The 57,671-nt window shown below is 70.9% G+C and carries 39 protein-coding genes (1 of these 39 running past the window's edge); 20 read left to right on the top strand and 19 right to left on the bottom strand.

What is annotated here, in order from left to right; all coding sequences use genetic code 11:
* The 3 genes from WMF39_RS25285 to WMF39_RS25275 all read right to left on the bottom strand — a co-directional run.
* Positions 1-46, bottom strand: partial view of a kelch repeat-containing protein gene (locus WMF39_RS25285; RefSeq protein ID WP_437739042.1) — the start only. 3,392 nt of this gene lie to the left of the window's left edge; 46 of the gene's 3,438 nt are visible here — the first part of the coding sequence; it begins with the start codon at positions 44-46; its stop codon lies off the left edge, out of view.
* Between the two features lie 242 nt (positions 47-288).
* Positions 289-2,298, bottom strand: coding sequence for a DUF4139 domain-containing protein (locus WMF39_RS25280; RefSeq protein WP_437739041.1), 2,010 nt, complete (start codon positions 2,296-2,298; stop codon positions 289-291).
* 115 nt (positions 2,299-2,413) lie between these two features.
* Positions 2,414-2,896, bottom strand: a complete 483-nt coding sequence (locus WMF39_RS25275) for a peroxiredoxin (RefSeq protein WP_012237250.1) — start codon at positions 2,894-2,896, stop codon at positions 2,414-2,416.
* 204 nt (positions 2,897-3,100) lie between these two features.
* On the opposite strand from WMF39_RS25275, the gene WMF39_RS25270 reads away from it, so the two are divergent.
* Positions 3,101-4,258, top strand: coding sequence for a hypothetical protein (locus WMF39_RS25270; protein WP_437739040.1), 1,158 nt, complete (start codon positions 3,101-3,103; stop codon positions 4,256-4,258).
* A 69-nt stretch (positions 4,259-4,327) separates the two neighbouring features.
* On the opposite strand, the gene WMF39_RS25265 is transcribed toward WMF39_RS25270, so the two are convergent.
* Together WMF39_RS25265 and WMF39_RS25260 are read right to left on the bottom strand one after the other, a co-directional pair.
* Positions 4,328-4,813 (bottom strand): hypothetical protein, encoded by a 486-nt coding sequence (locus WMF39_RS25265; protein ID WP_437739039.1) that lies wholly within the window; start codon positions 4,811-4,813, stop codon positions 4,328-4,330.
* 334 nt (positions 4,814-5,147) lie between these two features.
* Complete coding sequence (locus WMF39_RS25260; protein ID WP_437739038.1) at positions 5,148-6,647, bottom strand: serine/threonine-protein kinase; 1,500 nt, start codon at positions 6,645-6,647, stop codon at positions 5,148-5,150.
* A gap of 179 nt (positions 6,648-6,826) precedes the next feature.
* Here WMF39_RS25260 and WMF39_RS25255 point away from each other — a divergent pair, with 179 nt between their 5' ends.
* The 5 genes from WMF39_RS25255 (at position 6,827) to WMF39_RS25235 (ending at position 14,723) form a co-directional block, all read left to right on the top strand.
* Positions 6,827-9,562: a protein kinase domain-containing protein gene (locus WMF39_RS25255; RefSeq protein WP_437739037.1), complete on the top strand. Its 2,736-nt coding sequence runs from the start codon at positions 6,827-6,829 to the stop codon at positions 9,560-9,562.
* A 44-nt stretch (positions 9,563-9,606) separates the two neighbouring features.
* Positions 9,607-10,722: a serine/threonine-protein kinase gene (locus tag WMF39_RS25250; RefSeq protein ID WP_437739036.1), complete on the top strand. Its 1,116-nt coding sequence runs from the start codon at positions 9,607-9,609 to the stop codon at positions 10,720-10,722.
* Positions 10,723-11,333: 611 nt separating this feature from the next.
* Positions 11,334-11,495 carry a hypothetical protein gene (locus tag WMF39_RS25245; protein WP_437739035.1) on the top strand — a complete coding sequence of 54 codons (162 nt, stop codon included), beginning with the start codon at positions 11,334-11,336 and terminating at the stop codon, positions 11,493-11,495.
* Between the two features lie 319 nt (positions 11,496-11,814).
* Complete coding sequence (locus tag WMF39_RS25240) at positions 11,815-13,344, top strand: DUF1592 domain-containing protein (RefSeq protein WP_437739034.1); 1,530 nt, start codon at positions 11,815-11,817, stop codon at positions 13,342-13,344.
* Positions 13,344-14,723 carry a DUF1552 domain-containing protein gene (locus tag WMF39_RS25235; protein WP_437739033.1) on the top strand — a complete coding sequence of 460 codons (1,380 nt, stop codon included), beginning with the start codon at positions 13,344-13,346 and terminating at the stop codon, positions 14,721-14,723. The genes WMF39_RS25240 and WMF39_RS25235 overlap by 1 nt, the downstream gene beginning before the upstream one ends.
* A 264-nt stretch (positions 14,724-14,987) precedes the next feature.
* Here the strand turns inward: WMF39_RS25235 and WMF39_RS25230 are convergent, their stop codons facing one another.
* From WMF39_RS25230 to WMF39_RS25200, 7 genes are all read right to left on the bottom strand, one after another.
* The gene (locus tag WMF39_RS25230; protein ID WP_437739032.1) at positions 14,988-16,064 is read right to left on the bottom strand and encodes an SGNH/GDSL hydrolase family protein; all 1,077 of its coding nucleotides are present in this window, start codon (positions 16,062-16,064) and stop codon (positions 14,988-14,990) included.
* Positions 16,065-16,487: 423 nt separating this feature from the next.
* On the bottom strand, positions 16,488-17,957 hold the full coding sequence (locus tag WMF39_RS25225) for a PAS domain-containing protein (protein WP_437739031.1): 1,470 nt from the start codon (positions 17,955-17,957) through the stop codon (positions 16,488-16,490).
* Between the two features lie 313 nt (positions 17,958-18,270).
* A complete protein-coding gene (locus tag WMF39_RS25220) occupies positions 18,271-18,750 on the bottom strand; it encodes a dienelactone hydrolase family protein (protein WP_437748028.1) in 480 nt (159 codons plus the stop codon).
* 76 nt (positions 18,751-18,826) lie between these two features.
* Positions 18,827-20,245, bottom strand: a complete 1,419-nt coding sequence (locus tag WMF39_RS25215) for a DUF1552 domain-containing protein (RefSeq protein WP_437739030.1) — start codon at positions 20,243-20,245, stop codon at positions 18,827-18,829.
* A gap of 14 nt (positions 20,246-20,259) precedes the next feature.
* Entirely contained in the window at positions 20,260-21,918 is a 1,659-nt protein-coding gene (locus WMF39_RS25210) for a DUF1592 domain-containing protein (protein WP_437739029.1), read from the bottom strand.
* A 192-nt stretch (positions 21,919-22,110) separates the two neighbouring features.
* Entirely contained in the window at positions 22,111-23,307 is a 1,197-nt protein-coding gene (locus tag WMF39_RS25205) for an alpha/beta hydrolase family esterase (RefSeq protein WP_437739028.1), read from the bottom strand.
* A gap of 125 nt (positions 23,308-23,432) precedes the next feature.
* Entirely contained in the window at positions 23,433-24,218 is a 786-nt protein-coding gene (locus WMF39_RS25200) for an alpha/beta hydrolase family esterase (RefSeq protein WP_437739027.1), read from the bottom strand.
* Here WMF39_RS25200 and WMF39_RS25195 point away from each other — a divergent pair.
* From WMF39_RS25195 to WMF39_RS25160, 8 genes are all read left to right on the top strand, one after another.
* Positions 24,208-24,402 (top strand): hypothetical protein, encoded by a 195-nt coding sequence (locus WMF39_RS25195; RefSeq protein ID WP_437739026.1) that lies wholly within the window; start codon positions 24,208-24,210, stop codon positions 24,400-24,402. The genes WMF39_RS25200 and WMF39_RS25195 overlap by 11 nt on opposite strands.
* A 1,058-nt stretch (positions 24,403-25,460) precedes the next feature.
* Complete coding sequence (locus tag WMF39_RS25190) at positions 25,461-26,600, top strand: hypothetical protein (protein ID WP_437739025.1); 1,140 nt, start codon at positions 25,461-25,463, stop codon at positions 26,598-26,600.
* Positions 26,601-27,169: 569 nt separating this feature from the next.
* Positions 27,170-28,864 (top strand): DUF1592 domain-containing protein, encoded by a 1,695-nt coding sequence (locus WMF39_RS25185; protein ID WP_437739024.1) that lies wholly within the window; start codon positions 27,170-27,172, stop codon positions 28,862-28,864.
* Complete coding sequence (locus WMF39_RS25180; RefSeq protein ID WP_437739023.1) at positions 28,861-30,237, top strand: DUF1552 domain-containing protein; 1,377 nt, start codon at positions 28,861-28,863, stop codon at positions 30,235-30,237. The genes WMF39_RS25185 and WMF39_RS25180 overlap by 4 nt, the downstream gene beginning before the upstream one ends.
* Positions 30,238-30,338: 101 nt before the next feature.
* Complete coding sequence (locus WMF39_RS25175; protein ID WP_437739022.1) at positions 30,339-31,547, top strand: endo-1,4-beta-xylanase; 1,209 nt, start codon at positions 30,339-30,341, stop codon at positions 31,545-31,547.
* A complete protein-coding gene (locus WMF39_RS25170) occupies positions 31,544-31,768 on the top strand; it encodes a hypothetical protein (protein ID WP_437739021.1) in 225 nt (74 codons plus the stop codon). Before WMF39_RS25175 ends, WMF39_RS25170 begins: the two co-directional genes overlap by 4 nt.
* A gap of 237 nt (positions 31,769-32,005) precedes the next feature.
* The gene (locus tag WMF39_RS25165; protein WP_437739020.1) at positions 32,006-33,751 is read left to right on the top strand and encodes a glycoside hydrolase family 43 protein; all 1,746 of its coding nucleotides are present in this window, start codon (positions 32,006-32,008) and stop codon (positions 33,749-33,751) included.
* Positions 33,752-33,780: 29 nt separating this feature from the next.
* Positions 33,781-34,959 carry a family 16 glycosylhydrolase gene (locus tag WMF39_RS25160; RefSeq protein WP_437739019.1) on the top strand — a complete coding sequence of 393 codons (1,179 nt, stop codon included), beginning with the start codon at positions 33,781-33,783 and terminating at the stop codon, positions 34,957-34,959.
* 86 nt (positions 34,960-35,045) lie between these two features.
* Here the strand turns inward: WMF39_RS25160 and WMF39_RS25155 are convergent, their stop codons facing one another.
* A complete protein-coding gene (locus WMF39_RS25155) occupies positions 35,046-36,086 on the bottom strand; it encodes a Gfo/Idh/MocA family protein (RefSeq protein ID WP_437739018.1) in 1,041 nt (346 codons plus the stop codon).
* A 160-nt stretch (positions 36,087-36,246) separates the two neighbouring features.
* The gene (locus WMF39_RS25150; RefSeq protein WP_437739017.1) at positions 36,247-36,483 is read right to left on the bottom strand and encodes a hypothetical protein; all 237 of its coding nucleotides are present in this window, start codon (positions 36,481-36,483) and stop codon (positions 36,247-36,249) included.
* A gap of 1,112 nt (positions 36,484-37,595) precedes the next feature.
* On the opposite strand from WMF39_RS25150, the gene WMF39_RS25145 reads away from it, so the two are divergent.
* Positions 37,596-39,086: a DUF1592 domain-containing protein gene (locus tag WMF39_RS25145; protein ID WP_437739016.1), complete on the top strand. Its 1,491-nt coding sequence runs from the start codon at positions 37,596-37,598 to the stop codon at positions 39,084-39,086.
* Positions 39,087-39,100: 14 nt separating this feature from the next.
* A complete protein-coding gene (locus tag WMF39_RS25140) occupies positions 39,101-40,477 on the top strand; it encodes a DUF1552 domain-containing protein (protein ID WP_437739015.1) in 1,377 nt (458 codons plus the stop codon).
* A 297-nt stretch (positions 40,478-40,774) separates the two neighbouring features.
* On the opposite strand, the gene WMF39_RS25135 is transcribed toward WMF39_RS25140, so the two are convergent.
* The 3 genes from WMF39_RS25135 to WMF39_RS25125 form a co-directional block, all read right to left on the bottom strand.
* Positions 40,775-41,467 (bottom strand): hypothetical protein, encoded by a 693-nt coding sequence (locus WMF39_RS25135; protein ID WP_437739014.1) that lies wholly within the window; start codon positions 41,465-41,467, stop codon positions 40,775-40,777.
* Positions 41,468-41,761: 294 nt separating this feature from the next.
* Entirely contained in the window at positions 41,762-43,354 is a 1,593-nt protein-coding gene (locus WMF39_RS25130) for a non-reducing end alpha-L-arabinofuranosidase family hydrolase (RefSeq protein WP_437739013.1), read from the bottom strand.
* A gap of 185 nt (positions 43,355-43,539) precedes the next feature.
* Positions 43,540-45,054: an endo-1,4-beta-xylanase gene (locus WMF39_RS25125; RefSeq protein WP_437739012.1), complete on the bottom strand. Its 1,515-nt coding sequence runs from the start codon at positions 45,052-45,054 to the stop codon at positions 43,540-43,542.
* A 1,258-nt stretch (positions 45,055-46,312) separates the two neighbouring features.
* On the opposite strand from WMF39_RS25125, the gene WMF39_RS25120 reads away from it, so the two are divergent.
* From WMF39_RS25120 to WMF39_RS25110, 3 genes are all read left to right on the top strand, one after another.
* Positions 46,313-47,113 (top strand): hypothetical protein, encoded by an 801-nt coding sequence (locus WMF39_RS25120; RefSeq protein ID WP_437739011.1) that lies wholly within the window; start codon positions 46,313-46,315, stop codon positions 47,111-47,113.
* Between the two features lie 110 nt (positions 47,114-47,223).
* Entirely contained in the window at positions 47,224-48,345 is a 1,122-nt protein-coding gene (locus WMF39_RS25115) for a hypothetical protein (protein ID WP_437739010.1), read from the top strand.
* A 188-nt stretch (positions 48,346-48,533) separates the two neighbouring features.
* Positions 48,534-49,967 carry a sigma 54-interacting transcriptional regulator gene (locus tag WMF39_RS25110; protein ID WP_437739009.1) on the top strand — a complete coding sequence of 478 codons (1,434 nt, stop codon included), beginning with the start codon at positions 48,534-48,536 and terminating at the stop codon, positions 49,965-49,967.
* A gap of 50 nt (positions 49,968-50,017) precedes the next feature.
* Here WMF39_RS25110 and WMF39_RS25105 read toward each other — a convergent pair whose 3' ends face one another.
* Positions 50,018-51,745, bottom strand: a complete 1,728-nt coding sequence (locus tag WMF39_RS25105) for a hypothetical protein (protein WP_437739008.1) — start codon at positions 51,743-51,745, stop codon at positions 50,018-50,020.
* 61 nt (positions 51,746-51,806) lie between these two features.
* Positions 51,807-55,799, bottom strand: a complete 3,993-nt coding sequence (locus WMF39_RS25100) for a protein kinase domain-containing protein (RefSeq protein WP_437739007.1) — start codon at positions 55,797-55,799, stop codon at positions 51,807-51,809.
* A 28-nt stretch (positions 55,800-55,827) separates the two neighbouring features.
* On the opposite strand from WMF39_RS25100, the gene WMF39_RS25095 reads away from it, so the two are divergent.
* Positions 55,828-57,333 (top strand): serine/threonine-protein kinase, encoded by a 1,506-nt coding sequence (locus WMF39_RS25095; protein ID WP_437739006.1) that lies wholly within the window; start codon positions 55,828-55,830, stop codon positions 57,331-57,333.
* Positions 57,334-57,671 lie beyond the last annotated feature (338 nt).

The raw sequence follows: 57,671 nt of genomic DNA, 5'->3' as shown, positions 1-57,671 counted from the left end.
ATCGCGCGAAGCGCCACCCGGCCCAGGGAACCGTGCTTGAGCCCATACCCTCCTCGATTCTCGCGAGCGAGCCTCCGGCGAACACATCGGCCTGTCGCGCAGCGCGCCCGGCCCTCCGTGGGGTGCAGCTCGCATCGCAAAAATTCAGAGGTTCGCGACGGAATGCTGCCGCGTTCGCCGGAACGCTCGTCTTGCCGCGCTTGCTCGAGGTGGGTGGCATTCAACCGCGCAGGAGGGCGGCGGAGGCCGCGCAGGAGAGCGCCGGGCGCGCGCGGCCTCCGCTTTTCGCTACGTCGTGAGCGACAGGCCGCGCACGTACTCGGCGAGCGCCCGCTCCGCGCTGGCCACGGCCTCCCGCGCGCCCGGGAGCTTCGCCGACACCGCCGCGATCCGGTCTTCCTGCTCGCCCAGCGTCTTGAGGTAGCGCTCGTGGAGCCCGCTCCCCGGCGGCACGACCTTGAGGTTGTCGCGCACGCGCGCCTGCTCGGCGCGCAGCGCCTCGATCTCGGACTTGAGGGCCGAGAGCGCGCGCTGCCTCTCGGCGACCGCGGCCTTGAGCTCCGCGAGCCGCGCGAGCGCCGCGCGCAGCGCCTCGGGGATCTCGCGCGACGACAGGACCACCCCGATCTGCTCGCCGGAGAGGCCCGTGAGCGCCACCGTGTGGGAGATGGGCTGCTCCAGCGCCACGGTCACGCGCGCCGTCTCCCCCGCAGCGACCTCGCGCCGGACGCGGTAGCGGTCGCGCGTCGCCTCGACGCCTTCCCTGGGCTCGGCGAGATCCCAGCCGGCGATGCGCGGGTGCTCGATGAGCAGGACGCGCGGCTCGCGCGCCGCGCCCACGATCGTGTAGACCGTCACCTTGCGGGCGGTCCTGACGATCTCGAGCATGCCGCCCTGGATCTTGGCGCGCGAGAACACCTCCTCGCCCCGCTCCTCGCGGTCGATTCGCACCTTCCGGTCCACGGCGAAGCTCACGATCCGCGATTCGCCCGGCGGCAGCGGCGAGAGGCGCGCGTCGCCGACGTAGGTGACGACCCCCCGGCTCGAGCGCTCGTAGACCGTGATCGCGCCGGCCGGGAGCGTCGTGTCGCCGTCGTTCCTCAGGCGGACCGAGGCGAGCGGGCTGCGCGCGCTCGCCTCCGGCTGATAGAGCCACAGCCGCTCTGCCGGGATCTCGCGCTGGACGATCGGGAGGAGCGCCGTCTGCCCGCTCGCGATCGTGAGCGGCGCCGGGAAGTGGAACACGACCTGCGTCGCCGCCTCCGCGGGCTCCGGCTCGACCTTCTCGGAGGGCACGGTGACCGCCGCGGCGGGCGCGCGGGCCTCGTCGGCGCCCCCGCCGGCGCGGTAGCCCATGCGCCGCGCCGCCCTGGCCGCGAGCCCCGCGGCGCCCTCGTCGAGCCGCGGCAGCACGCGCTCGGCGACGTCGACGGGCACCTCCGGCCGGGCCACGTAATAGATCTCGTAGAGCGCCTGGCGGAACGTCACCGGGTCCCCCGACACCAGGGTGAAATCCACGTTCTGCCAGTCGCTGCCGCTCTGGTTCTCGACGACGGCCCACCCGGCGAGCGCCCCGGTCTTCGCCTGCGCGTCCTCCGGCACCGTGAGCCGATACGTCGTCTTCCAGAGCGGCACCTCGATGACGTAGGCCACGCGGACCACCCGCTCGCCCTCGCCGGCCGTGCGCACGACGAGCTCGCGGCGGTTGCGCTCCCGCCGGCTGGAGAGCCCGACCAGCGCCGCGCCGACCTGCTGCCGCAGCCGCTCCTCGACGAGCTCCACGCTCTCGAGCTCCTCCAGGACGACCTGCTTCAGCGCGCCCTCCGACATCAGCGAGAGCCGGTGCCGGTCCTCCGAGCCGCCGTGCGGCAGCGCCGCCTGCGCCGTGGTCACCGCGACGATCCGCCCGGCGATGGCCCCTTGCACCCCTCGCGTCCGCACCTCGGCGCCGCGGAGCGCGTTCAGCAGGGCGGCCTCGGACTCGAGCGCGCCCTCGTCGAACGGGAGCTCGCGGAACAGATCGCGCAGCGGCTCCCTCCCGGGAAGCGTGATATTCCCCGTCACGCCGCGATCGTCATAGACCACGATGCTCTTCAATACATCGTCGACCTGATCGAGCCGCACCTCGAGCCGGAGCTCGGCGTCGCCGCGCACGCGCGCCTCGTGCTCGAAATATCCGACTCCTCCCGTCGATAGCACCACCCGCCTTAGCAGCAGCGTGTCCGACGCGGCCCCCGATCGGGCAGGATCCATCGCGGCGGCCCGCAGCGTCGCTGTGGTCCTCAATCCATGGTTCATCGTCGCCTCCCCCGGCGGAGGCGTGCGATGGCCCCGCCCTGGGGGTGTCCATAACGCCCCTCCGGGGGGCGTCAACGACGGTGGCTGGCCGGGAGATCGGGCGCGGCGCCGCGCGTCAGCCGCGCCGCGAGGCCTCGAGCTGCTTCACGACCGCGAGCGCCTCGTCGACGTGGCGGGTCGCGCGGAGCTGGGAGGAGAAGGCATGTCGAACGATGCCGTCGCGATCGATGACGAACGTCACGCGCCCCGGGAGGAGGCCAAAGAGCGACTTGACGCCGTAGCGCGCGGCGGTCTCCCCGCCAGGGTCGCTGAGCAGCGTCATGGGCAGGCGGTATTTGTCGGCGAATTGCTGGTGAGACCCCGCCGAGTCGGCGCTCACGCCGAGGACCTCGGCGCCCGCCTCCGCGAACGCATCGTAATGGTCGCGGAACGCGCACGACTCCGCCGTGCATCCAGGGGTGTCGTCCTTGGGATAGAAGAACAGGACAACGGTCTTCTTGCCCCGGAAGTCGGAGAGCTTGACCGTCTCCCGCTTCTGCGATTGCAGGCTGAAATCAGGGGCTGTCTCACCGACGGACAGGGTGGATTTTCCGAGCATGGCGTCTCCTCTACCCGATGCGCCGCGCCGCGTCCAAGGCCCCAGCGGAGCGCGGCGGCTCGCCGCTCGAGTAAAACGCGGCCGCCTGCCGTGGCGGCCGCCTGCGCCCCCGGATAAGGAAGAACTTGAGGAAGCGGTCATGAAGGCGCGCTGGGCGCGACGGACGCCAGCGCGGGCCGGAGATCGGGTTACCCTGAGCGCCCCATGGCCACCACGTTCGCTGCGTTGATCTTTCGACCCGCCGACATCCCGGACCGCGCGCTGTCCCAGGGCTTTGCCGTGGCGCTCGGTGGCTGGGACGTCGCCTCGCCGCGCCTGTTCATCGCGCCGCTCCCCGGCCTGCCCGGGCACGCCGCCGCGTTCTACTCGAGCGGCGATCCCGCCGGCGGCGGGGACGACGAGCTCGACCACCTCGCCGAGCTCTTCGAGGACGAGCTCTCTCCGCCCGTCGCCGTGCTCGACGCGGCCGCCGAGCTCGGCCACCCCGGCGCGACGGTCTTCGCGCTCGTGTTCTCGGAGGACGTCCTCCACGACGACGGCTGGCGCTTCGAGGCGAGCGGGTTCGTCCGCCATTTCGTGAGGGAAGGGGACGAGGGCGTCGAGGCCGGCGTGGAGGCGCCCGACCGGAGCGACATCGTCGAGGTCGACGTCGACCTGCCGGAGGGCGCGACCGCGGCGGAGGAGCGCGAGGCCATGGACCGGGCGATCCGGCCGCACCGCGGCTCGACGTTCCTCGCGGCCGAGCTGGGCGCCCCGGTGCTGGGCGCGCTCATGGGCGGCCTCTTCGCGCCCGAGCGCCGCGTCCAGGTGCACCTCGTCGCGCCGGGGCCGGGGTCGATCGCCGACGAGGTCGCGCGGCTCAACCGGGTGCTCCGCCGCGAAGACGGCCGCGGCGCGCCCGCGTCCCCGCCGCCCGTCCGCGGCGTCGCCCCGCCGGCGACGTATGCGGCGTTCGTGCGCGCGTACGACTGGGCCGATCCAGCGGATCCGGAGGACCTCTACCGCGAGCTCGCGATCGGCGCCGTCGAGGGCACGCTGCGCTTCCTCCGCGAGGGCGAGCTCCTCGCCCACGACCGCGAGCCGGGCTGGGAGGCGGCGGCGGCGCGACAGCTCTACCCGATCGCGCGGCTCTCGGGCTCGGCGCTCGGCGGCGGCGCGGCCCAGCGGTCGGTCGTCGCGCTCGGGGCCGACGGCGAGCAGCTCTGGGTCGTCCGCGGCGGCACGAGCGCGGCGCTGGCCGGACCGACGTTCGGCGAGCTGCTGCGCTATCTCTCGCTGGGCTGGTCGCGCCGGAGCGACGCGGAGGAAGACCTCATCGGGGCGCTGATGCTGCGCGCGCGGCTCAGGTCGCTCGGGGGTTGAGCCCGCGCCCCGGCGTGGGATCCGCCTGCGGGGGTGAGGCGCTTTGCCTCGCGACGCGCGCGCCTCGGCTCAAAACGACGTGTCGTACGCGTGGTGCCGGTGGGCTTCCGTGTGGAAGGACGTCATGTGCGGGTCGTCCAGGACCAGGTGGAGCAGGCCGACGTCTCGCTCGCTGCGGGCGAATACGCTCACGAGGATCCCGCCCTGCCGGACGCCGGCCTGGTAGCGTTCCGCCCAGTGCCTCGGGACGCCCGCGGTGATGAGGATCTCGCGCAGGCCGCCCGTGATCCCGGCGCCGACCGCGCTGGCCACGGCCGCGGCCAGCGGCCCGGCGACCACGAACCCGAGGTCGGGGACCACGACGCTCATCGAGACCGCGGCGCCGAACGTGCTCGACGGCGGCGCTATGTCCGGGCTCGGAAAGCACCTGTCGCGTGTCGCCTCGGTCATCAGCAGGCTGACCTCCTGTCGTGTGTAGCCGCAGTCGATGATCCGCTCCGCCGCGGCTTCCGCCTCGTCGTGCGTCTGCACCAGGCCAATTACGAGCTTCTCCATGGAAGAGACCTCCTTCGCGTTGAGCGCGTCCTCGCTCTGGGCCCCGGCGACGGATACCGCACGCTCTGTGCCAATCTGAAATTCTCACGCCTCGGTGCGTTCGCGCCGATTTCTGTGCCCCTTCCGCTGGAGGAGCGAGGCGGGATGTCGCAGTGCGCCCCGTGGGCCTCACCTTCCGATGTCGACATCGCCCGTGCCAGCGCGGTTGATTCCATATTTTGCCGTCGAGCGGCGCGAGCGCCCCAGTTCAACGGGCTCCGTCTGACCAGGTCGTCCGAAGGCCGCGTACATGGGCGCCCGGGGCGGCCGGCGCGCGACGAGGCCGGAGGCCGCGTCAGAAGCCGATCGTGTCCTCGATCGGCGCGGGCGGCTTCCTCCCCGTCGGGCGGCCCGTCGACGCCTCCCGCGGCGTGGCGCGGCCGCGCCCCTCCGAGGTGCCGCGCGGCGCCGCCGTCGGACCCGGCCTCCCTGCCGCGCCGGTGCGGACAGCGCCCGCCGGCTGCGCGGTCGCCGCCGTGGCCGCTGGCTGCGCGGTCTCGGCCGCGGGCGTCGCGCTCGCCGGCTCTGCCGGCACCGGCGCGGCGGCGCTCGCTGGCGCCGGCACCACCGGCGGCGCCGGGACGGACGCGGCCTGCCGGGCCGGCGCCTCCGACGAGGGGGTCACCTCGGCCGTGGGCGAATGCTTCGTTGCCAGGAAGACGACCGCCGCCACCAGCGCTCCGAACGCGAGCGCGGCCGCCAGGATGGCCGGCGCCCACCTCCGGGCCCCGTCCGTGCCCGAGGTCGCCATGCCGGCGAGCGTCCGCCCCGGCGCGCCGGTCGTCGAGAGCCGCGCGCCCGGCGCCGACGACGGCGGCGTGCCGGTCGTCGAGAGCCGCGCGCCCGGCGCCGGCGGCAGCGGCGTCGGCTCCCCGAACAGCACGGGCTGCGACGCGCTCCCGTGGAGGGCTCGCTCCCCCGCGGACGAGGGCTCGGTCGTGAACGCCGTGCGCGCGATCCCGAGGACCGCGCGCTCCAGCGCCTCCGCCATCTGCCGCGCCGACGAGAAGCGCGCCGCCGGATCGTGCGCCAGCGCCTTCTTCATCCAGGCGTCGATCGCCGGAGAGAGCTCCGGCCTCACCTCGCTCGGCGGCGTGAAGATCCCGGTGTGCAGCACCACCGACAGCGCGCCCAGCGTCTCGCCCCGGAACGGGACCTGCTCGGTGAGCGCGTGGTAGGCGACCACCGCGAGCCCCCAGAGATCCGCGCGGAAGTCGACGTGCTTCGCGCTGAGCAGCTGCTCGGGGCTCATGTAGAGCGGCGTGCCCAGCACGCTCCCGGTCGACGTCATGCCGAGCTCGCCCTGGACCCGCTTGGCCACCCCGAAATCGAGCACCTTCACGAACAGCTCGCCCTCGACGTCGAGCAGGAAGATGTTGTCCGGCTTGATGTCGCGGTGGACGATCCCGACCTGGTGCGCCCGGCCGAGCGCCTTGGCGGTCTGCGACACGATCGCCGTGACCTCGACGGGCGGCAGCGCGCCCAGCCGCTGCATGCGGCTCTTGAGGTCCTCGCCCTCGAGCAGCTCCATCACGATGAACGGCACCCCGTCCGGCGTGACGCCGTGGTCGAAGACCTGCGCGACGTGCGGGCTCTTGATCTGCGCGGCCGCCATCGCCTCCCGCCGGAAGCGCTCCACGAAGCCGGTCTGGTCCGCGTAGGCCGGCGCCATGAACTTCACCGCCACCTGCGTCCCGAGCGCGAGGTGGTCGGCCACCCACACGCTCCCCATCGCCCCCTTCCCGAGCTCGCGCGCCAGCCTGAGCGTGCTCGTCACCTGCTGTCCGGGGTTCATCGGGGGTCCCTCTTCGATCGCCCGAGCCGATGGTCCAGAGGGGGCGTCCTGTGCGGGCGACGCGGCCCTCTGGGTGTCGGCGCGTGTCGGCGCGCACAGCGTACAACAAACACCCTGGACCGTCACCACCGAGCGCTCGCGCCGCGCACCTGACGGGAGCTCTCGGATAAGCTGGCACCATGCGCGAGGGCACGCTGGTCGCAGGCCGGTTCGAGGTGCACCGCCTTGCCGGCGCCGGCGGGATGGGCACGGTCTACCGGGCGATCGATCAGCTGACCGGGAGCCCCGTCGCGCTCAAGGTCGCGCCCCCGGAGCTCGCCGCCCGCTTCCGGCGCGAGGCGCGCATGCTCGAGGCCGTGCAGCACCCGCTCATCGTGCACCACATCGCGCACGGCACGGGCGACGACGGCGCCCTGTGGCTCGCGATGGAGTGGCTCGAGGGCGTCACGCTCGACGCGCGCCTCCAGGAGGGGGCGCTCCCCGTGGCCGACGCGCTGCTCGTCGCGCACCAGATCGCGGAGGCGCTCGCCGCCATCCACGCGATCGGGATCACGCACCGCGATCTCAAGCCGAGCAACGTGCTCCTGCGCGACGGCAGGGTCGACGGCGTGGTCCTGCTCGACTTCGGCGTCGCCCGGACGGCGGCGTCGACCTCGCTCGTCACGGAGGCCAGCTCGCTGGTCGGCTCGCTCGGCTACGTCGCGCCCGAGCAGGCGCGCGGCGACGTCGAGGTCGACGCGCGCGCGGACGTCTTCGGGCTCGGCGTCCTGCTCTTCGAGTGCCTCGCCGGGCAGCGCCCCTTCGCGGCCGACGACCCGCTCGCCGAGGTGTGCCGCATCCTCCTCGAGGAGGCGCCGCGCCTCGTCGAGCGGCGCCCGGACGTGCCGCCCTTCCTCGACGAGCTCGCCGCGCGCCTCCTGGCGAAGGACCCGGCGGCGCGCCCCGCGGACGGCCGCGCGGCGGCGGCCGCGCTCGCGGACGCGCGCGCCCTGCTCGCGCGTGCGTCCAGCGCGGGCGCGGACGGCGCGCCAGCGTCGGTCACGGACGACGAGCGGCGGCTCGTCAGCGTCGTCCTCGTCGATCTGGGCGCCGCCGACCCGGAGCCGGCGAGCGATCGCGGCGTCGAGCGGATCGTCGCGGACCTCGCCGAGGCGTTCGGCGGCGAGCGCGTGCGGCTCCCGGGCGGCACGCGCATGGTGCTCCTGTCCTCGCAGACCGACGAGGTGTTCTCCGGCCGCGGCGGCGCCGGCACGATGGCCGTCTTCGACCTCGCGGCGCGCGCCGCGCAGTGCGCGCTCGCGCTGAAGGCGCGCCTGCCCGGGCGCCCGGTCGCGCTCGCCACGGGCCGCGCGCAGGTGGGCGAGCGCCTGCCCGCGGGCGACGTGATCGACCGCGCGGTCGCCCGCCTCCGCGAGGCCGAGGGCGACGTGCGCATCGACGAGGTCACCGCGGGCCTCGCGGCACCGCGCTTCGAGGTGATCGGCGACGGCCCCTCGTTCCTGCTGAAGGGCGAGCGCGACGGCACCGAGCCCGAGCGCACGCTCTTCGGCCGCGTCACCTCGTTCGTCGGGCGCGACCGCGAGCTCGCGACGCTGCGCGGCCTCTTCGAGCAGAGCGCCGACGAGCCCGTCGCGCGCGCCGCGCTCGTCCTCGGCGAGGCCGGCATCGGCAAGACGCGCCTTCGCTGCGAGCTCATCCGCGCCGTGCGCGAGCGCGACGCGCGCGCGTCGGTCTACGTGGCGCGGGGCGATCCCCTCGGCGCGGGCGCGCCGTTCGGCATGCTGGGCGAGATCGTCCTCGCGGCCGCCGGCTGCCTGCCCGGCGAGGCGCTCGAGGCGCGCCGCGCCAAGATCCGCGAGCACGTCGCGCGGGCCCTGCCCGCGCCGGTCGACGACGCCCCGCGCGTCGCCTGGTACCTCGGCGAGATCGCGGGCACGCCGTTCGACGACCCCGACGCCGAGCTGCGCGCCGCCCGCGGGGACGCGGTCGCCATGGGCGATCAGGCCCGCCGCGCCGTGCTCGAGTGGCTCGCCGCGCGGTGCGGCGAGGGGCCTGTCGTCGTGGTGCTCGAGGACATGCACTGGAGCGATCACGCCTCGGTCTCGGTGCTGGACGAGGCGCTCCAGGCGCTCTCGGATCGCCCGCTCCTCGTGCTCGGCTTCGCGCGCCACAGCGTGATGGAGACGTTCCCCGGCCTCTGGGGCTCGCGCGGCGTGCAGCACATCAAGCTCGGCGCGCTCAGCCAGCGCGCGGCCGAGCGGCTCGTCCGCAGCGTGTTCGGCGAGGAGCTCGCGCTGCCCGAGGTGGCGCGGCTCGTCGAGCACGCCGACGGCCACCCCTTCTTCCTCGAGGAGCTCATGCGCGCGCGCGCGGAGGGCCGGAGCGACATGCCGCCCACGGTCGTGGCGCTGATGCACGCGCGCATCGAGGCGCTGCCCGCCGAGGCGCGGCGCACGCTGCGGGCGGCGAGCCTGTTCGGCGGCAGCTTCTGGCCGGACGGCGTGCGGCAGCTGCTCGGCGCCGGCACCTCGGCCGAGTCGCTCGACCGCTGGCTCAAGAGCCTGCTCTCGGAGGAGCTCGTCGCCCGGCGCGGCGTGTCGCGCTACCCGGGGCACGACGAGCTCACGTTCCGTCACGCCCTCGTGCGCGACGCCGCCTACGGGATGCTCACGGACGGCGATCGCACCGCCGGCCACCGGGCTGCGGCGCGCTGGCTGCGCTCGGTGGGCGAGACCGACGAGCGGGTGCTGGCCGAGCACGCCGAGCGCGGCGGCGACGCCCCCACGGACGGCGAGGGCCTCGTCGCCCGCGGCCCTGCGCAGGATCGCGGCGGCGGAGGAGGGGGAGGACAGGGGCGCCCCCCGGAGCGCAAATCAGAGCGTGAACGGAACGAAGCGCAAGGGGGCCAAGGTTGATGAACAACCATTGACGTGATAACCCGCCGCCCGGAGCAGTGAGCATGGATTCTTCTGACCTGGGCGCCGTCGGTCCTTACGAGCTGCTGGTGCAGCTGGCCAGGGGCGGCTCGGCCGAGGTCTTCATCGCGCGTCGCGCCTGCGCTGCAGGCGGAGGGGACGCGGGCGGCGCGGCGGGGGCGGGCGGCGCGGGTCCGGAGCGCGAGTCGCTCGTGGCGGTGAAGCGGATCCGGGCCGATCTGCGCTACGAGTCGAGCTATGCGTGCATGCTCTTCGACGAGGCGGGCATCGCGTCGCGCGTCGCGAGCCCCCATTTCGTTCCTGTCCTCGGTTACGGTCTCGACGAGGGCGCGCCGTACATCGTCATGGAGCTCGTCGTGGGGGTCACCCTCAAGCACCTCACCCGGGCTCCCGAGGCGCTCGGGGTCGGCGACGCGATCGAGCTCATCGCGCAGGCCGCCGAGGGGCTGCACGCGGCGCACGAGGCGCGCGACAGCTCGGGGGAGCTGCTCCAGGTGATCCACCGGGACATCTCGCCATCCAACATCCTTGTCGGCGTCGACGGCCGGGCGTCCATCTGCGATCTCGGGCTCGCGTATGCCCTGCGCCGCACGACGCGGACGAAGACCGGGATGGTGAAGGGGAAGCTGAGCTATTTCTCGCCGGAGCAGGCGAACGCGAGGCCGCTGGATCGGCGCTCGGACGTGTTCTCGCTCGGGGTCGTGGCGTGGGAGGTGCTGGCGGGCAGGCGGCTGTTCGCCGGCGGCAACATGGTCTCGACCCTCCACGCCGTCCTGGAGCGCGAGGTGCCGCCGCTCTCGAGCGAGCGCGAGGGCGTGGGCCAGGCCGTCACGGCCGCTGTCGCGCGGGCGATCGAGCGCGATCGCGACGCGCGCTGGCCCACGGCGGCCGATTTCGCGCAGGCGCTCCGGGCCGCGGCCGGGGAAGAGGGGCACGCGGCGTCGCGCGACGCCATCGGCGCGCGGGTCGCCGAGGTGCTCCCGCCGCCGCTGAAGCCGCTTGCGCCGTCCTACGTCTCGGGCGGGCCGTGCGTCACGGAGGAGATCATCGCTGCCTTGCAGTCGATGCGCGCGGCGGGGCCGGTGGGCGAGGGGGAGTCGGGCGGGCTCCTGGAGCAGCGGCAGCCCTCGCGCGGCTGAGCCCGCTGCTGCGGTTCCGGCGTCCGCGGGGGAGCCCGGAACCTGGGTATGCGCTCAACACCATGATCTCGTTCAGCTGCACGACCGTGGTACGGCGGCTGCTTCTGTTGACGCGGCGCTCCGGAGGAGCGCCATCGGCCTTGTCCTCCCTCGGGTTGGCGGACGCGCGCGGGACGGTCGATAGGCGTTGACATCCGGGATGTGAGCGTTCACATTGCAGAGGTATCCTTTCGCTTTGCTCTGGGTGGGTCGCCATGCGCATTGCGGGCTTCGTGGTCGGGCCTCGGGTCGTTCCAGGCGCCGGTTACGTTCGGTCGTTGCGCAGATGATCGTCGAACGATGGTGATCAGCGTTTCGCCAGGAGTGAATCACCGGAAAACGCGACAGACCTCGGTTGTTCCACGATTGTCGTGAAAAATCATGAATGCTGTTCACCGGTAGCGTCGGTGCGCAGGGTGCGGTCCGCGCGAGCGTAGCTACCTCGATGGTCGTGTCACCGCAGGCCACATACATCGTGTCATCGTCGTCGATAATGTCTGCCTTGTGAGTCGTTTCCTTACCATTCCGACAGGAGGCCACATGGCTTTGATGACGAGAGGCAGAGGCGGGTGATGGAGGAGCAGTTCACGATGTTCTGGAAGCACGAGAACGCCAAAGGCATCACGCTCCGGGGCCACGTCCATGGCGCGACGTGGGGGAGGGAGTCGGGCCTCATCAGGGGCGGCCAGCCGCGCCCCGCCATGCGGTGGTCGATGGATTTTCTCGGCAGGTAGTAGAAATATCTTCAGGCCGAACTGGCCACGAGCTGTCGCGACACGGGCGAGGGTAAACACCAGATCCCGCCTGCGCTCCACTTTAGCGTGCCCACAGCGGGCGAGGAGAGAGAACATGGTTAGGCCCTCAGATCATGAGAAGGCGCGTCCTCTCCTGGGCTCTCGGTCAGCTGTCTCGATCGCGTTGATCGTGGCCAGCGGCTGCACGGGAGACCTGGGCGGGTTTCGCTCCGACGATTCCGATTCCACACCGAACGACCCGCCGCCCACCTCGACGGGCACGGGCCCGACGGACCCGGCCGCTTGCGAGGACGGCGCGGTGTACCCCGGGCGAGCGCCGCTGCGGCGGTTGACGCGCTTCGAATACAACAAGACCGTCCGCGACCTCCTGGGCGACACGACAGAGCCGGCCGTTTCACTTCCGAGCGAGGATGTCGGGAACGGCTTCGGCAATGACGCGGACACGCTGTCGGTCTCGAGCCTGCTCGCCGAGCAGCTGGGCACCGTCGCGGAGGGCATCGCCAAGCGCGCGACCGCCACCCCGGAGGCGCTCGCGAAGCTCGACCCTTGCGCGCGCAGCGTGACGGCGGAGGGCGAGCAGGCGTGCGCCCGCACGATCATCGAGCGACTCGCGCCGCTCGCGTATCGAAGGCCGCTCGCCGACGGCGAGGCGGACGAGCTCCTCGCGCTGTACAGCGCCGGCCGGACGGACGCCTCGTTCGACGTCGGCATCGCGACGGTGATCGAGGGGCTGCTTCAATCGCCGGATTTTCTCTACCGCATCGAGTTTGGCGCGCCCGACCCGGAGCGCCCCGAGCTCCGCCGGCCCACCGGCGACGAGATGGCGACGCGCCTATCGTACCTGCTCTGGGGCACGATGCCCGACGAGGACCTGCGCACGGCGGCGCAGGCGGGCGAGCTCTCGACCAAGGAGGGCGTGCGCGCTCATGCCGAGCGCATGCTCGAGGATCCCCGGTCGCGGGTCACCGTCCGGTACTTCTTCGACAACCTGCTCCCCATCAGCAGCCTCGCGGATCTCGAGCGAAACGCGGAGTCGTTCCCGACCTTCACGCGGACGATCGGCTCGCTCATGCACGAAGAGACGCAGCGATTGCTCGCGCACGAGATCTTCGAGGAGAACGGCACCTGGGCGTCCATCTTGACGGCCCCGTACACGTTCATGAACGGACCCCTCGCGGCGTTCTACGGCGTCTCCGGCGTGACGGGCGACGAGTTCCAGCGGGTGGAGCTCGACACGACCCAGCGCCTCGGGCTCCTCACCCAGGCCGGTATGATGGCCGGGACGACGCACTCGAACAACACGAACCCCGTGGTCCGCGGCGCGTTCGTGCTCGACAAGCTGATGTGCCAGAAGATCCCGCTCCCCACCGGCGACATCCTGGAGAGGGTGAAGCCGCCGGATCCGTACACCGGCGCGACGGCGCGGGATCGCTTCAGCCAGCACAGCAAGGATCCGGTCTGCGCGGGCTGCCACCAGTTCATGGATCCGGTCGGGTTCGCGCTCGAGAACTACGACGCGGTCGGGCTGTTCCGCACGACGGAGAACGACGTCCCGATCGACGCGAGCGGCGGGGTCCCGGGCACGGACATCAAGGTGAACGGGCCGATCGAGCTGGTGCAGGGGCTCGCCCAGACCGAGGCGGTGCAGAACTGCTTCGCGACGCACTGGGCCGAGTACGGCTATGGTCTCACGCTTCGCGCCGGGGACGCTTGCACCAAGAAGGCTGTCACGGACGCCTTCAAGGCGTCCGGATACAATGTAAGGCAGCTCCTGATCGAGCTCACGCAGACGGATGCCTTCCACTACATGGCTGCCCAGGAGGAGTGATGGTTATGTCGAACTTTCGTTTGAGCCGACGTGCCGTGCTGCGCGGCGCTGGCGCCATCGCCATCGCGCTCCCCTGGCTGGAGATCATGGGCCCCGAACGCACGGCGAGCGCGCAAGCCACCCCCGCCAAGCGTTTCCTCGGCGTCTACACGCCGGGCGGGACCGTGATCAACCGCTGGCGGCCGACCGGCACCGAGACGAACTTCACCCTGGGGCCCATCCTGTCGCCGCTCGCGCCGGTGCAGGACAAGCTGATCGTCGTCGACGGCCTCGACATGAAGAGCGCGGTCGGTGAGCAGCACCAGGCCGGGATCATCGCCTGGCTCTCGGGCACGACCCAGGCCCCGAACGGCGGCTACGCGGGCGGACCGTCCGTCGATCAGGTGATCGCCTCCCGGATCTCCGCCGGTCAGAAGGCGAAGGCGAGCATCGAGATCGCGGTGCGCTGGGCGACGGGCAAGTCCCACGGCCTGCTGTCACCGATGAACTCCGCGAATTTCGAGAGCGCCGCGCCGTTCAGGCCGATCTCGCCGCGCCTCGATCCGACGGAGATCTTCACCGATCTCTTCGGCACGCTGGATCCCAGCGCCGGCAACGACGCCGCCCGCCGACTCGCGCGAAAGAAATCGATCCTCGATTTCCTCGACGGGCGCTACTCCGCCCTGTCCAATCGGCTCGGCGCCGCCGACAAGCAGAAGATCGATCAGCACCTGACGAAGATCCGCGAGATCGAGAAGAGCCTCGACAGCGCGCCGCCGGTCGAGACGAGCGCGTGCAAGGCGCCGACGAAGGTCGACACGTCCGACTACAACCCGCGCACGGGGCTCAGCGCGGACAACGACGGCAAGGTCAAGGACACCTCGACCGACGCGGCGATCCCGAAGGTCGGCAAGCTGATGATGGACATGATGGTGATGTCGCTCGCCTGCGACATCACCGCGGTCGGCACGCTGCAGTGGAGCGACACCGAGGCGAAGCACACCTTCCCCTGGCTCAACCTGAGCGAGCACCACCATTTCTACCAGCACGACGGCGGCTTCAGGCCGGCCGAGTGCGAGCGCATCTGCAACTGGTATTCGCAGCAGCACCTCTACCTCCTTCAGGAGATGGCGAAGGTCGACATGGGTGGACACTCGCTGCTCGACGAGAGCGTCGTCTTCTTCGGGTCCGAGCTCCAGGATCCGCCGAGCCACAACAAGTCGAACATGCCGTTCTTGCTGGCCGGCGGCGGCGGAGGCCTGCGCGCTGGACGCTGGCTCCGGTACAACAATCGCCCGCACAACGATCTGCTCGTCTCGATCTTGAACCTGTTCGGCGACAGCCGAACGACGTTCGGCGACCCGAGGTTCTGCACCGGGCCGCTCACGAACCTGACGTAGCCGTCACAAGGGCGGAACGCCGGCCGGCGCGAGCTCAACGACGCCGGCCGGCGCTCCTCGAGGTACTGGCCGGCGCCGTCACGCGACGCGGCGCGAGCAATAGGGTCGCGGGGGGAAGGCGCGACCGCGACGTCGTCTCACCGCAAGAGGTCGCCGATCGCCCCGTACCAGACGTTCGCCATGCGCACGTAGCCGGCCTCGTTCGGGTGTATCCTGTCCGGGAGCTCCGCTGTCGGAAATCCGGTGTGCGTTCGCCTTTCGATTTCAGCGGAGGTACGGACTCAACGCCTGGAACCAAACATCGGCCATGCGGTTATACCCTGCCTGGTTCGGGTGGAGATTGTCGGCGAAGAGGGACTGCTTGTAGTTCGTGTCGTTGGTGAACGCTGTGTACATGTCCACCAGCACGATGTGCTGCCCCTTGCTGACGCGCGTCGAAACCAGGTCGGGCATGGCCGCGTTGTAGGCCTTGATGGCGTTGTTCGTGCCGTCCGTTCTCGTCGGCACGATCTGCGCGAGCACCACGAGGATGTTCGGATCACGCATGAAAATCGAGTCGAGCAGCTTGCCCAGGCGATTCGGTGCGTCCGCAAGGTTGATGTTACCGTTGATGTCGTTCGTTCCGATCATCAACGTAATGATGTTGGGCTTGTAATTCGGAATGCTGGTGCCCACGAGCTGCGCGATGCCGTTGTTGCCCTCGATCGTCCAGCCGCCGTGACCCTCGTGGTTCCTCGGGAACGTCACTCCGTCCACCATGGGCACGCTGTAATCACTGGCGGAACCGACGAAGGTGATGTCGCGGTTCGCTTCGAGCGCGAGGTGGAACAGCGGGGCGCGGTAGCCGCCGGCGACGTTGAAACCCTGCGTGATTGAATCGCCGAAGGGCATGATCTTACAGGAGCCGCTCGCCGGGCAGGGCTGGAATGACGGGCCGCCGCCCGCGCCAGCGCTGCCCCCTGCACCTCCGTCGCCCGCGGTACCTCCGACACCGTCGGATGCGCCGCCCATGCCACCCGAGCCCGCTCCGCCGGCGCCCCCGGTGCCGCCGTCGCCGCCCGAGCCTGCCGAGCCGCTCGTGGCGACTCCCCCTCCAGCGCTCCCGCTGGTCACGCCGCCGCTCGTCACCCCCCCGCTGGTCGCGCCCGTCGTAGCGCTTGCGCCGGCTCCGGAGCTGGTCGACGTCGCTCCTTCCGGATCATCGGAACACCCGCTGAACATCGCCACCAGCGCGGCAGTCCCCACCAGCGTGGCCCACGTCGAGCGGCGCGGTCTCCGGATCTCCGCATCGTTCCGCTCGCGCGACCCACACAGCGAACCATTCTCTTGAACCATACGCATCGCATTCCTCCGTCCCACGCACGCCGAAGCGGAGAGCCGCAGGATGCGAGCTCCGCTGCGCCGTCGGGATGATCGACCGAGAGCCGCCGAAACGACACGCGACTCCCTCGCGACCTCGCCGTTGCTCGCGTCCGCGACGACCAGGCGAATGGAATCGGCGCAGAGGGCGAGCCCGAGCCCAGGGACGAAGGGCCGGCGCGAACGACGGCCTGTTCAGGGCAACGCGAAAGGAAACCCCAAGGCGCACTGTGAGCGTTCACACTGCTGGTGTCAAAGAAAATGGACCGGCGCGCGGCCTTCGAGCACGGCGGTCACGCCCGGCGCGTTCGCGAGCGTCGGGGCGAGCTCGTAGCCGGGTCGCGCGCTCCAGTCGCCGCGCGAGGGAGGGGTCTCGGTCTCTTTAGGATGCAGCCGTGGCGCGCTTCACCGGGCGACGCGCGGGCGCTCCGTGGGCCGGAGCGCGTACGCGATGCCGCTCTGCAAGGTGCCCATCGTGACGATGCCGGTGAGGTCCGCGCCGAGCTCGATCAGGGCGCGCGCCACCTCGGGGCGGATGCCCGTGAGCACCACGCGCGCGCCGAGCATCTGGGCGGCGCGCGCGGTCCGCGTCAGCGCATCGGCGACGAGCGTGTCGACGGCGCGAACGCCGGTGATGTCCAGGATCGCGGTGTGGGCGCGCTGGCTGCCGATCCCGGTGAGCAGCGTCTCCATGATCTGCCCCGCGCGCGCGCCGTCCACCGTCCCGACGAGCGGCATGGCCAGGACGCCGTCGGCGAGCGGGATGAGCGGCGTCGACAGCTCCCGGAGCGCGTCCTGCTGCGCGGCGATGATCTGCTCCTGCAGCGCGGCCCGCTCCGCCTCCGCGCGCCTCAGGTCGGTGTCCTCTCTCACGACGCCGCCGACGCCGACCAGCTCGCCGCGCTCGTTGCGAACCGGGAACTTGACCGTGAAGAAATAGAAGTTCTGGCTGCCGTAGTCGAGGACCTCCTGGTACCGCATGGCCTGGCCGCTCGCGAACACCTCCCGTTCCTTCTCCACGATCCGGTCGGCGACGCCGGGCGGCGTGGCGCCGAACTCATGCTCGTCCTTGCCGAGGAACTCGACGGCGTGCCGCCCGAGGGCCCGCGCATAATGGCGGTTGACGAACACGTAGCGTCCGTCCGCGTCCTTGATGAACATGACGTTCGGCGAGTTGTCCACGAGCTGCAGGAGCATCTGATAGCGCTCGTGCAGCAGGCGCTCCCTCTGCCGCGGATCGTCGCCTTCATCCACGATGGCCGCGATCTCTCGGACGTCGCCTCGCTCGTCGCGCAGCACGGCGTAGGTCCACCGGCAGGTGATCTCGTTTCCCTCTCTCGTCCTGCCCGCGCTCGTGGTCGTCGCGAAGAGGCTCTCGCCAGGATCGTGGTTGAACGCCTCCGCCTCCTGGGGCGACACCGGATCCGCGGCAACGAGCTCTTCGATCCGGCGGCCCACGGCCTCGCCCTCGCTCCAGCCGAAGAGGTGCCCCGCGGCGTCGTTCCAGCGCGTCACGGTGCCATCCAGGCGCCAGTGGATCAGCGCCGGCACTTGCGTGGCGCCCAGAGCGAACGGAGCGTCGAGGTACGCCGCCGCCGCGCTGACCAACCCTCTCTCGCGCCCGAGCTCGCCGCGCCGACTGGCCAGCTCATTCTCCAGCTCCTCGACCCGCGCGCGCAGCGCCCAGCACTCTGCCTTGTAGTCAATCTCGCCATCGATGCGCGCGGGAACCCCGCCCGGCGCGGGGCCCCCGTCGAGCTGGCAGGGCCCGCCCGCCGTGCTCCCTGCTGCCGAGTCGTGGTCCCCTCCGGACACCTCCTCCGCGTCCGCGCCTCCGAACGGTCCGGATGTCCGCTCGCCCCTGTCGCGACCCATGCTCGCTCCTCCGCGCGCCGATCCGCGAGCGCGCCGCCCGTAGTCTAACGGTTCCGCAAGTCGATCTCGCCGGAAAGTCGACAAGGCCCGCCGCGAGGCGCGCCTGTCGTCCCCCGCGGCGGCGATGGCCCAGTGACGAGCGCCTGCGCCACCGCGCCGGCCCTATCGTCGAGCCGCCGGATCGCGTCAAGACGCGTGCTGCCGATCGGGCTTGCACTCAAGTGTGTGAGCGCTCACGTTCTCCTGGGCCGCCGCTTCGGCTTGGCCCAGGACTGGGCTCGTCATGCGGGGAGCGCCGGTCGCGCGCCGCACGTCAGTCCATGTTCTTCGACTCGATGGTCCATGCCCGGTCGGTGCACAGGCCGCAATTCGCGCCGACGAACATGCCCTTGCCGGTCGCGCCCATGTCACCCTTCAGCTGCCAGCCCAGCCAGGCGACGCCGACCCTGCCGAAGACTCCGCCGTTGTCCTGGCCGTAGGTGCCGCCGTGGCCCACGTTGGTGCTCGCAAGGACGGCGGGCACGTCGCGGGTGTTCCGGTAGTCCCGGGTCCCGTTCGGGTAAGCGACGTCATCGGGGCCGCCGAGGATGAACGCGATCGGCGCGTGGAGCGCGTCGAGGATCTTCTGATCGGGATTGATCATCCCGCTGCTCCAGATCACTGCGGTCGTCACGCGCGGGTCGCCGGCAGCACCCTCGGCCATCAGTCCGCCGCAGGACCAACCCATGACCGCGATCTTGTCGGCAGCCAGGCGCTGGTAGTACTGGCTGCACGCTCGCCCGTTCTCCTTGATGGCCCACTCCAGAGTCGAGTTGAGCGTTCGCAGTTCTGGTGCCGAATCCAGGGAGGCGCACCGCCGGCGCTGCCGCTCAGGCGAGCATGCCGTCGATGGGCCCGGAGCCCTTGCCCTCGCCGAAGTTCTCCGTCCACTCGGTCTTGTCCCGGACGGCGGCGGCGATGAGGCCGTTGAAGAGCCGGTTGTTCGTGGCGTCTTCGGCGTCGATGAAAGCACCCTGCTTCAGGTAGCCGCCGCCGCTCCCGGCGATGATCGTCGGAACGTCGCGGAAGCTGTGCGACGGGCCGTCCGACACGTGGTTCGTCCACAGGATGATGGACTTGTCGAACAGGCCGCGCGCCTTGAACTGATCGAGGCCGTGGAGCAGCGTCTGCATGCGGAGCACGTCGATCTCGGCGTGCGCTTGCTCGGCCGTCGGGTTGCTGCCCGAAGAGGCGTCCGACTGCACACGGTGGCTGATGTGGTGGAAGGGCCACCCGAGCTTCTCGTTCGCCGGCACCGCATACTTCGTCTGATCCGTGCCGTCGCCGTGCTGCAGCGTCGCCACGCGGTTGAAGTTGCAGGCGAACGCCAGCGCCACGAGCTCGAGATGGAGCTTCGCGACGTCTTCGATCATGCCGTTCGTCTTGAACGCGAAGCCGCCCTCGAGCGCCTCGAGCTCCGACGTCGAGAGGCCGGCCTGGCTGCAGGCTCCGGCCATCTCGCCCATCGTGACCTCGGCGTCGCGGATGGCGGCGAAATGTTGCTCGAGGCGCTGCTTGTCGGCGGAGCTCAGCGCCGACATGCGCATCAGGCTGTTCAGCTCCTCGCGCACGAAGTCGTTCGCGCTCTTGCGGCTGCGGATGAGCTCCTCGGCGACCTGCCCGCCGCTGCTACTACCGCCGTCGCTGCTCGTCAGGCCGACGAGCTTGGAATAGAGCGTGTACGGGTTGTCGTCCGCGGAACGCACCTGTCCGGAGCCGCTGCCCTTGAAAGAGATGCGCTCGGCGATGTACCCGTTCTTGCGGTTGCCGGCGTAAAGCGTGAGCGGCTCGGCGCCGCCCTCGTTCACCAGCTGGGCGACGACCACGTCCGCGGACACGCCGGTCGAGGCTGCGGTCCTGCCGCCGCCCTGCGCCGGGCGCGCGGTGAGCGCCTGACACAGGCCCTGCGCGTGGCCGCAGTTGGTGGGCCCTCCCATCGGGAAGTTGATGCCGCGGATGAACAGCAGGTTCGGGGCGTGAGGCGCGAGCACGTGCGTCGCCTTGTCCGTCATGGCGGCGAGCCCGTCGGTCGTGAGCTGACCCGTCTCGTCCGGGAAGAACTTCTTGCCCACCACGCCGCACGCCGCCACGATGTAGAGGCTGAACACGGGCGTGCTGTCCGCGGCCCAGGCGGAGCGCGACGGCAGACCCTCGAGGAACGGAAGGGCGATGGCGACGCCGCCCGCGCGCAGGAACGCGCGCCGATTCATGCCGCGCCGGTGGGCCGCGTTCGGAGGAGCGAGGTTCATTGCGATCTTGGGGTTCACAGCGTACCTCCCATGCGAGTCCGGAATGCTTCCTTCTTCACGAGCTCGAGCATCATCTCTTTCACCGAGCCGCTGGCGCCGCGGCTCACCTCGGCGAGCGTCTCGACGAGCGGCAAGTCCGACGGGACGACGTCGCGCTGGAGCGCGAAGCTCGCGAGCTTCTTGGCGTAGCAGAGGTGAGCCTGCTCGCCCTCCGCCATGTGGCGCATCAGCTCGCCGGCGTCCGCGAACGACTTGGCCCCTTCGGAGAACGTGTAGACACCGCTGCTGTCGATCGGCAAGCCTCCGTTCTCCTCGTCCCGATATTGCCCCATGCCGTCGAAGTGCTCGAAGGCGAAGCCGACGGGGTTGATGAGCTGGTTGTGGCACGCGCCGCCGCAGGCGGAGGTGAGCCGCGTGATGCGTTGACGGTTCGTCTGCCCGGGCTCGAGGGGCGGGACCGGCGGAATGTCGGGGGCCGGCGCGCCGAGCGGCGCGCACAGCACGTCGAAGTTGATGTTGGCGCCGCGGTGGATCGAGTCCGACTCGTCGTTCAGGGCGTTCAGCGTCAGGTAAGGGAGCTGCGAGAAGAAGCCGACGCGATCGGGACCGAGGTCTCGCTCCACGACGCCGCTCCCGCTCGGCGAAAGGCCGTAGAGGCTCGCCATCCCCGGCCCCACGAAGCCCTTGGTGGACGTGAGGATCTCCTTCACGCCGAGACCCTCGGTGAAGATCTTGTCGAAGAACAGGTACGCGCTCTCCTCGTACTCCACGTTCAACGATTCGTCGTAGCTCGGCACGCCGAGCTTGCTGATCGTGGCGTAGCGATCGAAGTGGAGCAGCTCGCGATGGAAGTACCGCATGCCCTCGGCCGCGGTGGGCTCCTCCAGCATGGTCTCGGCGACCGCGGCGATCGCCTCCGGCGTCGTGAGCGTGGGCGCCTTGTCGAGCAGCTCGTCGCTCGGCGCGGCGTCGCGCAGCCAGAGCGAGAGCTTCGCCGCGATCTCGTAACCATCGAGCGGCTTGCGATCCTCGCCGAGCTCCGTGCGGTAGAGGAAGTGCGGCGACTGGAGCATCGTCCGGATCACGAGCTGCGCGCCCTTGGCGAACGCGCTCTTCGTGCCGGACATCGCCGCTCCGGTCTCGAAGAGCTCCTCGTACCTGGCGATCTCGTCGTCCGTCAGCGGACGGCGATACGCGCGGCGCCCCACGGCTTCGATGAAGCCGGCCGCGTCCGTGCCCGGGTAAACATCGGCGAGCGCCTCCTCCGAATCCGTCACCTCCTCGGCGAGCGCCTCCGCCGCCGATTGGTAGTCGCTCCACGAGCGCTGGTTCACGCTCAGCAGGTGCTCGTTGTTCGTGAAGTCCGTCGTGCCGGCGACGGGCTTCTCGAACCCGTCGGACAGCGACGGAGGAGCGGCGAGGTTCAGGACCACCTGCACGCTGCGCGCCCACTGCGAGTTCGTGAGGCGCACGAACCGGTGGTACTGCGGCCCACCCGGCATGTCGATGCCGCGCGCCACCCCGCCGGTGGGTGGGCCGCCGCCGTCCGGAGGAGGGCCGCCGCTCCCCTCCGGATCCGGATCGCCCAAGGCGCCCGTGCATCCCGCGAGCAGGAGCGCGGTGACGCAGAGCCCCGCGGTCAGCGCCCGCCTGCCGCGTGGCAAGCCGGTCATTAAAAAAGACGGTGGGGTCATGATTGCCTCCTGACCAAGCTCGGGTGACGAATCAGCTATTCAGCGCAGTTACAATGCAACCATCATCCAGTGACTGTCGTGTTCATCTGAAATCGAGAATCCATGCATCGAACAGATCGCGCTCACTCGACGGCCTGCGGGAGGCCGCGTCCACTCCACGGTTCGCGGAGCTCACTTGAGCGACTGGAAGAAGCGCCAGGCTCGCCCGCCCGCGCCGGACGGTACGTTGTGACCGCCGGGGTGCGTGCAGTACACGACCGGCTGGCCCTCCTTGCAGCCCTGGTACTCGACGCACGCGTCGCCGAAGCTCGATCGCATCGTGGTCGCCTGGCAGCCGTTCCGGCCGCGCCAGAAGTCTCGGGTCGCCTGTCCCAGCTGGGGGGTCACGGTCCCGTCGGTGTCGCCTTGCGTTTGAATCAGCGCGTGCGCGGCGCTGGCGTCGCTGCACGTGGGCTGGGATCCGTTGGGGCCCCATCCAGCGACCGGGGCGAGGCCGCGGAACACGGAGGCGCGCTGGCAGCCGAGCGTGTTCGTCATGAAACCACCTTGGCTGAACCCGACCGCGAAGACGCGCTTCGTGTCCACGCAGTAGTTCGTCTTGGCGTGCTCCAGCATGGCATCGAAGAACGCCAGGTCGGCCGTCAGGCGCGCCTGATTGGCGTTGGGCGGCGGACCGCCCCAGTTGGAGTCCGCGGTACCCCACTGCGATTCGGTGCTCGGAGGCCTGGATTGTCCGTCTGCCGGCAAGCCCTGCGGGTAGATGAGCAGCGCCTGGTTGTTGGTCTCCTGGATGAGCTGAAATCCGCTGTTGTCGTGCGCGGCCCACACGTTGTTCATGTTCAGGCCGTGGATACCGAAGACCAGCGGCAGCGGCTTGCTCGGGTCGTAGTTCTCCGGCACGTGAATCAGGTAGTAGCGCGTCACCCCACCGACCATCAGCGTCTGCTGCGTGCGAGGGTTGGGGCGCGTCACGGCCTTTCCGCAGCCCACCGAGCCGCCGTCGCCCGGGTTCATCGTTCCGCCGTCGCCGGCGCCCGTCGAGCCGCCGTCGCCGGCGCCCGTCGAGCCGCCGTCGCCGGCGCCCGTCGAGCCGCCGGCGCCCGTCGAGCCGCCGGCACCGGTGCCGGACGAGTCGCCGCCCGTGCCGGCAGAGCTGCTCGTGCTCGCGGCCGTGCTCGCGGCCGTGCCCGCGCTGCTGCTGGACGTTCCGCCCGACGTCGCTCCCGAGGTGGAACCGCCGCTCGTGGATGCGCCAGAGGAGCCACCAGCGCCGGGGTCGACGGGATCCGCCTCCGAGCCGCATGCGGCCAGCCCCGCCGCCACGCCCACGGTGAAGAGAACGTTCAGTCGAAACACAGATCTACTCATAAGGACACCACCTCGATAGCTTCTGCTCGCCGGGGGCTCGGGTGATCGCGGGTCGTTCGTCACGCCCCCCCCGGCTGGTTGACGCAGGCGTCATGCACCGAGCGCCGCCGGGCCAATCATGTCTCTCAATAGGTCGAGAACAGGCTCCAGAGGAACTTGGGCGCGAACGCGGGCCAACCATGATTGGTGTTTTGGTAGTTCGGGTCCCCGTGCTGGCACCAGTAGACCGGATAGTCCTCGTCGCAGCCCTGAGCCAGGACGCAGTTCGAGAGATCGTCCGTGTACCCGTCGACCGGCGTCGTGCTCGCCTGGCAATGGTTCAGCTCGGTATAGAAGTCGCGCGTCTTCGGGCCGTTGTCCGTTCCGACCACAGAGTCGCGCTTTCCGTGGATGACGACCGCCGTGACCTGCCCGGTACACTTTCGGGTGTCGGCGTTGAGCGGATACTGGGGTACGTTCTTGGTGGCGCACGGGCCCACCGCGCGCAGCTTGTCCGCGTGCTCGCAGCCGAGGATGCTCGAGAAGTCGCCGCCCGAGCTCTCGCCCGCCGCGAACACGCGAGCTTTGTCGATGCAGAAGTTGCCGGTGATCTCCTCGTAGAACGGCTGAAAGAAGGAGACGTCGTTCGCCCCCCAGCCCGAGCCGGAGTTGGCGGGATGAGGGTAGACGCGGATCCAGGCCTCCTTGGGGCCGGTCGCCTCGAAGCCCGCGTTCTGCTCTGCCCAGCTGATCGGGTTGCCCGTCGGGTTGAACATGATCATCACCGGATACGGCTTGCTGGCGTCGTAGTTGGTCGGCAGCTTCACGTAGTACTGGTGACCCGATACGGTGAGCGGGCTCTGCGCGCTGCCCGTCTGCGGATTGGCCTTGTCGCAACCCGTGCTCGGCTGCGGGGGGACCTTGCCTCCCATCGATCCGCCCGAGCCGCCCGCCCCCGGCGATCCGCCGCTTGCGCTCGTGCCTCCCTCACCGCCTGATCCACCCGCGGACGCGCCGCCGTCGCCGGTCGTGGCGCCGCCGCTGGTCGTGGCGCCGCCGCTGGTCGTGGTGCTGCCGCTGCTGCTTGAGACGGCGGCCCCGCCCGCCCCGGCGTGAGGGTCGTCGCCTGACGAGCTCGCGCCGTCATCGACGCCGCCTCCGCAAGCCGAGAGAGCGCAAGAGCCGGCCAGCGCCGCGAACAATGTGGCTCGAACGAGTGTAGATTGGTTCGTCATTCGAATACCCAGGCGCGATTTTTCCCTCACCGGCGGCGTTCCACGAGGCGCGCCCGCAGCGTGAGGTCGTTTCCAGTTGATTGAAGGACCCGAGTCCGACGGCTGAGCTGGGATTCAGCGAGCTTGCGCGACTTTGATGTAAACAAGCCGTCTCGCTGGATTTCCGTTCGCCGCGCTCGCGGCAAGGTGTTCATTGTGATCGTTCACATGTTCGATGTCAACTCTTGTCGACGGGACCGCGGAGTTCCTCGATCCCGAGGGAGGACAGGGCTGGCGTGGCGCCTCCGACGAAGCGGCGCGTCAAGCGGGGCACCGGGCCGCGCGCCAGTCGAGGGCCTGTACGACGAGGGCGCCAATGGCATCGTAACAGTCGCCCCGCAGCGCACAGTAGCGTCGGCGGCGGACGTGCTCCGTCACGTCATCTCCGATCAGCCGGTGGGCGCTGTGTCGAGAGGGGCCGGTCGATTCGAACGCGGTGGTCGCCATCGACAAGCACGGCGGTGAGGCGGCCGCGAGCCGCCATCTCCCCGATCTGGGCCATCGGACGGTGGGGCACCTCACCAGGCCGCGCAACTGGCTCGAAGCCGACCAGAACACTCGGGATCGAGGAGAGCCGTGGGCTGGTCAATTTTGTTTGACGCCCTGAATGTGATCGTTCACGGTGCGCCCTCGGGGGCCTGCTGCTGACATCGTATTTGCGCAGGCACACGAGCCGCGATGCGCGAATCGGTGGTCCAGTGGAACGGCTCGAGGCATCGCGCTGGGTGCCGCCGGATCCTGCGGGCGCCAGCAGCTCGCTCGTGACGTGAGCTTGGTTGGTGTCAGTGCATTTTTCTGCGAGCCGTGAACAAGCCATCGAGTCGCGCGCCACGAGGCCTCGGAGAACCACGAGCGCTCGGCAGCGCGCCCTGAACGGGCTGATCTCGTCCCGGAGTGAGCATGACGACACGTCGATTCCTTTCGTCACTGGCCTGCATCGGCTGCGCGCTGTCGCTCGCCGCTTGCGGGAGCGATGATGCCCTCAGCGGCGCTGCCTCCACCGGCCAAGGTGGGGGCGGCGCCAGCGCGCCGGGCGCCGCCTCCAGCGGCTCCAGCGGGGGGGCTCCTGGAGGCGCCTCGGCCAGCGTGGGCGGTCAAGCGGGCGCCGGCACAGGCGGCGAAGCGCCCAGCGGCGGGACGACGGCGGCCGGCGGCGAAGGCGGCGCCGCAGGGGCGGGCGGGGCAGGCGGGGCGGGCGGTTCAGACGAATTCGAGCCGGTGACCATCTCGTTCGGGACCACGCTCGATCCACGCACCCAGGTGATCGAGGCGCGGGCGCTCGCCGAGTCCGTCGCCGATCCCGGCTCTCCGCAGTGGCGGGCCAAAGGCGACCAGCGCAGGACGTATCGCTTTCCAGAAGCGGGCGCCGACGTTCCTTACCGCGTCTGCGTCCCGAATGGCTGGGACGGCACGTCGAAGCTGCCCCTCGTCATGTTCTTGCACGGCGCTTCGAACGACGAGAGCTCGTACCTGGATCAGAACAACAGGCAGATGGTGAATCTGGCCGACCAGCATGGCGTTCTCCTGGTCTCGCCGCTCGGCCATCGAGGCGCCTACGGCAACTTCCTGCGGCTGCCGGCCGTGTTCGGGCAACCCGAGGAGGCGGAGAAGCTCCTGGCCATGCGTACGCCCGAGCGAGAACGCGACCAGGAGCTCAGCGAGAAGGACGTCATCAACGTCCTGGAGCTGGTGCTGCACGAGTACCCGATCGATCGCAGCGCGATGTTCCTCACCGGACACTCGATGGGGAGCGGCGGCACCTGGTACATCGGCGGCAAATACGCCGATTACTGGACGGCTCTGGCGCCCATGTCCGGCCCCTTCGTCCAGGAGTCGGGCTATCCGTGGGACCGGCTGCTCGACGTGCCCATCTTCGTGACGGAAGGGACCCGCGGCACACCTTCCCTGACCGGCAGCCGGGCGCTGCGCGACTGGATGATGGCTGGCGGCTACACGATCACATACAAGGAAGTCGATGCGGACCATGCAGGCATGGTTCCGCTCGTGCTGCCCGACGTCTTCGACTTCTTCGACCGCTAGCAGCCTCCGCGCTCGTCGCGCGCCTTCACGTCGCTCGGCGTACGTAACGGCGCTCTCAGCATGCGTGTTGCTGGCGGAAAGTTCCAGTCCTCGCGGTCCCACGACCATGCCAGCGTCCTCGCTCGGGCCGGAGCGACCATGCGGGTGGGTTGATTGGGTTTGACATCGATCTTGTGATCGTTCACATTGCTTCGGAGCGGTATCCTTTTGCTTCGTCTTGGGTGGGTCGTCACGCGGACCGAGACCTCCGTCCTTCGATGGATGTCGGCACCGGCCCCGTTCGCTCGGCGGTGCGCGCCGCGGGCGGCGGATCGGCGCCCCGCAGGCCGTCGGGTCGCCCTCTCGAGACCGCGCGATCTCTCGTGATCGCGTTCGTTCGCGAGCTCACGAGTTTCGATCGTGTTTGAATCGTCCAGTGTTGAACGGCTGCGGGTCCCATGCGACAGGCAAGATCGACGCCGCGCTCGATGACGGAGTGAACACCACGGCTTCTGTTGGATGGTAGTCGCGTTGAGAGCCACGCTGAACTGGCCGCCCGGTCGCCAGCGCTTCACCAGGAGAGAGAGACGATGACCCCACCGTCTATTTCGATGATCCTCCTGCCACGCTGGAGGCGCGCGCTGGGCGCGCCGCTCTGCGCTGCGGCGCTCCTGCTCGCGGGGTGTACGGGCTCTCTGGGCGCCCACGAGGAGGGCGACGGCCCCTTGCCGGGCGGCGCGGCGGCGCCGCAGGTCGCCGAGCGCAGCATGTTCCCGCGGCTGAGCCACGCGCAGTGGGAGAACACGGTGCGCGATCTCCTGCGCCTCGACGACAGGCCCGGCCTCTCGGCGTCCTTCACGAGCGATCCGCTCGGCGGCGTGTTCGACAACAACGAAGCTGCGCTCCTGGTGACGCCGGGCCTCTGGAGCGATTACCAGCGCGCCGCGGAGGAGCTCGCGGCGATGGTGACCGCCGACGAGGACAAGCTCGGCCGGCTCGTGCCCGCCGACCTGCCGGTCGAGCCGGAGGCGCGGGCGCAGGCGTTCATCGAGCGGTTCGGCGAGCGGGCGTTCCGGCGCCCGCTCGCGGCCGAGGAGCGGGACACGTATGTCGCGCTGTTCCGTCGCGGCGAGGAGCTCTTCGAGGGCGAGGAGCCGTTCGCGGCCGGCGTGCGCGCGGCGCTCGAGGCGTTCCTGCAGTCACCCCATTTCGTCTACCGGGTCGAGCGCGGCGCCGGGCCGGCGAGGGGCGGGCTCATCCCGCTGAGCGGCCACGAGATCGCGGCCAAGCTCTCGTACCTCTTCTGGAACTCGATGCCCTCCGACGAGCTCCTCGAGGCGGCGAAGGCGGGCGAGCTCTCGAGCCCCGAGGCCGTCCGCGCCTTCACGGACAGGATGCTCGAGGATCCGCGCGCCCGCGAGGTCGTCCGCGCGTTCCACCGGCAGCTCTACGATTACGAGCAGTACCACGACCTCAACAAGGACAAGGCGCTCTACCCCGAGTTCGTCCCCGAGATGGGCGACGACATGCAGCGCGAGGCGGAGCGCTTCGTGGATCATGTCGTCTTCGAAAGGGAGGGGGGCCTCACCGAGCTGCTCACCTCGCGCACGGCGTTCGTGAACGACCACCTCGCGGCGGTCTACGGCGTCGACGGCGACTTCTCGGACGAGCTCGAGCAGGTGGAGCTCGACGAGGCCGAGCGCTCGGGGCTGCTCACGCGCCTCGGCTTCCTCGCGGCGAAGGCGACGGCGCGGCAGCCGGACTCGATCCACCGCGGCGTCTTCGTGAACCTCAGGATCCTCTGCGCCGCGCTGCCGCCGCCGCCCGACGACGCGACCTCGCTGCCGCCGGGCGAGCAGGCGACCAACCGCGAGCGCGTCGAGGCGCACACGGGCAAGGGGACGTGCGGCTCGTCGTGCCATGGGCTGCTCATCAACCCCGCCGGGTTCGCCTTCGAGCACTACGACGCGATCGGCAAATACCGCACGACCGACAACGGGGTGCCGGTCAACTCCGCCGACGCCTACACGCTCGGCGGCCAGCCGCGGAAGTACGCGGATGCCATCGAGTTCAGCCAGCTGCTCGCCGAGAGCAGCGAGGCGCACGCGTGCTACGCGGAGCGCTGGCTCGAGTTCGCCCACGGCCGCGACGCGGACGTGAAGGACAAGGCGTTCGTCAAGCAGCTCGGCGAGGCGTCGCGCGGCGGCTCCTCGACCAAGGAGCTCCTCCTCGAGATCGTCTCCTCCACTCCGTTCCTCGCTCGAGTTCCCGCGGAGGCGCCATGATCACCCGACGACGTGTGCTTCGAGGCCTGTTCGGCGTCACGGTCGCGCTCCCGTTCCTGGAGACCTTCGCGCCGCGGCGCGCCTCGGCCGGCACGGGGGACGTGCCGCCCTTCGCGATCTTCATGCGCCAGGCGAACGGCGTGGCGCAGGCGGCCGGCGACGAGCCCGAGATGTTCTGGCCAAGCGAGACAGGCGCGCTGACCGCCGCGTCGATGGAGCGGGACAGCGACCGCGCGGTCAGCGAGCTCAAGGACTACGCGAGCAAGCTCATCCTGCTGCGCGGCGTGGATTTCGCGTTCAAGGCCAACGGGTGCGGCCACTCCGGCGGCGGCAACCAGTGCCTCACGGCCGCGCGCGTGTCGGACCAGCCGGCGGGCAACGAGTCGCTCGCGATGGGCGAGTCGATCGACAACCGCATCGCGACCGAGCTCAACCCGGCGGGCGTCGAGCCGCTGACGCTCTACGCGGGCAGGATGTCCGGCTACATCAACGAGGTGCTCTCGTACCGCGGGCCGAAGCAGCTGCGCGCAGCCGAGCGCAACCCGGCCAACGCGTACAAGAAGCTCTTCGGGCTCGCCGACGTGGACACCGAGGTCCAGCAGTCGCTGGCCGAGCGCCGCACCAGCGTCAACGACCTGGTGCGCGGGGAGATGAAGGCGCTCATGAGCCGGAAGGACATCAGCAAGAGCGATCGCGAGCGGCTACAGCTCCACTTCGACAGCATCCGCGATATCGAGGTCGCGCTCGCGTGCAAGCTCCCGGAGGTGCAGGTCGCCGAGATGGAGGCGATCTCGCCGAACGTCGGCAGATCCGAGAACGTGGAGGCCGTCACGCGGATGCAGATGGATATCATCGCGCTCGCGATGGCGTGCGGCGTCACGCGCGTGGCGACGCTCCAGGTGGGCGACGGCAACGACGGGACCGAGTACACGATCAACGGCGTCCGGCAGAAGAGCTACCACAAGATCTCCCACCGCATCGACAGCGACGGCACCTCGGGCCCGCCGATCGAGGGCGCGCAGGAGCTGCACCACCAGATCGACCGGATCCACGCGCGGCTCTTCAAGCACCTGCTCGACAGGCTCTCGTCTTACGAGCTCGGCTCGGGGACGCTCCTCGATCAGGGCGTGGCGGTGTGGCTCAATGACAACGCCGACAAGTACCACGGGTTCCGGAAGGTCCCCTACATCCTCGCCGGCGGCGCCGCGGACTACCTGAAGACCGGCCAGTTCGTCGACGTCAAGATCACCAACAACAAGCTGCTCAACACGATCGGCGCGGCGGTCGGATGCACCAACAGCCAGGGAGGCCCGCTCGACGACTTCGGCGACGAGAGCCTCGAAGGCGGGCTCGTCGACCCGATCATCGCCTGAAGAAGCAAAGAGTCCAGACGTTCCGGAAGTCGAGCCGCCGCCTGTCGGCTCGCCGCTCAAAGCACCTCGATCTTCAATCGCTCAACTTGCGGAAATCCAACATGAACAAGAACCGTTCTTCTCGATGGCTGCGCGGTACGACGTGGATCGCGCTCGGGGTCGCGACTCTCGCTGCATGCGGCGACGGGGGCGACAGCGGTGGCGCGGGCGGCTCGGGGGGAGCCGGCAGCGCCACGACGGGCGCCGGCACGACGGGCGCCGGCACGACGAGCGCCGGCACGACGGGCCCTGGCACGACGAGCGCCGGCACGACGAGCGCCGGCACGACGGGCCCTGGCACGACGAGCGCCGGCACGACGAGCGCCAGCAGCGGCGGATCGAACGAGGGCGGCGGCGGTTCGGACGCCTCGAGCAGCACGTCCACCGGAGCCGGCGGCTCGGAGCCCACGGGGAAGTTCGTCGGCAACATCACGACGCGCGGCGCCGTGCGCGACGGCTTCGCGAACTACTGGAACCAGATCACGCCCGAGAACGAGGGGAAGTGGGGCGAGGTCGAGAAGAGCCGCGGGAACAAGGACTGGAGCAAGCTCGACAGGATCTACAAGTACGCGCAGGACAACAACATCATCTTCAAGCACCACGTCTTCGTGTGGGGCTCCCAGCAGCCCAGCTGGGTCGGGAGCCTCCCCGGCAACGAGCAGCAGGCGGCCGTGCGGGACTGGATGAAGTCGTTCTGCGAGCGCTACCCCAAGACGAAGTACATCGACGTGGTCAACGAGCCGCCGCCCCACACCACGCCCTCGTACAAGAACGGCATCGGCGGTGACGGCGCCAGCGGCTGGGACTGGATCGTCAACTCCTTCAAGTGGGCCCGCGAGTTCTGCCCGAACGCGGTCCTGATCCTCAATGACTACAACAACATCGAGTACCAGAACGACCACAACAACTTCATGAAGATCGCGCGGGCGGTGATCGCAGCGGGCGCCCCGGTCGACGCCATCGGCGCGCAGGCCCACGACGCGTACAAGATCAACACCAACACCGTGAAGGGCTTCGTCGACGGGCTCGCCTCGCTGGGCAAGCCTGTGTACATCACCGAGTACGACATCGGCGAGGCGAACGACAACAGGCAGAAGCAGATCATGGAGGAGCAGTTCACGATGTACTGGAACCACCCCTCGGTCCAGGGCATCACCTTGTGGGGCTACATCGTCGGCACCACCTGGCGGGACAACACCGGCATCCAGTATGATGACAACAGGATGCGGCCGGCCATGCAGTGGCTGATGGAGTTCCTGGATCGCCAGTGATTGATGTCGCGCTGAAGGACAGCGGCTGGGCGGCGCAAGGTCCGCCCGAGCCGGGCAAGGGCAGCGGCGCGCACAGCTGCGTTTCGTACACGGGCTGCTCGAGCGGGCACCCCACGCGCTGGCGTGCGTTCGACGGGGATCACACCCCCTCGCCGAAGGACAACGGCCAGCCGACGACCCGGGATCCTCGCGAGGTCCGGGGTTTCTTCACGCAGCTCTGAGCCGAGGGTTGAGCGGCGGCGCTCGGCGCGCTTCGCCGGAGAGTCGCCGGGCCGGGGGCTCGAACGTCGTCTGCCGCCGATGCCCACCTTCGCGGAAGGCGATGTCCGCGAGCTCGCCCAGCGGGCTGCCTTCACGGCGAACCACCCCGGCGAGAGGCGCCGGAGCGCCATGAGCCGAGCGACCCGCGACATTGACAATGCCTGACCGAGTTTCAGGAGAGCAGCAAGGATCCAAGAATGTCGACGAGCACGAACTCCCTCCAACGTGAGCTCCTCCGGGCGGCGTTGTTGCTCTGTGGCGTGACCGCGTTTCCGTCGGTCTCCCAGGCAGACAATCCCGTCGTACAGACCATTTATACACCTGACCCTGCCCCCATGGTCCACGATGACACGGTATACCTCTATACCGGGCATGACGAGGACAGCGCCACGGACTGGTTCACGATGAACGAATGGAGGGTGTACTCCTCCAAGGATATGGTGAACTGGACGGATCACGGGTCGCCGCTGAAATTCAGCGATTTCAGCTGGGCAAAGGGGGACGCGTGGGCTGGCCAGGCCATCCCCAGGAACGGGAAGTTCTACTATTACGTTCCTGTCACGAGCCGCTCGCTGAACAGGATGACCATCGGCGTGGCCGTGTCGGACAGCCCCACCGGTCCCTTCAAAGACGCCCTGGGAAAGCCGTTGATCACGGCCGATTGCGGAGACATCGATCCGACGCCGTTCATCGACGACGACGGCCAGGCTTATCTGTACTGGGGAAACCCGAGCGTGTGCTACGTGAAGCTGAATCAGGACATGATCTCCTACCAGGGAGACGTCGTGCGCGTGCCCATGACGGCGGAGAGCTTCGGACAGCGCACCGGGAATGACGATGGTCGCCATAAGACCAAGTACGAAGAAGGCCCGTGGCTCTACAAGCGCGATGGGCTGTACTACCTGGTGTACGCGGGTGGCCCTATCTCCGAATACATCGCCTACTCGACGAGCAGCAAGCCCACCGGCCCGTGGACTTACCGGGGGGTGATCATGCCCACGGAGGGCAGCAGCTTCACCAATCACGCGGGCGTCATCGACTTCAAGGGGAGCTCCTACTTCTTCTATCACAACGGCGCCTTGCCGGGCGGCGGCGGTTATCACCGCTCGGCGGCCGTCGAGCGGTTCACGTTCAACGCCGACGGTACATTCCCGACGATCAAGATGACCAAGGAGGGCCCGCCTGGCGTCGGCAACCTGAATCCGTATGTCATGACGGAGGCCGAGACCATCGCCTGGGGATCCGGGGTCGAGACCGAGGTATGCGGCGAGGGGGGAATGAACGTCGGGTCGATCGAGAACGGGGACTACATCAAGGTGAGGGGCGTCGATTTTGGCACCGGCGCGGTGTCCTTCGACGCGAGAGTGGCCTCGGCGACCAGCGGCGGCAGCATCGAGCTGCGCCTCGACGGCCCGACGGGCACGCTGGTGGGGACCTGCATGGTTGAGGGTACCGGCGGCTGGCAGACCTGGGCCACCACGTCCTGTGCTGTCGACGGCGCGACAGGGAACCACGATCTGTACCTGAAGTTCACCGGTGGGAGCGGTTTCCTGTTCAATGTCAACTGGTGGAAGTTCACTCCGCTCGACGCCCCGGATCCGACCGGCGCTGGGGGCGCTGGCGCGGGGGGCGCTCCGGACGTGGGTGAAGGGGGAGCGGCGGGCAGCGGCGGGTCGGGCGAGGGGGCGAGCAGCAGCAGCGCAGCGACGACCGGCAGCGGAGCAACGGCGGGCAGCGGAGCGACGGCGGGGAGCGGCACGGGCGGCGCTGGCGGTACCCCCGCTGACGGCGCCAGCGGCGACGAGGGCGGGTGCGCCTTCCGGGTCCAATCGGGGCCCAGCTCCCCCGCGGGCGCGCTCGCCGCCTTGATCGCGCTGGGCGCGGTCGCCGCGCGGCGGCGTCGTGCCCGAGGAGCCGGGCGGAGCGGATCCGCCGCGAATTGACGGTTGGTGCAATCATTGGAGGTTTGATCATGTTCACGAGAGTCCGCGCAGGTCTGATGCTCGCCGCTGCCTCGCTGGCGCTCGCGGTCAGCTCGACCGCGGCAGCGAAGCCGTACAAGGGCGCAGAGCTTTACTCGGCCCAGAGCTATCTTCACGGTCGCATCGAGATGCGCATGCGCATGGTGCGCGGGAGCGGCATCCTGTCGACCTTCTTCACCTACAAGAACGGCTCAGAGATGTCCGGCGCGTTCTGGGAGGAGATCGACATCGAGGTCTTCGGGAAGGACAACGCCCGGAGCTGGCAGTCCAACATCATCACCGGGATGGGCACGAGGGTGACGTCGGAGGGGGTGCACGACGCGGGCGTCTCCCTCGCGGACGGCTATCACACCTACGCGCTGGAGTGGACGCCGGACTACGTGGCCTGGAGCATCGACGGGCGAGAGATCAAGAGGTCGACGGGGGCGCAGGTGACCGCCCTGAAGAATCCCCAGTCTTTCCGCTTCAACACGTGGTCCTCGGATGCCACCGAGTGGGTCGGGCCGTTCGACGATTCCGTCCTCCCGCAGCACCAGTTCGTCAACTGGATCAAGTATTATCGCTACAACAACGGGGGCTTCGAGCTCGCGTGGCAGGACGACTTCAACTCCCTGGACAGCGCGCGATGGAGCAAGGCGGACTGGACGTTCGACGGGAACCGCGTGGATTTCGACCCGCAGAACGTGACGGTGAAGGACGGCACGCTGGTGCTGTCGCTGACACGGGAGGGGCAGACCGGGTTCACCGGAAATGTGCCCCGCGATGAGGACACCGGGTCCGGCGCCGGCGCGGGTGGGGCGGCGACGGCGGCCAGCTCCTCCGCCAGCGGCGCGGGCGGGGCGGAGACGGCGACCTCCTCCGGCAGCGGCGAGGGCGGGGCGGCGACGGCGGCCAGCTCCTCCGGCAGCGGCGAGGGCGGGGCGGCGACGGCGGCCAGCTCCTCCGGCAACGGCGTGGGCGCGGCAGGGACGGCTGCCAGCTCCTCCGGCAGCGGAGACGCGTCGGGCGAGGGAGGTGGGGCCGGCGGACCCCTGCCGGACGAGGAGGCCTCCGACGGCGGTTGCGGGTGCGTCGTCGCCGGAGCCAGCGCCACGACGAGCTCGTGGGCCGCGGCGCTCGCCGTGGGGCTCTCCGCCCTGGCGATGCGGCGGCGCCGGCCCCGCGGCTGACCTCATCAGGAGGCTCGAAGGCGCCGCGGGCGGGGAGGGCGCCCTCGCCGCCGCGGCCGTGACGAGGGCGGCGCCGCGGGGCGCCGCTAGATCTTCTCCCAGCGCCTGCTCTCGGCGGACCGGAACAGCGCGTCGATGACCCGCATGTTGCCGACCGCGACCTCGATCGAATTCTCGACCGGGCCGCCCGTGCGGATGGCGCGCGAGAACGCCTCGCTCTGCAGGTGGTACTGGTCGACGACGGGGAACGAGGTGACCTTGGCCGAGCTGCAGTTCAGCGTCGAGCCGTCATCGAGGAAGATCTTGCACGGCCGGTCGGCGGGCGCGTTGAACGGGATCTCGAGCTCGATGCGGCCCTTGGTGCCGAGCGCGTTCACGCGCTGGTAGGCCACCGCCTGCGTGCTGCACGTGAACGTCAGGTGCGCGCCGCCGTAATCGAGCAGGCCCGAGGTCAAGCGATCGGTGCCGAACTCGGGATCGCGCTCGACGAGCACCATCGCCCGCACGGGCTCGCGTCCGAACAGCAAGCGCGACGTGTTCACCGCGTAACAGCCGATGTCGTAGAGCGCGCCGCCCCCGACCTGCTCCCTGTTGCGGATGTTGGTCGCGTCCCGGTTGAAATACGAGAATGCCGCCTGGACGCTGACCAGCTCGCCGATCCGGCCGCTTCGCACCCAGTCCCTGGCCTGCTGCCACTGCGGGTGATAGCGGACCATGAACGCTTCGGCGATCCGCTTGCCCGTCTCGTGCTCGACGTCGACCAGCGCCGCGGCGTCCTTGGCGCTGAGCGCGATCGGCTTCTCGCACAGGACGTGCTTGCCGGCGCGGGCCGCGCGCGCCGACCACTTCACGTGCAGGTGGTTGGGCAGCGGGATGTAGACGGCCTCGATCTCCGGGTCGTCGAGCAGCTCATCATAGCTTCCGTACGCCTTCGGGATCCCGAGCGGCTCCGCGGCGGCGCGCGCCTTGTCGATGTCGCGCGACGCCAGCGCGGCGACCTGGGTCAGGGGCCCCAGCCTCATGCTGGGCAGGCTGACCTTCAACGCGAAGTTGCTCGCCCCGAGGACGCCCCAGCGCACGGGGGTGATGGATTCGCTCGACTTCGGATCTTGCGCGGATGTGGACATGGACACCTTGCAGCGCGCGACGCTGGCGGCCGACGGCGCGTCTGAGAACGCTCGACGTGAATCGACCCGGCGGGTCAGCCCAGGGGCCGGAAGGAGAGCGCCCGCCCTGCGCGAGGAGCGGAGAGGGCGAGAGCAGGGCGCGGCGCCTCAGAAGGCGTCGTCACGGTGCTTCGCCTCGTGCTCCACCCTGCACAGAGCCGTCCTGATCCAGCCCCTGTATCGGACAGGCACTCTGTCCTTTGTCGCCGCAGCTGAAATCCTTCCCTTCGGCAACCGATGCGCGGACGTTTGCCGTCCCGCCCGCGGCCCACGCTGCGCCCGCAAAGCCGCCTGCAAACCCGAAGGCAAAGCCAGTGCCGACGCTCATCATCACGGCACCCATCAGCTTCACGCTCATCCACATCCGATGTCTCCTGATCAAGGAAGGGGCAAGCTCAGCCGCATGATCGCAGCTCGGAGACGGATTGTGATCGTTCACATGATGGGGGTCAATCAAAATTGACCGGTGCGCAGCCCTCCTCGGCCTCGATCGATACGTGGCGGCGGCCGGCGATACGTGGCGGCGGCCGGCGATACGTGGCGGCGGCCGGCGATACGTGGCGGCGGCCGGCCGCGGCGCCCGCGTGAGCTGTCACACGAGCTTGGCTTGTGCGAGATCGTGGGTTCCGGGGAGCCCGGAGGGGGCTCTTGCGCTGCACCGGCTCGGCCTCGACCCGGATGCGCCCGGCTCTGGAGCACCCCGCCAGCGTCGTCCTCCCTCGGGCTCGAGGGGGCCCGCGCGCCCGTCGATTGGCGTTGACTCCTCGGATGTGATCGTTCACATTGCGCTCAGGGGCGTCCTTTTGCTTCGCCCTCGGTGGGGCCTCCTGCGCGCCGAGATCTTCGTCTTCTTGATCGGTCCCGGTCCCGGTGCCGATTCCGTTCGCTCGGCCGTCGCTGAAGCGATTGCCAATCGATGGTGCTTGGTGTCTCGCCAGAGGTGATCACCAGAGGCCACGACAAGCCTTGCTGATTCGATGGCTGTCGTGAACCCCTAGGTGCTGTTCGCTGGAATTTTCTTGGGAGTCCGGCGAAGCGGCCGGATGGCAACTTCGGGGGCGGCGTGACCTATGTTGCGGCGGGCTATGCTCAGCCCCTCCTCGGACGCAGCAGTGTCATCACACAGGCCCCGTCCTGGTTCTGGTGCTCCAGGCTCCATCACGCCGGGCGAGATGGGCTCCGTGATGCGAGCGCCTGCTCTGAGGCATGGTCGCGAGATGTGGGTCCCCGCGCGTCGTCACCCCCCTTGCATTATCGGAGAGCAAGATGAAGAAGCCGTCATGGCACGAGCTCCGTTTCTCGAGAGAAGTGGCCGCAGTTTGCGCGCTCGCGTTCGCTGCCGCGTGCACGGGCGCGCTGGGTGACCCGACGGAGGGCCCTGGGGAGTCCTCTTCCTCTGCCGGGGGAGATGGAGCGTCGACGGGCTCGGACCCGCCGCCGTTCCAGCCCGCGGCCGGGATGCTGCGCCGTTTGACGAGAACGCAGTTCCGCAACGCCGTGCGCGACATGTTGGGTGTCGAGGTCGATATCCACCAGCTCGACGCCGACAGCTGGAACGGGAACTTTGCTGTCGTCGGCGCCGCGACGGTCGTGACCTCGGAGCGAGGCGTCGAGCAGTACCACGCGGCCATCGAGGGCGCCGTCGACGCGGTGTTCGCCGATCCCGCGAGGCGAGACCAGTTCATCGGCTGCGCGCCCAGCGGCGCGGAGAACGACGCTTGCGTGCGTGGTTTCATCGAGGCGCTGGGGCTTCGCGCGTGGCGCCGCCCGCTCGAGGCCGCCGAGGTCGACCGGCTCGCGGCCGTCGCCACGAAGGCCGCGGCCGAGCTCGAGAGCGCCGTCGAGGGGACCCGCTGGGCGACGGTGGCCCTCTTCACGTCCCCGAACTTCCTGTATCGCCCGGAGCTCGGCGCTCCGAGCGCCGACGGGTCGCTGCGCTTGACGGGCTACGAGATGGCGTCCCGGCTCGCGTTCCTTGTGTGGAACAGCCTGCCAGACCAGGAGCTGCTCGACCAGGCCGCGAGCGGGGCGCTCGGAACGGTGGAGGGGATCCGCGCGGCGGCGACGCGGCTGCTCGAGGCGCCCGCCGGGCGCGAGGCGGTCGGCGCCTTCGCCGAGGAGTACATGCGGCTCGATCGGATCAGCACGCAGGCAAAAGACACGGCGCTCTTTCCTGAGTATAGCCCCGCGCTGCGAGCGGCGATGGTCCGCGACATGCGAGGCACCTGGGAGGTCCTCGCGTTCGACGATCGAACGAGCGCGCTCGACCTGTTCTCGACAACGAAGGTCGTCGTCAACACCGAGCTCGCCCAGCTCTACGGTCTCGACACGGCCGGCCTCGGCTCGGGCGCCTTCGAGGTCCGCTCGTTGCCCGCGGACGGCCCGCGCATCGGGATCCTCAGCAAAGCGGGCTTCCTCTCGCAGTTCGCGAACCAGAAGGAGGGCTCTCCCACCTTGCGCGGCAAGTTCATGCGCGACGCCCTCATGTGCACGCCCATCCCGCCGCCCCCAGGCGACGTCGCCCTCGAGCTCCCGGAGCCGCCTGCGGACAAGCCCCTCACGAAGCGTCAGCGCCTCGAGATCCACCGGACCAAGCCGGCCTGCGCCGGCTGCCATTCGTACATGGACCCGCTGGGCCTGCCGCTCGAGACCTTCGACGCGATCGGCCGCTTCCGCACGACCGACCACGGCCTGCCGATCGACCCGAGCGGCGAGTTCGACGGGGTGCCGGTCGCCGACGCGCGCGCGCTCGGCGTGACCCTCAGCTCGGACGCCTCGGTCGCGGAGTGCCTCGTCCGCAAGTACTACACGTATGCAGCGGGTCACGAGGAGAGAGACGTGGACGAGCGCGTGCTGGACGCGCTGACCGCCTCGTTCGAAGGGTCGGGGTACAAGCTGCGCGAGCTGGTCCTCGACGTCGTGACCAACGACGCTTTCTCGTCCGTCGCCCCTCAACCCTGATCGCAGGTACCCCAATGACGAACAAAGCTTTGAGCCGACGAACTGTTCTCCGGGGCATGCTGGCGACGGGCGCCGCCGTCACCATCCCGCTCCCCTTGCTGGAGATCATGCTGAACGAGAGCGGCACGGCGCACGCTCAGACGAAGACGCCGGTGTCGCCGCTCTACGTCACGTGGTTCTTCGGGAACGGCACGCTTCCCGGTCGCTGGAAGCCGACGCGCACGGGCTCCGGTCAGGCCTGGGAGCTCAGCCCCGAGCTCCAGCCGCTCGCGGATCTCAAGTCGTACCTCACGGTGATCAGCGGCCTCGAAAACAAGCTCGTCGTATCCGGCGTCGAGCACCCCACGGGGTCGGCGGGGGCCACGACCGGCGCGCCGCTCAGCGGGAACGCCGTGCGGGCCGCTTCCATCGACCAGGTCGTCGCGAACGCCATCTCGGAGGGGGCGCCGTACCGCTCTCTCGAGGTGGGATTGACGCCGGCGACGCCGGGCGGCCCTCAGGACTCGCTGCATACGGTCTCGCACAGGGGGCCGAACGCGCGCAACAACCCGGAGTTCGATCCGAAGGCCGTGTTCAATCGATTGTTCATGAACGGCTTGCCCGAGCCCAGCGACGACGGCGCGGAGCAGGCCGCGAAGCTCGCGAACGTCCGGAAGAGCGTGCTCGACTCCGTCCTGCAGGACGGCGCGAGCCTGAAGCAGCGGCTCGGGGCGGCCGACAGGCATCGTATCGAGGAGCACCTCGAGTCGATCCGCGCCATCGAGCAGCGCCTCGAGACCATGCCGTCCGGCGGCGGCGCGACGGCGGCGTGCAAGAGCCCGACGGCCCCCACCGCCGGCAAGGACTCGCAGAGCGAGGCGCCCCCTGCGGTGAACGCCGCCATGGTCGAGCTCTCGGCGCTCGCGCTCGCCTGCGAGAGGACCCGCGTGCTCTCGTTCATGTTCTCGCTGCCCGCCGCGCACGTCTACTACCGGCACCTCGCGCAGGACATGAACGACGACTTTCACGACACCATCTGCCACGGAGATGCCGGGGATCAATCGAGCCAGCCTCGCGTCGACAAGGGCGTGATGTACACGATGCGCTGCCTGAACGAGTTCTTGACGAAGCTCAAGAACACGCCGCACGGCAGCTCGAACCTGCTCGACAGCTCGCTCGTGTACGTCACGTCCGACACCGCGTGGGGTAAGGTGCACACGAGGACGGAATGGCCGGTGCTCTTCGCCGGGAAAGCCGGAGGGCGGCTGCGCGGCGACGAGCACCGCAATTTCCCCGGCGACAACCTGAGCAAGGCGCTCCTGACGGTCGCCCAGATCATGGGCTTGAACGTGACGGAGATCGGCGTCGATGCGGGGCGGGTCACGTCGCCGCTCGCGGGCATCCAGGTCTGAGCGCGGCGTCGCCGCGTCTGGAAGAGGCGCTCGGCAGGCGCTCGCCGACCTGCCCGCGCCGCCCATCGTCCACGGATCGAGGACAACCCACCTCGCGATCGAGCGGCCGCTGCGCCTCGTCTAGACCGACGAAGCGAGGCTGTCCGAAGGTCTGAGCCGCATTCACACCACGTTCGTGGCGCCGCGTTTGGCCCCGATGCGAGGACGAACGGGTCCACCCTTTCGCCCACGTGCGCGGTTCACGTCAACGTGACGGAGGGCTCGCTCGATGTGCCGTTCGTCAAAGGCGAGTGAGGCTCACCGGCACGGGAAGTCGTCGAAGCGGCCGCAAACGGATAGGTCGGTGCGGCCAGCGCCTACGGATAGATCCCACGCGATCGCCGAAGGCGTCCCGACGTATGGCTCGATCGTCAGCGTGCCAATGAGGGGATCGGGCTGCAAGCCCCTGGCGGCCAGCGCCATGCCGTGCGGCGTCTCGACACCGAGCGTGAACGTTCCCGGTTGCCCGTCCCACCTCACGATCCCGAACACGAGCACATCGTCCAAGACGTCCGCCGCGGGCAGACAGCCGGAGCCCCTCGGCGAGATCTCCACGAAGAGCGTCGAGTCGGCGGTCTCGTCGCCGCAATCGATATAGCTGTAGACCCGATCGGGCGGCACCGTCCAACCGGGTGATGAGGACGAACTGCTTGTATCGCTGCTTCCGCCGCCTGGCGCTGACGTGCCGCCGTCGCCGTCGCCGCCGCCGCCGCCGTCGCCGTCGCTCGCGCGATGGCCGTCCTCGCGAACGACGACGGTGCTGTCACAGGCGCTCGCGAAGAGGAGCGCACCCAAGAGGACCACCCACACCATGAGGGCCATCTTAACACGCGCGAAGGATCCCAGCGAGGGGCGCCCCGCAGGCTGTGGCTGTGGGGTGAAGGGGGCGATTTCAATGAGTGAAGACGTAGTTGATTTGGCGTTGCTTTTCCCGGAGGTGGTGGAGCGCATAAGGAAATGTTCTCTCGGCTACAGCGTGGCTGTACGAGACGCGAGCAGCAGCGAGGGCTTCACTTCTCGGAAGCCGTTTGCTGTGGAGCACCGAACAGGTTGAAAGTTCCCTGTGTTCAATGCGTTGCGAGGCCCGACCGACCTGCCGGGAAGCAAGCTCCAAGAGAAAGGAACGCGGGAAAGAGGGGTACCGGTAGAGCAGCGGGCGGCCGGCGTTTCCGCCGGCTCCCCGCTGCGCTACCGGTTCGTCTTCCCTTCTATTGATTCTCTCGAGACTCCGACGTGAACAGTGTTCTAGCGAACCGCCTTCAACAGGCCGAGGCGGTACGGGAGCTGCGAGTATTCGCCGCCCGAGCTGGGGTTGCGTCCCTGATACAGGAACTGCAGATTGCAAGTGTCGATCGTCGCGGTCTCGTCGTTGCCATCGCGCACCAGCTCGCCATGGCTGACGTCGTCGCTCCAGTCAGCCACGCCTGGCGCGTAGGTGACGTTGTTTTGACCTGCGAACGGCGCGTTCCAGGTATGCGCGAGCGGGGTCCACGCGCCGTCGAGGCGATCCGCGGTGAATGAGCGATAGAACCTGGCGCCCGTCGGGCCGATGGCCTCGATCAGGGTCAGGTACTTGTTCATGCCCTTGATCTTGTACGTGGAGCTCCCCTCGAACAGATTGTTACGATTCGAGTCCTGAAGGGCGATCGAGACCGGGCCGAATCCGTTCGGGAAGTTCTGCACTGTGGTCTGGCTGCGGTACATCCGGCCGTCGTCGCCGGTGAAGAAGAGGTAACAGTTGGCGCTGTCGCAGATCACCCAGTAATCGATGGGCAGGCTGGGCATGCCGGCGGGCGTGGACGCGAAGAAGTTCTGGGGCCTGGTCCAGGTGTCCGGCCGGCTCGGGTCGCTGGTCGTGGAGAACTGCGGCGGCTGCGATTGATAGATGAGGTACCACTTGTTCTGAGGCCTGAAGAAGAACATCTGCGGCGCGCACCGATAGCCGCTGAAGCCAGGCGTGCGATCCATGTAGTAATGCGATGCGGACGCGGCCTGGGGCCAGTCGGTGAAGTTCAGGTAAGTCATCTGCCAGTTGCCGGCGGTGTTCGCCGTGGTGGCGTAGATGTGCCATCGATCGTTGAAGAAGGAGACCGTCGGATCCTTGATGGACACGATATTGTGAGTCGCGTCGGACTTCGGGCTCACCAGCGCGCCGCTCGACTGCCAGCGGAAGGTGGTGGGCAAGCCGCACCCTTCGCCGCCGCCGCTGCCGCCGGTGCCCCCCGTGCCGCCGGTGCCTCCCGTGCCGCCGGCGCCGCCGGTGCCGCCGGTGCCAGTGCCCGAGCTCACGGGCGTGATCCGGAATTGCTGGTTGGTCCCGCCGTTCGATGTCCATTGAATCACGGCGGTGCCGTCCGCGGTGCCGCGGCCGTAGACGTCCAGGGACTTGCCGCTGTTGCGTGCGGTGAGGCGCACGACGCCGCTGGCGACGTCCGTGAAGGACCACTGCTGGTTCTCCCCGGTCCAGCAGGAGTATTGCTGGATGCGGGCGCCGTCGCTTGTGGAGGCGCCCGCGACGTCCATGCAACGGTTGCTGTTGACGTTGCGGATGCGATAGTAGCCGCCGCCCGCCGATTCCATGCGGAACTGTTGCCGCGTCGAGCCGTTGCAGCTGGCGATCTGCAAGGCGGCTGCGTCCGCGGTGCTGCCTCCGGCCACCTCGACGCATTTTCCACTCTGGACGCCGACGATCGTGTAGGTCGCCGCGGTGTCGATGGTGACGCTCTCGGCGAGCTCGTCGAACTCGGGGCCGTCTTCATCGAGCTGCTCAGCGGAGACGCACGCGGCCGTGGCGGCGAGCGTCGTGAGCAGCGACCATCGTCTGAATCGGATTCTCATCATCATCCCCTCTGTTCAAAGGCATACGAAGCGGGAAGCAAGAACCATGGGAAGGCGCCCGGGATCGGCCGCGCAAGCGCTGGCCTTGCGGGTCGACTCCGTCGATCTGCGACCGAGCCGACGAGCCTGCGCGGCGATCTCCGGGCGCGTGGATCTCCGTGAACCGCGCGTGAGCGCGTCCGGCGTCAGCGCCCCAGGTAGCCCATCAGCCAGGACATGGCGGGCCGCATCTGGCCGCTGCTGCTCATGAGTCCTGAGTTGGCTACCCACGTCTGGCCGCTGATGTACCCCCACAGCGTGATGCCTTTCACGCTCGGATGGTCGTAGAACATGGGGAACTGGCTCTGCATCACGTTGAGCTGCTGCGTGTCGTTCGCCAGGTTGATATCGTACTCGGTGATATAGACCGGTAGGCCGGTGCCGGCGAGTCGGTCGAGGAAGCCCTTGACGGTGCTCGTGTTGAGCTTGTACGCGTCGTGAGCCTGAGCTCCGATGCCGTCGATGGGAGCCCCCGCCGCCCGGATCCGATTGACGATATTCAGCGTGTTCTGATTGTCACCGCTGTACTCGATGTTGTTGTAGTCGTTGAGCAGCAGCTTGGCGTTCGGGCAGTACTGCCGCGCCCACTTGAACGCTTGCACGATCCAGTCGTAGCCGCTCGAGCCCGCGCCGCCGAGGGCGTTCATGTACGACGGGGTGGTGTGCGGGGGCGGCTCGTTCACGACGTCGATGACGGCGACGTCCGGGTAGCGCTGGCAGAACGCCTGGATCCACTCCTCGACCTCTGCGCGTTGCTCGCTCTGCGACAGATTGGCGATCCAGCCCGGCTGCTGGGCACCCCAGATCAGGGTGTGGCCCTTGTAGGGAATGCCCTTCTGGCGAGCGTAATCCCGGACTCGGTCCATGCCGGCCCAGTTCATGACGTCCCGCGTGGGTTCGACGGAGCCCCATTTGCCCTCGTTCTCCGGGCTGATCTGGTTCCAGTACCGGGACAGATCCGCTCGCACCTGCCCGCCGGTTGTGATGTTGCCGACGAACTTGCCGCCTGCCCCGCCGCCTCCGGCGCCGCCGCTGCCGCCGGTGCCGCCGGTGCCGCCGGTGCCTCCCGTGCCGCCGGCGCCGCCGGTGCCGCCGGTGCCAGTGCCCGAGCTCACGGGGGTGATCCGGAATTGCTGGTTGGTGCCGCCGTTCGATGCCCATTGAACCAAGGCGGTGCCGTCCGCGGTGCCGCGGGCGTAGACGTCCAGGGACTTGCCGCTGTTGCGTGCGGTGAGGCGCACGACGCCGCTGGCGACGTCCGTGAAGGACCACTGCTGGTTCTCCCCGGTCCAGCAGGAGTATTGCTGGATGCGGGCGCCGTCGCTTGTGGAGGCGCCCGCGACGTCCATGCAACGGTTGCTGTTGACGTTGCGGATGCGATAGTAGCCGCCGCCCGCCGATTCCATGCGGAACTGTTGCCGCGTCGAGCCGTTGCAGCTGGCGATCTGCAAGGCCGCCGCGTCCGCGGTGCTGCCTCCAGCCACCTCGACGCATTTTCCACTCTGGACGCCGGTGATCGTGTAGGTCGCCGCGGTATCGATGGTGACGCTCTCGGCCAGCTCTTCGAACTCGTAGCCGTCTTCATCGAGCTGCTCGGCGGAGATGCACGCGCTGAGCGCGATCGTCGTCAGCAGGGTCCAGCGTTCAAATCGCATTCTCATAAGGTTCTCCTGTACTTAAGCGGGAATGTCGTAGTGGCGTGAAAGCGGCCCCTTCGACGCGTAGATAAGTTGTTGAGTTGGCGTCGCTCTCCCGTGGAGCCGGATCACATGGAAAGATGTTCTGTCAACCCAGGGCAGCTCCCGCAGTTGGGGCTTGACGTCTCCGAAGCGTTTGGATCTCCTTCTCCCCCCCGACACGCCGGTCGAGGTGTGCCTGGTCGAGCCGGTGTCGGCCGAGTCGAGCCCCGCGCGCGGGTCGTCGTCGGACGTGCCGACCCCCCTCGGGGCGGCGTCGTCGCCGGCGCTGGGGCTCAGCGCGCCGAAGAGCTCGGTGGAGATCGAAGTCTCATGGATCAGCCCACTGGCCCGCGTGGCCCGTTCTCGTGGAGATCTCAGTGCGCATGACCACCCTTCCGATGCGAAGCAAAAGAATACCGACGAGTGCCAATGTGAGCGCTCACATCTCCGATGTCAATCGCCGATGGCGGTTGCGTGAAGACGACTCCTTCGATTCATGGGTAAGTTGTTGATATGGTGTCATTTTTTTCAGGGAGGCCGGATTGCGTGGAAAAATGTTCTGTCGATCCAGGGCAGCTTCCGCAGTTGGGACTTGACGTCTCCGGAGGGTTTGGACTTCCCTCTCCGCCCCTCCACATTGGACTTCCTTCTCCCACATCGGGTGTCCCTCGTTCCCTACATTGGAGTTCCTTCTCCCCCAACGAGCGCGAGCTGCGCCGCGCGCAGACGCCGCTCGTCCCGTGGTGCCGGGCCAGCCGCTCGTTCACGAAGGCGAGCGGCGCGGTGAGCCGCGCTTCGTTTCACGGGCCTGACGCGGTGGTGCCACGTCGTCCTGGTCACGTGGTGGGCTGTCGCCGCCGGGGGGCGGCGCGGGCTGCGCCGTATCACCCCTGTCACAGCTGACACGTGCCACACCGGTCAGTGTGGCAGGCACCCGGCCGCCGCGCGTGTGCGCGCCGGCGCTCCCGGAGGAGGGGGTGTCCTCTGGGCGGTAGGGGACAGAGCGCGAGATTCATCGGACATGGCCGCGTGTCGCGCGATATCGCGGCGTGTCATCGCTGCTGGCCCCGGTCTTGCCATGTCCTGCAGTGAAGGCCGCCGCGACGCGCTGACGAGCCGACACGCCCGCGGGGTGGCCCGCGGGCGCGCGGCATTCGTCGTGATCGAGGGTGTGTCGCGCGCCGGCCGCCGCGCGGGCGCGAGCCCGCGCTCAACCCACGTAGGACCTAGGAGAATGACCATGACCTTGAATTCGATGCTCCGTGATGTCTCGATGGCTCGCACCGCCCGCCGCGCCGCGGCCCTCGCGCTGGGGCTCTGCGCCCTCGGCGGCTGCGCCGCGGGGCAGGAGCCGGCGGACGAGGCGGTCGAGGAGGGGCTCGCCCCGATCACGAGCCTGCAGCTCTCGAACGGCGCCGAGGTTCATTTCTACGAGCCGGAGGAGGGCCGCGTCCTGGCCTTCACCACCGGCGAGCTCGACGAGTCCATGGAGCGGCTGCCCCCCGTCGCGCTCTACGAGGCGCTCTCGCGAGAGGCCGCGCCGCCGGCGCTGATCGCGGCGCAGGACCGCATGGACGCGGCCCGGCTCGCGGGCGGCGCGCGCCGCGCCGCGATCGCGCCCGACGTGGACGTGGTCGAGGAGGCGACGCCGGCGCCGGCGCCGGCGCGGCGACCGAGCGCCGGAGAGGAGCTCGGGACCGCCGCGCAAGCCCTGACGGCGAGCGATTTCGTGGCGAGTTATTGCAGCGCGAGCAGCGTCGATTTCGATTATTGCTGGACCGACAGCAGCGTCGGCCGCACGGTCACGGTCAACGGCACCAAGTGGTATCACGCCCACGTGGACTCCACCTCGGGCACGGTCCAGATGGCGGTGTACTACAGGAACATGTGGGGCAACGATGTCCTGGTCTTCTTCCGGACCGTCACGTCGACGGGGGGCGTGTTCTCGTACGAGACAGAGAACAACGATACGTACACGGTCGTCGTCTCGCAGGTGGACCCCGGCAACACCTATCATCTCTCGGTCCACGGCGATCAGTAGGCGGCGGCCCGCCGCGCCCTTCCGCGCGGCGAGCCGCCCAGACGAGATCGGCCGCCCCCGGGCCGGTCTCGCCTGGGCGCACCCTCGCGGGGACGATACCCTGGGCGAGGATGGAGCCCATCTTCGTCCTGATGATCATCTCGGGGATCGCGGGGCTCGCGCGCTTCTCCGCGTACGCGCGCAACGACGCGCGGCGGGCGGCCGAGGCCCGCTGGCGGCTCGCACGGCCCATGTGGCAGCGCGCGGCGGCCCTCGTCGGGGGGGAGTTCCGGTCGGGTCCAGGCCCATCGGGAGACCCGCGGATGCAGATCTCCGTGGTGCTCGACAGCGTCGCGCTCCTCGTCGACCACGACGTCGATCGCAGCGGCGCGGCCGTCGTGCGCTACAGCACCCGCATCACGGGCACGGTGAGCAACCCGTCGGGCCTCAGGCTCCGGGTCAACGAGCAGCAGCTCGACCGGCCGAGCGGCGGGCGTTTCCGGGCGCGGCGGGTGGACGCCGGCGATCCGGCGGAGGACGGCGTCTTCGTCGTGCAGGCGAGCAGCCCGGCGCTCGCGCGCTGGTGGCTCACGCGAGAGCTGCGCGAGGCGCTCCGCGCGGCGACCGAATACCAGCTCACGCTCGAGTCGCACCGGCTGACCGCGATCCGCGCCGGGCTGGAGGACGACGCCGAGAAGCTCGCGAGCGCCATCCGCGCCGCGGCGCTCGTCGCCGGCCGCGGCCGGGCGCTCGCGAAGGAGCTGCGGGCGCTCTCGCAACAGCTCGGCGGGCGCCTCCTGTCCGGCGCCGGGACCACCTCGTCCGGAGGAGGCATGACCATCGAGCTCGAGCACCGCGGCCGGCGCCTCACCGTGGCGTTCGGCCGGGATGGAAGGCGGGGGGCGTTCGGCACGCAGGTGCGCGTCGCCCGCGCCGCGTCCCCGTCGGAGCGGTTCATCGTGAAACGCCGGGCCAGGCGCGGGCCGGACCGGGTGAACTCCGGGCAGCCCGACGACGGCGGCCTGTCGCGGGCGTACGAGGTGCAGGCCGACGCGCCGGACCGGGTGGCGTGGCGCCTGACCGACGAGGTGAGGCGCGAGATCGCCGCGCTCCGCCCGGCGGCCGTCGTGGGCGATGAGGCCGCGGTCAAGCTGGTGTTCGGCTGCATCGAGACGGGGCGCGACCGGATCGAGCGCGCGATCGCCGTCGTCGCTGCGCTCGCGGCGCCCGCGCCGCAGGGGCCCTACCGCTGACGGCCCGGCGAGCCGCCCTGCCAGCTCGGGGCGCTGCGACAGGACGACCAGCGCGTGCGCTTCGCGCGCCTGAGCTTGCTCCACTGGCTGGCGGGGCGTGATAGATCGTGGGCCTGCGGCATGCAGCCTCGGGTCGATTCGCTGGCGCCTCCTCCGTGCGCGGCCTGCCAGGGGCGGAGAGGGGCAGGATGAGCGCGGGTCGGGACGAGCCGTCGACGCTGGTCCGCACCCGGCGGCGCGCCGGCTGCGCCGCCGAGCCGCGGCCGTTCCTTTTTCTCGTCTTGCAGTGCCAGCGGCCGATGGATCCGCCCGCGCGGCTGGCGCTCGACGGGGTCGACGAGGTGCGGTTCGGGCGAGGCCCGGTGCGCTCGATCGACCGGCGGACCGAGGCGGACCGGGCGCTGCTCGACGTGCGCCTCGAGGACGGCTGGGTGTCGTCCCGGCACGCGCGGATCACGCGCGACGGCGGCCAGCTCTGCCTGGAGGACCTCGGCTCGACGAACGGCACCTTCGTGAACGGCGTGCCACGGCGGAGCGCGACGCTCGCCGAGGGGGACCTGATCGAGCTCGGGCACACGTTCTTTCTGTTCCGCGAGGTCGCGGTGCCCGACGAGGCGGCGAGCGACGCTACCCAGGCGGCGGATCCGCCGTTCGGCCTCGCCACCTTCTCGCCCGAGCTGGCCGAGCGCTTCGCCTCCCTCCGGGCCGTCGCGCCCGCGCCCATCCCCGTCGTCCTCCAGGGCGAGAGCGGCACCGGCAAGGAGGTCGCCGCGCGCGCCGTCCACGCGCTCTCGGGGCGGCCCGGCCCGTTCGTCGCCATCAACTGCGGCGCGCTGCCCGAGAGCCTCATCGAGTCCGAGCTGTTCGGCCACAAGAAGGGCGCCTTCTCCGGCGCCGCCGAGGACCGGCCCGGCCTCATCCGCGCGTCCGACCGCGGCACGCTCTTCCTCGACGAGATCGGCGATCTGCCCGCGGCGTCGCAGACCGCGTTCCTGCGCGTGCTGCAGGAGTCGGAGGTCGTCGCGGTGGGCGCGACGCGCCCCGTGAAGGTCGACCTCCGCGTGGTCGTGGCCACGCACCGCGACCTCCCTGCGATGGTCGAGCGCGGCGACTTCCGGGGCGATCTCTTCGCGCGACTCTCGGGCTTCGTGCTCGAGCTGCCGCCCCTGCGCAGGCGCCGGGAGGATCTCGGGCTGCTCATCGCCGCGCTGCTCCGCCGCGCCGCCCCGGACCGGGCCGCGTCGATCTCGCTCGGCTGCGAGGCGGCGCGCGCGCTCCTCCTGCGCGAGTGGCGGCTCAACGTCCGCGAGCTGGAGAAGTGCCTGGCGACCGCGATCGTGCTCGCCGGCGGCGGCCGGGTGGAGCTCGACCACCTGCCGCCGCCCGTCGTCGTGCCGCGGAGCAGCCACCCGCCCGAGGCCTCGAAGCCCGACGCCCAGCCCGCCGAGCGCCAGCGGCCCGCCGAGGAGGACCAGCAGCGGCGCGAGGCGCTCATCCGCCTCTTCCGCGAGCACCGCGGGAACGTCAGCGCCGTGGCGCGGGCGATGGGGAAGGGGAGAACGCAGATCCACCGGTGGATCGCGCGTTATGGCATCGAGCCAGGCGACTACAGGGACGGGTGAGCGCGCGGTGGGTCGGCCGCGCGGCCGCGCGCTGAAGCGGCGGCCGCCGCTCAGGGACAGAGCGGCGGGTTGATGGACAGCGCGCCGCCGGGCAACACCGGCGCGAACGGGGAGAACGGGAAGTCCCGGACGACATCCGACGGGTGGTTGAGAAACACCGTGATCGGATGGCGCCAGGTGCCCCCGCCGCCCGCGCACTGCTGGAAGTCCCTGTCGCCCTCCACGAGCTCCCCGTCGTCGACGGAGCACTGGTCGAGCTGCGGACAGTCCGCCACGAGGTGCGATTCACCGCAGGCGCCGACCGGGGTCGCGACGCAGTCCACCTCGCCCTCGGCGCCGGCGCAGAGGCGTTCCCCCACGTACGCGGCGTGATCGCTCCAGTATTCACCCGTGCAGGCGAAGGCGTTCCGATAGATGGCCTGCCCGGACTCCTCCTCTCTGGGGGCCGGAGCACGCTCGAATTCGCCGTTCTCTTTCACTTCGTTCATTCCCGCCTGGAGCCGGGGGTGGAGGGGCTGATTGCCCCACAGGTTCCCGTAGAACGCGCCCTCGCGCCAGGCGAAGACGTCGGCCTCCGCCGCTGGATACACCGCGTCGCGGAACGTCGCCTCGGCGATGGAGACGGCGCCGGGCGGCGGCGGGGGGCTCGGCCGCGGGCGGCTCGCGACGCTGAAGCGGCGGTGCTTCTGGAGCATCGCGGCGACTCCGGCCGGCGCGGAGAGGCCGGCGCGGCCGCTCGTCCGCGGGCCGCTCATGAGGCTGAAGTAGGCGCTTTGAGGGCAGACGAAGCGGAGCGCAGGCTCGGTGCGCCCGCCGCAGCGCACCTCGCGCGGATCGATGAGATCGGGTGAGCCGGCGTCGCAGCCGCGGATACCGCTGCAGACGCGAAGCACCGTATCGCTGCCGGGCAGCCCGGCGGCGCTCGCCGGGTCGTCGGCGCAGTCGGTCAGGGGCGCTTCGCCGGTCGCGATGAACACGGTCGAGCCCGGGGTGCAGGAGCCGACGTTCTGGGCCGTCCATCCACAGTTGCGCGACGCGCCCTCGGAATCGATCGCGCACCGCCTGAAGCTCGGAATGGTGTCACCGTCCTCCGTCTTCGTCACCACGCGGACGGAGGGCGCCGGCGTGAGGAGCCCCGGCCGGTGCTCCGGGAACGCCTGGCCTCGCAGCGAGACGGTGATCGAGCGGCCCAGGGCGTTCACGAGCGAGAGCATGCACGCCGAGACGAGCTGCTGGCACTTCGCTCCCACCGGGCCCACGGCCCAGGCAGGGCAGATCCCGATCTCGCCGTCGAATGTGAATTCCTTGCCTGTCGACGTGTCGGTATACGACACGCTCTGGCCCCTCTCGAGGGCGCAGGAGACGAGATAGTCCATCACCTCGCGCGTGGGCTCGTGGCGGAGCTGGCGGCGGAGCGCGGGGTAGGGGCCTGTGTCGGCGTAGCTCTCGGTCGCGAGCGGGACGGACACCATGACGGGATTGGCACGCGGGTTCGCGATCAGCGCGTTGCGGGTGAGCGCCTCGGCGGAGAGGCCGTTGCCCCAGACGCCCTGCACCGCGTCCGCGATGGCCGCCACCAGCTCGTTGGCCGACCCGCCGCTGGCCGGCCCGCCGCTGGCCGGCCCGATGGCCGACCCGCTCGATGAGCCGCTCCCCGCGGGCGCCGCGCGCGGCGGCCCGTCGAGCGGCGAGGCGTCGTCGCCGACGCCGGCGCAGCCCGCGCCGGCGCTGGCGAGCCCGAGACAGAACACAAGCAGCCCAGGGATCCGGTAGATCATCACGCGGTCAGGTTCCTTTCTCGTGCTGGCGAGCCGGATCGTCGGTTCACGCTTCGCCGCTCTATCCCGGCGAGAGGAGCGCGCGCTCGATCTCGTCGAACCGCTGCTCCCAGAAGCCCGCCGAGATCGCCCTTGCGTCCCGCACGAGCGCCAGCGCCTCGCCGGCGGCGCCCGCCCGGAGGGCCGAGAGGGCCGCGCTGTGAAGCGCCTCGGCGTGCTCGTGAAGGATCGCGGTCTGCCGCGCCTCGTCCACGAGCGCGCGCCATGCCGCAGCGTCGAACCGACCGGCCGCCCGGTCGTCCAGAGCCTGCTGCACCAGGCGTGCCAGCGTCCGGGCGCAAGGGGTGAGGTCGGGTTCGGGGAGGCTCGCGCGGGCTTCGGCCAGGTGGCGGGCCGCCTCGTCGTGCTCGCCCCGGGCGACGTGGATGCGGGCGAGGAGGAGGACGTCGTCCGGCGAAGGGCGCTGGTTGAAATAACGCCGCTGGAGGTCGAGGCTGCGGCGCGCGAGCGGGAGGGCCTCGTCCGGCGCGCCCAGCCAGTACCGCAGCTCCGCCAGGTTCAGCGTGGCCCAGCGCTCGAGCTGGGCGTGGCCGAGCTCGCGGGCGAGGCGGACGGCCTCCCGCTGGTCCGCGACCGCGCGCCCTTCCTCCCGCCGCTTCACCCACATGAAGACGCGGTTGATGTACGCGGTGCACAGGTGAAAGACGTCGCCGGCGCGCAGGCAGGCCTCGACGACGGCCTCGGCGTGGCGCTCGGCCTCGTCGAGCCGGCGGGCCATCGAGAGCGACGCGACGAGCACCAGCCGGGCGATGACGTGCGCCTCGTGGTCGCCGACGGCGAGCGCGCCGCGGGCGGCCCGCTCCAGCTTGGGGATCCCCTCGTCGACCCGCTGGTCGCGGCAGTCCGAGCGGCCGCCCGCGAGCAGGCAGCGCGCGTCGAGGCGGGCGTCGCCGAGGCCGGCGCAGAGCTCGGCGGCGCGCGCCGCGATCGCCGCGGAGGCGGGGAAGTCCTCGAGCCAGTCGAGCGCGGTCGCCTCCTCGAGGAGGAGCTCGGCCGCGCGGGCCCGGTCGCCCGCGGCCTCGGCCAGCGCGCGGGCGGCGCGCAGATCGGCGAGCGACTCCTCGAAGCGCTGCAGGCGGTAGCGCGCGCGGCCTCGGCCCGCGAGCGCGCGGGCGCGGGCCCCGGGGTCGTCGCGCTCGAGGAGGCCGGCGAGGCGCAGGGCCGCGGTGAAGCGCTGCTCGGCCTCGACGACGTCGTGCCGGGCGAGCGCCTCGTCCGCGAGCTCGGCGTGCGCCGCCGCCGCCGCGGCCAGGTCTCCCGCGGCGGCCGCGTGGCGGGCGATCCGGGCGCGCGCCCCCGCGGCGCGCGGCGCGCCAAGGAGGCCCTGGAGGACGGCGGCGTGCAGCGCGCGGCGGCGGGCGGGCGGGATGCGCGCCTCGACGGCCTCGCGCAGGAGCGGGTGCCGGAAGGCGTAGCGCGGCGGCGACGCCGAGCGCGCGACGAGCACGCCGGCCCTGGCGAGGCGCGCGAGGCCGACGCCCGGGTCCAGCGCGCCGGCCGGCGGCGGCGCGTCGGTGGCGCGATCCAGCGCCCGCAGGGCGGCCTCGAGCTCGGCCGGGGAGAGGTCGTCGCCGAGGATCGCCGCGCGCTCGAGCAGGTCCACGAGCGGCGGCGGCAGGGCCGCGAGCGCGCGCTCGGCGAGGCGCTCGCCGAGCGGCGCGGCCGACAGGGAGAGCAGCTCGTGCGGCGCGAGCGTCCAGCCCTCGCCGCCCCGGGCGCGCTGGATCGCGCCGCCGACGCGCAGGGCGCACGCCACCTCGACGAGGTCGCGCGGGACGCCGCGCGCCAGCGCGTGGAGGCGATCGAGCACGGCGCGGGGGACGAACTCGACGGGGCGGAGGCGGTCCTGGAGCAGCGCGCCCGCGGCGTCGGCGTCGAGCGGGCCGAGGTCGAGCGCCACGCGGCGGGCGGCGCGCTCCCCGAGCGCCGGACGGAGCGACGCGATCGACGGCCGCGCGGCGAGCACGATCGCGAGGCGCGCCGCGCTGCCCTCGGCCGTGGCGAGCTCGATCGCGTCGAGCGCGGACGCGTCGGCGAGGTCGGCGTCGTCGAGCAGCAGCGCGAGCGGCGCGGCGGCCGCGAGGGCGGCCGCGAGCGCGCGGGCCTCGGCGTGGCGGCGCGCGCCCGGCGCCCCGAGCAGCGGCGCGGCGGCCGGGTCTCCCGGGGCGAGCCGCCCAAGGGCGAGCCCGACGGCCGGCCAGGCGCGCGCGGCCTCCGCCGCGCCGAGCCGCTGGACGAGCGCCTCCCGGGCGCTCGCGTCGCGCTCGCCGCTGGCCGGCAGATCCAGGGCCGCGCGCAGGAGCGCGACGAGCGTCGCGCCGTGCTCGGCCGCCTCTGGCCGGAGCGCCGCCGCGGCGTGCACGGCCGCGCCGCCGGCGTGGAGCGCCGCCGCGAGCGCCCCGAGGAACCGGCTCTTTCCGTGCCCTTCCGCGCCGAGCGCGGTGACGAGCGCCGGCCCGCCGCCGGCGAGCGCCTCCTGCGCCGCGGCGAGGGCCGCGCAGAGCGCCGCGTCGCGGCCGCGCAGGGCGGTCTCGCCGGGCTCGTCGGGGGGCGCGTGGCGCGGTGAGGGCGGGGTATCGCGCAGGCCGTCCGCGAGCGCGCGCCGCGCTTCGGCCGTGAGGATCGCCTGCGGCATGGCGTCCGCGTCGCCCGGGCCGGCCCCCCAGGTCTCCGCGTCCTCGAGCGCAGCGCCTGCGAGCGTGACGCCGTGCGTGCCCTCGCGCACCCGGAGCGGAGCCAGGTGGACGACGAGGGGTGGCTCCGCTGCGCCGGCCGCGGCGAGGCGCTGGGCCACCCGCTCCGCCGCGCGCACGCCGTCGCCTGGTGCGTCGGCGGCGGGGAAGGCGAGCACCATGCGCTCCCCGCGAAAGCGCGCCAGGATGCCGCCTTCGGCGCGGGCGATGTCGACGAGCGCGTCCGCGCGCTCCCGCGTGCGCAGGGCGAGCAGCGCCACCGCCCGGCGCGGGTCGGTGGTGGGAGCGGGCGCGCCGGAGGAAGCCGCGCGCCCTCGGGACGGGGCGACGCGCGCTTCCAGCGACGCCGCGAGCGCGCGCGCCACGTCGCTTGCGCGGGCCGGGCGGGCCTCGGGTTCCTTCGCGAGGCAGCGGAGGACCGCCTCGTCGGCGCCCTCCGGCAGCTGCGCGAGCGACGACGGCGGGTCGGGGCGGCGTGACACGTGGGCCTGCCGCACCTCGGCCGCCTCGCCGACGAACGGCGGCCGGCCGGTGAGCAGCTCGAAGATCATCGCGCCGAGCGCGTAGATGTCGGCGCGCGCGTCGACGGCGCGCGCGCCGAGGCACTGCTCCGGCGCCATGTACGCCGCCGTCCCAAGGATCGCCCCGGTCTGCGTCAGGTCGGGGCCGAGCGCCGCGCGCGCATCGCCGCCGGCGCGCGCCTGCGCGGCCAATCCGAAGTCGATCAGCGCGACCTCCCCGCCCGGCCGCAGCCACACGTTCTCGGGCTTGAGATCGCGGTGCACAAGCCCGGCGTCGTGCGCCGCGTCCAGCGCGATCGAGAGCGCGCGCGCGATCGCCGACGCCTGCTCGATCGGCATCGCGCCGGTGCCCGGCAGGTCCGCGAGGCAGCGCGCGAGCGAGCTGCCCTCGAGCCGCTCCAGCACGAGGAACGGGCCGAGCTCCCCCGAGCGCCCGCGGCCGAGCAGCGCGGGGACCAGCGGCGGCGCGAGGCGGGCGAGCGCCGCGGCCTCCCGCTCGATCCGGCCGTCGTCTTGCCGGCGCGCCACCTTGAGCGCGACGGTGCGGCCGTCGCCCTCGCGCGTCGCCGCGTAGACGCGCGCGAACCCACCTTGCCCGAGCAGCCGCTCGACACGGAACCCTTCGACGAGGAGCCCGGGCACCAGCGGCGGCGGATCCTGCTCGAGCGCCTCGTGCTCGCGCTCGTCGGCGCTCGTCACCGGCGATGAGGCCAGAGGGTGCGCCGGGCACGCGGCGCCGGCCCGCGCTGGGAGGCGGCGATGGCACTCGGAGCAGCGCATGGGGCGCGAGTATACTGGGGTAGGTGCCATGCGGACGCCTGCCGAGCCCAACCAGGACGAGACAGCCGTCATCTCGGGCCGACCGCTGGAGCTCGAGGCGAGCGCCGCCGGCGACGCGCTCCCCGCCGGCGCGGTGGTCGGGGGTTACGTGCTCGACGGCGTGCGGCTCGGAGGCGGCTTCGGCGTCGTGCACCGCGCCGTCCCGGTCGGGGGCGGCGCGCCGGTCGCCCTGAAGGTCCTCCGCCGCGGCCTGTCGCTCCTGCCGGCGATCCTCCGGCGCTTCCAGCGGGAGGCGGAGGTGCTCGCGCGGCTCAAGCACCCGGCGATCGTCGAGGTCCGCGGCGTGGGCGCCCTGGACGACGGGCGGCCGTACATCGCGATGGAGTGGGTCGAGGGCCGGAGCCTCGCGGCGGAGCTGAGCGCGCGGGGCGCCTTCTCGCCGCCCGAGGCGGTCGCCCTGCTCGAGGAGGTCGGCGGCGCGCTCGCCGCCGCGCACGCGATCGGCGTCGTGCACCGCGACGTGAAGGCCCAGAACGTCATGGTCTGCCCTGGCGGGGGCGGGCTCGGCGCGCCGGGCGTGAAGCTGGTCGACTTCGGCATCGCCAAGCTCCTCCGCCCGCGCGACGTCGATCGCGCGCGCGGCGCCAAGAGCAGCAGCCTGATCCTCGGCACGCCGCTCACGATGGCCCCGGAGCAGATCCTCGGCGGCGCGGTGGACGCGCGCACGGACATCTACGCGGTGGGCCTGCTCGCCTACCAGCTCGTGACGGGCGAGCTGCCGTTCCAGGGCGCCGATGCGGTCGAGACCGAGGAGATGCACCTGCGCGCGCCGCCGCCCTGCCCGAGCGACCGCGCGCCCGTGTCGGCGGCGTTCGGCGCGGTGGTGCGCCGCTGCCTCGCCAAGGAGCCGGCGGACCGGTACGCGGGCGTGCCCGAGCTGCTCGCCGCCCTGCGCCGGGCGGTCGGCGCGCCGGGCCGCCAGACGGGCCGCCAGACCGTGGCGCCCGCGGCGCGCTCGCCGGTCGACGCTCGCCTCGCGGGCGCCTGCGCGCAGGGGCACTGCGCGCCGCGGGGGCCGTGCGCCGCGCTGCTCGTCGAGGCCCGGCTCTCGGCGCCGGACGAGGCCGGCGACGAGGCGCTCGCCGACGTGGAGCGCCTGGTCCAGGCGGCGCGCGCGGCGCTCGTCGGGCTCGGGGCGACGCTCGTTGTCGAGAGCGCCGACGCGCTGCTGGCGGCGCTGCCCGCGCCGTACGATCGCGCGCCGGAGCGGGCGCTCGGCTGGGCCCTCGAGCTCTGGGCGGAGCTCGGCGCGCGGGCCGGCGCGAGCCCCGAGGTCCTCCCGCGCCTCGCGCTGCACGCGGCCGAGCCCGAGGCGCTGCGCGGCTGGGCGCCCGCCGCGACAGGGGCGGGCGTGTTCGTGACCGACGCGTTCGCCGAGGGGCTCACCGGGGAGGCCGGGGAGGGGGACGCCGGGGAGGGGGACCGCGCGCCGCTCCGGGGCGAGGGCGGCGCGCTGCGCCGGGTGGTGTCGTGAGCGCCGCGGCCTGACGCGGGCGGCGCGCTGACACGGCCGCTGCCACAGGGTGTCACAGGGGCGGTGTGACAGGGGACAGCCGGCATGTGGCAGGCGGGGCGCCTGCGAGGCGCGGAGCTGTCCTGCCGTGAGCGTGGCGAGGGGCGCGTCGGCTGCGCGTCGCTCCCAGGTGATCGGTGAGCATGGCCCTCGGCGGGCATCGCGAGGCCGCCGGCGCCGCGCGCTGGCAAGGCGCTTGCGATGGGGCTCCGGTGCGAGGCGCCGCTGCGGCCGCGCCGCTCCAGGCCGCTGCGCGGCTGGCCGCCTCCGCTTCGACCACAAGAGAGCTCAAGAGAGCT

Source organism: Sorangium sp. So ce1504 (genome assembly GCF_051521635.1).
Lineage (GTDB): Bacteria > Myxococcota_A > Polyangia > Polyangiales > Polyangiaceae > Sorangium > Sorangium cellulosum_B.
Note: the sequence above shows the minus strand (reverse complement) of the source record. Positions and strands in the feature narration are given on the sequence as shown.

Excerpts from the sequence above, each read along its gene's own strand:
- WMF39_RS25165 (WP_437739020.1), top strand. The coding sequence starts at position 32,006 with ATGTCGACGAGCACGAACTCCCTCCAACGTGAGCTCCTCCGGGCGGCG.
- WMF39_RS25190 (WP_437739025.1), top strand. The coding sequence starts at position 25,461 with ATGACGACACGTCGATTCCTTTCGTCACTGGCCTGCATCGGCTGCGCG.
- WMF39_RS25200 (WP_437739027.1), bottom strand. The coding sequence starts at position 24,218 with ATGGGAGGCAAGGTCCCCCCGCAGCCGAGCACGGGTTGCGACAAGGCC.
- WMF39_RS25140 (WP_437739015.1), top strand. The coding sequence starts at position 39,101 with ATGACGAACAAAGCTTTGAGCCGACGAACTGTTCTCCGGGGCATGCTG.
- WMF39_RS25265 (WP_437739039.1), bottom strand. The coding sequence starts at position 4,813 with ATGGAGAAGCTCGTAATTGGCCTGGTGCAGACGCACGACGAGGCGGAA.
- WMF39_RS25120 (WP_437739011.1), top strand. The coding sequence starts at position 46,313 with ATGACCTTGAATTCGATGCTCCGTGATGTCTCGATGGCTCGCACCGCC.
- WMF39_RS25215 (WP_437739030.1), bottom strand. The coding sequence starts at position 20,245 with ATGAACCTCGCTCCTCCGAACGCGGCCCACCGGCGCGGCATGAATCGG.
- WMF39_RS25255 (WP_437739037.1), top strand. The coding sequence starts at position 6,827 with ATGCGCGAGGGCACGCTGGTCGCAGGCCGGTTCGAGGTGCACCGCCTT.
- WMF39_RS25205 (WP_437739028.1), bottom strand. The coding sequence starts at position 23,307 with ATGAGTAGATCTGTGTTTCGACTGAACGTTCTCTTCACCGTGGGCGTG.
- WMF39_RS25135 (WP_437739014.1), bottom strand. The coding sequence starts at position 41,467 with ATGCGCTCCACCACCTCCGGGAAAAGCAACGCCAAATCAACTACGTCT.
- WMF39_RS25100 (WP_437739007.1), bottom strand. The coding sequence starts at position 55,799 with ATGCGCTGCTCCGAGTGCCATCGCCGCCTCCCAGCGCGGGCCGGCGCC.
- WMF39_RS25155 (WP_437739018.1), bottom strand. The coding sequence starts at position 36,086 with ATGTCCACATCCGCGCAAGATCCGAAGTCGAGCGAATCCATCACCCCC.
- WMF39_RS25260 (WP_437739038.1), bottom strand. The coding sequence starts at position 6,647 with ATGAACCCCGGACAGCAGGTGACGAGCACGCTCAGGCTGGCGCGCGAG.
- WMF39_RS25210 (WP_437739029.1), bottom strand. The coding sequence starts at position 21,918 with ATGACCGGCTTGCCACGCGGCAGGCGGGCGCTGACCGCGGGGCTCTGC.
- WMF39_RS25115 (WP_437739010.1), top strand. The coding sequence starts at position 47,224 with ATGGAGCCCATCTTCGTCCTGATGATCATCTCGGGGATCGCGGGGCTC.
- WMF39_RS25280 (WP_437739041.1), bottom strand. The coding sequence starts at position 2,298 with ATGAACCATGGATTGAGGACCACAGCGACGCTGCGGGCCGCCGCGATG.
- WMF39_RS25110 (WP_437739009.1), top strand. The coding sequence starts at position 48,534 with ATGAGCGCGGGTCGGGACGAGCCGTCGACGCTGGTCCGCACCCGGCGG.
- WMF39_RS25250 (WP_437739036.1), top strand. The coding sequence starts at position 9,607 with ATGGATTCTTCTGACCTGGGCGCCGTCGGTCCTTACGAGCTGCTGGTG.
- WMF39_RS25125 (WP_437739012.1), bottom strand. The coding sequence starts at position 45,054 with ATGAGAATGCGATTTGAACGCTGGACCCTGCTGACGACGATCGCGCTC.
- WMF39_RS25225 (WP_437739031.1), bottom strand. The coding sequence starts at position 17,957 with ATGGGTCGCGACAGGGGCGAGCGGACATCCGGACCGTTCGGAGGCGCG.
- WMF39_RS25245 (WP_437739035.1), top strand. The coding sequence starts at position 11,334 with ATGGAGGAGCAGTTCACGATGTTCTGGAAGCACGAGAACGCCAAAGGC.
- WMF39_RS25160 (WP_437739019.1), top strand. The coding sequence starts at position 33,781 with ATGTTCACGAGAGTCCGCGCAGGTCTGATGCTCGCCGCTGCCTCGCTG.
- WMF39_RS25235 (WP_437739033.1), top strand. The coding sequence starts at position 13,344 with ATGGTTATGTCGAACTTTCGTTTGAGCCGACGTGCCGTGCTGCGCGGC.
- WMF39_RS25185 (WP_437739024.1), top strand. The coding sequence starts at position 27,170 with ATGACCCCACCGTCTATTTCGATGATCCTCCTGCCACGCTGGAGGCGC.
- WMF39_RS25150 (WP_437739017.1), bottom strand. The coding sequence starts at position 36,483 with ATGAGCGTGAAGCTGATGGGTGCCGTGATGATGAGCGTCGGCACTGGC.
- WMF39_RS25175 (WP_437739022.1), top strand. The coding sequence starts at position 30,339 with ATGAACAAGAACCGTTCTTCTCGATGGCTGCGCGGTACGACGTGGATC.
- WMF39_RS25130 (WP_437739013.1), bottom strand. The coding sequence starts at position 43,354 with ATGAGAATCCGATTCAGACGATGGTCGCTGCTCACGACGCTCGCCGCC.
- WMF39_RS25095 (WP_437739006.1), top strand. The coding sequence starts at position 55,828 with ATGCGGACGCCTGCCGAGCCCAACCAGGACGAGACAGCCGTCATCTCG.
- WMF39_RS25230 (WP_437739032.1), bottom strand. The coding sequence starts at position 16,064 with ATGCGTATGGTTCAAGAGAATGGTTCGCTGTGTGGGTCGCGCGAGCGG.
- WMF39_RS25105 (WP_437739008.1), bottom strand. The coding sequence starts at position 51,745 with ATGATCTACCGGATCCCTGGGCTGCTTGTGTTCTGTCTCGGGCTCGCC.
- WMF39_RS25180 (WP_437739023.1), top strand. The coding sequence starts at position 28,861 with ATGATCACCCGACGACGTGTGCTTCGAGGCCTGTTCGGCGTCACGGTC.
- WMF39_RS25270 (WP_437739040.1), top strand. The coding sequence starts at position 3,101 with ATGGCCACCACGTTCGCTGCGTTGATCTTTCGACCCGCCGACATCCCG.
- WMF39_RS25275 (WP_012237250.1), bottom strand. The coding sequence starts at position 2,896 with ATGCTCGGAAAATCCACCCTGTCCGTCGGTGAGACAGCCCCTGATTTC.